The sequence below is a fragment of the Nonomuraea sp. NPDC049646 genome (assembly GCF_044465525.1).
Lineage (GTDB): Bacteria > Actinomycetota > Actinomycetes > Streptosporangiales > Streptosporangiaceae > Nonomuraea.
On the sequence record NZ_JBITLU010000011.1, the window covers coordinates 225,925 to 282,040 of the forward strand.

Here is a 56,116-nt window from a genome sequence, read left to right on the forward strand (position 1 = left end):
GTGGTCGGCGACATCGACAGGGGCGGCGTGTTCGCCGCCTTCCACGGCACGGTCGCCCTGCTGGACGCGGCCGACCAGGCCCTCGTGTCGGGGTTCGTGGTGAACAAGTTCCGGGGCGCCCGCGAGCTGCTCGAACCCGGCCTCGACATGCTCAGGAAGCTCACCGGCCGGTCGGTGTACGGCGTGCTGCCCTGGCTCGACGGCCTCTGGCTGGACGTCGAGGACTCCCTCGCGCTGGACAACCGCCGGGTCGCGACCGGCCGGCCGCTGGGCAGGCAGACGTTGCGCGTGGCGGTCGTCCGGCTGCCCCGGATCTCCAACTTCACCGACCTGGACGCCCTGGCCGCCGAGCCCGGCGTGGTCGTGCGCTTCGTGACCGACCCGGTCGAGCTGGACGACGCCGACCTGGTGGTGCTGCCGGGCTCGCGGGCCACGGTCGAGGACCTGGCCTGGCTGCGGCGCACCGGCCTGGCCGACGCCCTGCTCGCGCGGCGCGGGCCCGTCCTCGGGATCTGCGGCGGGTTCCAGATGCTCGGCCGGGAGATCGTGGACGAGGTCGAGTCGCGGGCGGGCCGGGTGGACGGGCTCGGGCTGCTGCCGGTGCGCGTCGAGTTCGCGCCCGACAAGCGGCTCGCCCGGCCGGTCGGGCACGCCTACGGGCAGCCGGTCAGCGCGTACGAGATCCACCACGGACGCGCGACGGTCGAGGGCGGCGAGCCCTTCCTGGACGGCTGCCGCGCCGGCGACGTGTGGGGCACCACCTGGCACGGCGCCCTGGAGAACGACGCCTTCCGCCGGGCCTTCCTGGCCGACGTGGCCGAACGCGCCGGGCGCGCCTTCGTCCCCGCCCCTGACACCGACTTCGGCCGCCTGCGCGAGGCCCGCCTCGACGCCCTCGGCGACCTGGTCGAGCAGCACCTGGACACCGACGCCCTGCTCGGCCTGCTGCGCGACGGCCCCGCCCCCGTGCCCTACCTGCCGCCGGGCGCCCCCTCGGCCTGATCGCGCCGGGCACGCTCGCCCTGGGCGGTGATCCAGGCGTCGATCTCCTCCCAGTGGGAGTACAGCCAGCGGACCTGGCTCTTCCGGTCGTCCCTGGGCACCTCGGCCGCCGGCACCCGCCACCACCTGGCCGTGATCCGCGCCGCGTACGGCAGCCTGCGCCACACGTCGCCGATCGTGACCAGGTCGTCCAGGCCGGTGTGCGCGACGAAGACCACGTCGGCCTCCGGGCAGGCGGTGATCGCGGCGATGGCCCCGTTCGGCCGGGGCGGCAGCAGGTGCGTCATGCCGCGCGCCCGCTCCGCCTCCTCGGCCAGCCCCTTGTCCTCCAGCCGGCGGATCGCCAGCCGCCGCCGGCGCGGGGTGAAGTTGCCGCCCTCGGGGAAGATCACCAGCGCGTCGCGGTCGTCCATGGTCGCCGACAGCCGCCGGATCTCCTCGATCACCCGCTCGCGGCCGGACCGCCGCGGCACGAAGGCGTTCGGCAGGCGGTTGACCACGACGTCGAGCGACGGGTCGTACTGGAGGGCGGCCTTCATGACGATCCGCGGGTGCCGCCCGTACACCGCCAGCAGGTGGTAGATCAGCAGGAAGGAGTCGCCGGGCCCGGCGTGCCGGGAGAGCACCACGACCGGGCGGCTCAGCCGGGCGGCGCGCTCCTGCGGGGTCGGCGCGGGCTCCTCGACGTCCACGGTCAGCCGGAAGATGCGCACCGCCGCGGCGTACACCTTGGCCAGGAACCAGCGGATCAGCGCGTAGTGCCGCTCCTGGCGCCGGGCCCGCCCGAACGCCCCCGACAGCCACAGCCCGAGGCACGCGATGAGCACCGCCGACTCCAGCGTCAGCCAGGCCGCGGCGAACCAGACGAACCGCAACCCCCTGCGCTGCGGCGGCGGCAGCCGCAAGGACGCCCCGAACGTGACCAGCAGCCACAACGGCAACGTCACCAGCACCACCACGGTGACCGCGATGACGAGCGGAGCCAGCACGATCCGGCGCACGATGCGCGGTGGGATCAACGGCGCCTCCCTGAGGTCGGCCTTCCCCGAGGTCCTACCTTCATCCTCCTCTTGTCCGCAGGTAGCGGGAAGAAGCCTGGTACGCCCGCTCGATGTAGGTGGAGATCTGGGACAGGTCGCGGTAGCGCAGGGTGGACAGCGGCGCGGCGACCCCGGCGGGCAGCACGTGCACCTCCACCCCCGGCGGCAACGTGGCCATCTCCTCGGCGAACCGGTAGCGGCGGGCGATCTCGAACGCCACCATCCCCACCTCCCAGAACCGCCGGGGCGCGGTCAGCGGGCGCTCGATCCGGCCGACGTGCAGCACGTAGACCCGCCTGGCCCCGAGCTGCACGGCCCGGCCGACGGGGATGCTGTGCACCAGCCCGCCGTCGAAGAAGTGCTCCCCGCCGATCTTCACGGGCGGCAGCAGCCCCGGCACCGCGCACGACGCCAGCACCGCGTCCACCAGCGGCCCGCTGGCGAACCAGTGGGCCGCGGCCCGCTCGACCGAGGCCGCCACGCACTGGAACGGCACCGCCAGCTCCTCGATCAGCTCCGTGCGCACCGTCCCGGCCAGCACCTCCCGCAGGGGACCGTTGGGATGCAGGTGGGTGCCGGTCCTGGCGAGGGTGGACAGCCGCGTCACCCACGACCCGGCGAACGCCGTGCGCACGACGTCGGAGCGCCACAACGAGGTCAGCCGGTCGACCGCCCGCGCGGGGTCGGCGGCGATGAGCGCGCCGTTGAGCGCGCCCACCGACGTGCCGACGACCACGTCGGGCCGGATGCCGAAGTCGTCGAGCGCCTGGAGCATGCCCACCTCGTGAGCCCCCAGCACGCCACCGCCACCGAGCACGAACGCCGTCTCCACGTTCCTCACCCTGCCCAATTCAGGCTGCCCATCGCACGCGGCCCATTCTCGTTGCCGTGTCCCGGAAGGGAACCGGCCGGGACGCTGCCGACTTCGGCCAGTGACCCCGGCGCCGCCCCGGCGGGACGATTCCGGCATGACAGCAGTGGTACAGGCCGAAGGGCTGACCAAGTACTACGGCGGGCGGCGCGGGCTCGAAGACCTCACGCTGGAGATCCGGCCCGGCGAGATCTTCGGCTACCTCGGGCCCAACGGCGCCGGCAAGACCACCACGATCAGGTTGCTCCTCGACGTGATCAGGCCCACCCGCGGCACGGTCCGCGTGCTCGGCCACGACCCGCGCGCCGCCGCCACCCGCGCCCGCATCGGCTACCTGCCCGGCGAGCTGGCGCTCGAAGGCCGCGACCGGGCCCGCGACTACCTGGGCTTCCTCGGCCGCGTGCGCGGCGGGGTGCCGGGCAGCCGCATCGAGGAACTGGCCGAACGGTTCGACGCCGACCTGTCGGTGCCGATGCGCAAGCTCTCCAAGGGCAACAAGCAGAAGGTCGGGCTGATCCAGGCGTTCATGCACGAGCCGGAGTTCCTCATCCTCGACGAGCCGACCAGCGGGCTCGACCCGCTCGTCCAGCAGGAGTTCCTGGCCATGGTCCGGGAGGTGCGGGCGTCCGGCCGGACCGTGCTCATGTCCTCGCACGTGCTGGCCGAGGTGGAGAGCGTCTCCGACCGGGTCGGCATCGTCCGCGCGGGCCGCCTGGTGACCGTGGAGAACGTGGCCGCGCTGCGCGAGAAGGCCGTACGCCGGATGGAGCTGCACTTCGACGCCCCGGTGCCGGCGTCGGCGTTCGAGGGCCTGCCGGGGGTGCGCGACCTGCGCGTGGAGGGCGCCAGCGTCCGGTGCACGATCGACGGCCGCCCGGACGCCCTGGTCAAGGCCGCCGCCCGGTTCACCGTCGTGCACCTGGTCAGCGCGGAGCCCGACCTGGAAGAGATCTTCCTGACCTACTACAGCGAGGAGGACCGGCACCATGATCACCAAGAGTCTGCGTGACCACCGCCGGGCCCTGATCTGGTGGACCGTCGGCATCAGCGCGTTCATGGCCCTCTACATCAGCATCTTCCGCAGCGTCAGCCAGGACCCGGAGACGTTCAACCAGCAGGCCCTGGCCAAGTACCCCGGTCCGCTCAGGGACCTCATGGGCGGCATGCCCGACCTGGCCCTCGGCGTCAACTTCCTGCAGACGGTCGTCTACCAGCTCTTCGTCCCGATGCTGTTCGTCGTGCTCGCCACCATGCTGGCCAACCGGGCGATCGCCCAGCCGGAGGAGGCCGGGACGCTGGAGCTCGTCGTCACGCTGCCGGTGGACCGCAAGCGGCTGGTGCTCCAGCGGTTCTGCGCGCTGGCGCTGGCTCTGCTGGCGGTGTTCGCCGTGACGCTGGCCGTGGCCTGGACGGCCGCGTCCGGGGCGGAGCTGGGGGTGCCGTTCGACCGCGTCCTGGCCGCGCACGCCGGGGTGCTGCTGCTCGCGCTGTTCTTCGGGACCGTGGCCCTGACCGTGGGCGCGGTGACCGGGCGCAGGGTGATCGCCTCGGCCGTGGTCGGCGTGTGGGTGGCGGCCGGGTACATCGTCGTCACACTCGGCCGCGGCGTGGCGGCCATCGCCTGGCTGAAGTGGCTGTCGCCGTTCCACTACTACGCCGAGGGCCGGCCGCTCTATGAGGGCCTGCCGGTCGGGGACTACCTTGTGCTGGCGGGAGCGACAGCAGTGCTCGCGCTCACCGCGATCCTGTCCTTCGACAGGCGTGACGTAGGAGTGTGATGGTGCTCTCCAGGATGCCCGCCGACCTGCTCGGCGGGCATCGCCAGGTGCTGGCCGGGGCGGCCGCCGGGCGTCCGCCCTCGCGGGCGGCGCTCGACGCCTGCCGCGCCGACGGCACGCGCGCCGCCGAGCAGGGCGTCCCGCTGCGGGCGCTGGTCGACGGCGCGCTCGCCGCCGCCGAGGGGCTGCCGGACGTGCTGCCCGCGCTGCGCAGGGCCGTCTCGGCGCTCATGGAGGGGTACGAGCTGGCCCAGCTCGCCGCCCTCAGGGGCGAGGAGACGGCCCGCAGGGAGTTCGTGGACGACCTGCTCCAGGGACGGGCCGAGCGGCTGGCCGAACGGGCCGAGCACTTCGGACTGCGGCTGGCCGAGTCGTACGTGGTGGCCGCCGCCCGCGGGCTGCGCGACGGGGACCAGGACCGCATCGAGCGCGATCTGATCGCGCGGTTCGGCTCGCACAACGTGCTGGTGGCGGTGCGCGAGGGGCTGCTGGTGTGCGTCGTGCCCGCCACGCTGCCCGCCGCCGTGGGGGAGTTCACCCATCACGTACGCGCCCGCTTCCCGGCCGGGTGGCGGGTCGGCGTGGGACGGCCGCACCGCGGGCCGGGCGGCGTCGTCACCTCCTTCAGGGAGGCGGCCGGGGCGCTGGAGCTGGCCGACGCGCTGCGGCTCACGCTCGACGTGGTCAAGGCCGCCGACCTGCTGGTCTTCCCCGTGCTGCTGCGCGACCGCGGCGCGATCGAGGACCTGGTGACCAGCGTGCTGAGCCCGCTGCTGCACGCCAGGGGCGGCCACGAGCCGCTGGTCGAGACGCTGGAGGCGGTCTTCGCCGCGCACGGCAACCAGGCGGCGGCCGCCCGCAGGCTGCGGATCAGCCCGCGGGCGGTGACGTACCGGCTGGAACGCATCCGCCGGCTGACCGGCTTCTCGCCCGACGACCCCACCCAGCGCTTCACCCTGGAGACCGCGGTCCTGGGCGCGCGGCTGCTGGACTGGCCGTGGGATCAGTCGTGAAGGGCGAGCCGCAGCCCGAACCCGACGATGACCACGCCGGTCACCCGGTCGAGGATCCGCCGTACGCGGGCCGACCGCAGGACGTCGCTCATCAGCGAGGCGAAGCCGATCAGCACCGCGCTCCACGCCAGCCCCTCGGCCGCGTGCACCCCGGCCAGCAGCAGCCCCATCGCCGCGTGCGGCGCGCCGGCCGGGATGAAGTGCGGCAACATCGCCACGTAGAACGCGCCCACCTTGGGGTTGAGCAGGTTCGTGAGCAGGCCGCGCCGGAACCCCTTGCCGAACCCGAACGCCCGCTGCCCGTCCTCCTCCTCGCCGGCCCGCGCCCTGGCAAGGAGCATGCGCACCCCCATCCACACCAGGTACGCCGCCCCCGCCCAGCGCAGGACGTCGTAGGCGAACCGCGAGGCCGCCAGCAGCGCCGACAGCCCCGCCGCGGTGAGCACGCCCCAGACCAGCGTGCCGAGCTGGATGCCCAGCACCACCCCCCAGGCCGCCCGCCTGCCGGTGAGCAGCGACGTGCGCAGGGTGAGAGCCGTGTCGAGCCCCGGCGTGATCGTCAGGAGCGCGACGACGGCAGCGAACGACCAGACTGCCGCATTGATGTCCACAAGGGGCGAGCGTAGCGCTAAGGAATCAACAGCAATTTTCCGGTCGTACGGCGGGCGGCGAGGTCCTCGTGGGCTCGTCGCGCCTCGGCCAGCGGGTAGCGCTCGGACACATTGATCCTGAGCTGCCCCGAGGAGATCCAGCCGAACAGGTCGGCGGCCCGCCAGAGCAGCTCCTCGCGCTCGGCGACGTAATGGACGAGCGTGGGCCTGGTCAGGAAGAGCGAGCCGGCGCGGTTGAGCGCCTGCGGGTCGATCGGCGGGACCGGGCCGCTGGCCGCGCCGTAGAGCGCCATGAGCCCGCGCGGGCGCAGCGCCTCCAGGCCGCCGTCGAACGTCGTCTTCCCGACGCCGTCGTAGACGACGTGGATCCGGCCGCGCAACGCGTCGGCGAACTCGTCGTAGCCCAGCACCTCGTCGGCCCCGGCCGCGCGGGCCAGCTTCTCCTTCTCCGGCGTGGAGACCGTGCTGTAGACCTTGGCGCCGCGCAGCTTGGCGACCTGGATCAGCAGCTGGCCCATGCCGCCCGCGCCGGCGTGCACCAGCACCTGGTCGCCCTCCTTGACGTCGTACGTCGAGTGGGTGAGGTAGTGGGCGGTCATGCCCTGGAGCATCGCCGCCGCCGCCAGCTCGGCGGACACGCCGTCGGGCACCGGCACCAGCCGGTCGGCCGGCACCACCGCCTTCTCCGCGTAACTCCCCAGCACGCCGGCCCAGGCGACGGTGTCGCCGACGGCCGGCCCCTCGACCCCCGGGCCGACGGCCGAGACCACGCCGGCCCCCTCGGACCCGATCGGGGTCGGCAGCGAGAGCGGGTAGGCGCCGGAACGGTGGTAGATGTCGATGAAGTTGACGCCGCTGGCCGCGACGTCGACCACGACCTCCCCGTCACCCGGCGCCGGATCGGGACGCTCGACGTATTCGAGAACCTCTGGACCGCCCTGGGCGGAGACGATGATGGCATGCATCCCCCCAGTCAACTCCGCCCGAGCCACCCCCCGCCACCCCACCCCACCACCGAGGAGCCTCAGTGAGGCCGTAGTGCGGGCCGCTCAGCACCCGCCCCTGGCCGCCCTGGCCGGAGACGATGTCGGCCCGCACTCCCTCGGTCAACTCGGCCCCGGCGGCCCATCGCCGCCCTGCCCCCACCGCGCCGCCGGAGGCTCTGGCGGATCGGCAGCACCTGCCGCGGTCGCGAGGGGCGCACCGCCCGCAGCTCACCGGCGGTAGGCGGCCCGCGGCTCACCGGGGCGGGCGTGGCCGTCACCGGATGCGGCCGTCACTGCCCGGAAGCGGCCGTCACTGCCCGGATGCGGCCGTCACTGGCGGGGTGTGGCTGTCGCTGGGGCCGGCCGCTACTGGGCGGGTGTGGCTGTCACCGGATGGGGGCGTCGCTGGTCGGGGTGGGGAGGAGGCGGGCCAGGGCGCCGGCTTCCAGGGCCACCCAGATTGCTCCGTCGGCCCCGACCGTCAGCCCGTGCGGCTCATTGCTTCCGGCGGGGCCCGGCTCGCCCTGCCCGGCGGGTGCGGACGGCGGCGCCGGCACCGAGGGCAGCGGGTGCTCCTCGATCGTGCCCTCGACCGTGATGCGGCCCAGACGCCCGGCGGCCCACTCGGTGAACCAGAGCGCGCCGTCGGGACCGGCCACGATGGCGTGCGGACGGCAGGCCCGATCGGGCAGCGGGAACTCGGTGATCTTCCCTGCCGGATCGATCCGGCCGACCTGCCCCGCGCCGATCTCCACGAACCACACCGCCCCGTCGGGCCCGAGCGTGATGCCCACGGGGGCGGCGCCCTCGGTGGGCAGCGGATGCACGGTGACCTCCCCGGACAGCGAGATCCGGCCGACGGCGTGGCCCTGGTTGATCGAGAACCACAGCGCGTCGTCGCCGCCCACCGTGATGAAGGCGGGCATGCCGCCCTCCACCGGCACGTTGAAGTCGGACCGCTCGCCGTCGGCGCCGATGCGCCCGATGCGCCCGCTGCCCATCTGGGTGAACCACATCGCCCCGTCGGGCCCGGCCACGATCCCGTACGGCGAGTCGGCCGAGTACGCGGTGACCTGGCCGTCATCGGTGATGCGGCAGACCCGGCCGCCCTTGCCCTCGGTGAACCACATCGCGCCGTCGTGGCCGGGCACGATCACGCCGGGCTGCCCGTCGGCCGGGTCGAGCTGGTGGATCACCGGCTCGTGCCCCGGCACCAGCCTGCCGACCCGGCCCTGGTGGACGAGCGTGAACCAGAGCGCGCCGTCGGCGGCGGTGGCCACGCCGTAGGGCGAGCCCGCGGAAATCATGGTCAACATATGTGTCCCCCTGTCAGTCGGATCTCGGTGCCGGTGAAACGGCGCCTCAGCGCCCGGTCGTGCGTGACCATGACCACCGCCCCCTGATAGGCGGCGAGCGCGTGGTCGAGCTCGTCGGCCAGGACGGGCGACAGATGGTTGGTCGGCTCGTCGAGCAGCAGCAGGTCGTGCTCGCCGATGAGCAGCCTGGCCAGCGACAGCCGGCGTCGCTGGCCGACCGAGAGCTCGCCCACCCGCCGGTCGAGCGCGTGCTCGGGGAAGAGGCCGGTGTCCAGCAGGGCCGCGCGCCGCTCGTCGGCGTAGCCGTCGTGCCCGAACGCGGCGAGCACGGCCAGGCCGGGGTCGAGGTCGTCGTCCTGGGCGAGGTGGCCGGCCCGGCGCCCGGCGCGCTCGGCCAGGACCCGCAGCAGCGTGGACTTGCCCGCCCCGTTGGGCCCGCTCACCAGCACCCGCTCGCCCGGCCGGACGGTCAGCGACCCGACGTGGAGCCGGTCGCCGACGTGCACGTCACGCAGCTCCACCAGCGGCGCGGGCGCGGCCGGACCGTCGGCCGCCGGAGCGGGGGCGGGAGCGCGGAAGGCGGCCCGGAAGCGCAGCGGCGTCGGCGGACGGGGGACCGGGTCGTCCTCCAGGCGGCGCAGCCGCTCGTGGGCGTTGCGCACGCGGGTGGCCACCGAGCTCTGGACCCGGCCCGCGTTGCGGTCGTAGGCCATCTTGTTGTTGTCCCTCATGGCCCGCCCGGCCGCCACGCGGTGGGCGGTGGTGGCGGCGTGCTCGCGCACCTGCCGCACCTCCTCGCGCCAGGCCGCGTACGCCTGCTCCCAGCGCGCCCGCGCCGCCGCCTTGGCGGCCAGGTAGCCGCTGTACCCGCCGCCGAACCGGGTGACGGCGCCCTCCTCGACCTCCAGGACGGCGGTGGCCACCCGGTCGAGGAAGACCCGGTCGTGGGAGACCACGACCACCTGCCCCCGGTGGCCGCGCAGCCGCTCTTCGAGCCAGGTCAGCGCGGCCTCGTCGAGGTGGTTGGTCGGCTCGTCGAGCAGCAGCGTGGCAGGGTCGGCGGCCAGCACGCAGGCCAGGCCCAGCCGGGCGCGCTCGCCGCCCGACAGGCTCGACAGCACCCGGTCGCGGGCGACGTGCGCCAGGCCGAGGCCGTGGAGGGCCTTGTCGACGCGCGCGTCGGCCGTGTAGCCGCCGCGGGCCTCGTAGGCGGTCAGCAGCTCGCCGTATTCGCCCATGACGTCGTCGGTGAGCGCCGACTCCAGCTCGCGCAGCCTTCGCTCCATGGCCCGCAGGTCGGCGAGCGCGTGGTCGATCGCCTGCTGGACGGTGTGACCGGGCGGCAGGCCGAGCGTCTGGCCGAGGTGGCCGACATCGCCGGCGACACCGGTGACGCCGGCCGTGACGCCTCCGGTGACATCGCCGCGTACGGAGCCCGGGACGGCGCCGGTGATGGTGATGTCGCCGTCGTCGGGCTGTTCGACGCCGGCCAGCAGCCGGAGCAGGGTGGACTTGCCGGAGCCGTTCTCGCCGACGACGGCCAGGCGCTCGCCGGGGCCCACGGACAGGGACACATCGGTGAGCACGACGCGGTCGCCGTACGACTTGCTGAGCCTGCGGACGTTGATCAGGATGGAACTCCAATCGCAACTGTTGTAGCTTTAGTTTGGCACAGGCGAAGCGCAAACGCAACTGGAGTAGATTTTGGAACCGAGCAGACGTCCGGGAGGGCGCAGTGCGCGAGTTCGCGACGCCGTGCGCCAGGCGACCCTGGCCGAGCTGGCGGCCCATGGCTTCCGCGGCCTGACGGTCGAGAACGTGGCGGAGCGGTCGGGCGTGCACAAGACCACCGTCTACCGGCGGTGGGGCAACGTGGAGGGCCTCATCTCCGACGCCCTGGAGCTGGCCAAGGACGAGCCGTGGCCGATCCCCGACACCGGCAGCGTCGAGGGCGACCTGCGGGCGATCGTCCAGCTCGTCCGCGGCGGGTTCGCCGACCCGGAGCTGGGGCCGGTGTCGTCGGCGTTCGTGGCGGCGGCCGTCCAGAGCCCGGAGGCGGCGCGGGCCCTGCACGAGTTCTTCACCGCCCGGCACGACCAGTCGGCCGAGGTGGTGCGGCGCGCGATCGCCCGCGGCGAGCTGCCCGACGTCGTCGACGTTCAGGAGGTGATCAGGGTGGCCGTCGCCCCGGTCTACTACCGGCTGTTCGTCGCGCACGAGCCGGTGAGCGAGCGCGACGCCGACCGCGCCGCCGACGCCGCCCTGGCCGCCGCCCGCGCCGGGATCCTCTGACAACCCCGATCAGACCGGCGTCCGCAGGAAACGACCGGCGTCCGCAGGAAACGACCGGCGTCCGCAGGAAACGACCGGCGTCCGCAGGAAGCGACCGGCGTCCACAAGAAGCGACCGACGCGAGCGACCGCGAAGAGGCGGCCGTGAACAGGCAGCCGCGAGGCAGTCGCCACAAGCGGCCGCCCCGGGGAGGCGGCCGCGGGGTGGTCAGTGGCGTCGGGGGCGGAGCCGGTCGAGGAAGCGCCGGGCCTTCTCCTGGTTCTGCGGGTCTCGGGCCATGCGCTTGGCCTTCTCGACGGTCTGCCTGCCTTCAGGGCTGCGCAGGTACGCGCGCACCCGGTCCATGAGCTTCGCCATCCTCACCCCCTACCCCGATGGCCGCCGGGAACGCGGGCCCGCCGGTCTAGGGCTCCTTCTGCCCCCGCAGCTCGAAGTCGTCGAACGTCATCTTCAACGCCGACTGGCTGTCCTTGGGCGTACGCGCGAACAGCCCCACGTACCCGTTGCCGAGCCCGTTGGGGTCGTCGGCCTGCTGCACCCGCTTGTCGTTCACCCACATCGTCAGCCGCACCGCCGAGCCGCGCTGCTCGCACGAGGCCACGATGCGCAACCGGCCCTCCGGCTTGGCCACCTTGGCGGGCTGGGTCAGTGTGCCGCCCGCGCCGTCGTACACGCGGCGGATCCGCGCGTTCCCCTCGGTGTCGAGGCCGAACTCGTAGTAGGTGTCGTCGTCGTCGGAGTTGTGGCAGTAGATGCCGTACTCGCCGCTGCCCGTGTACTCCCGGATCTCGGCGGTGACGCCGACGACCACCGACGACGGCAACATCGGCGTGGGCGTGGCCGAGGGGTCGGGGGTGTTCGTGGGCGTGGCGACGAGGAAGGGGATGGGGGCCTTCGCCCACTGCTCCTCGCGGCCGTCTCCCACGTCGAGCCCGTACGTGCCGTCCGTGCGGTAGCCCCTGCTGCCCGTGGTGTCGGGGTCGTAGGTGCCGAGCCAGCCGCCGGAGGTCTGCGTGAAGTCCTCGCGGTACAGGACGCCCAGGTCGTCGGGCGGCCCGCTCGGGGTGAGCACCGCCCAGGCCGTCGCCGCGGCGGCCACCAGCACCGCCGCGGCGGCCGCGCCGATTCCGAGCAGCCTGCCGCGCCGCTTCGCCGCCGTGTTGGCCGCCGTGTCGGCCGCCGTGGGCGCGGCCTCGGTGAACGGGGTGGTGGCGTGCTGCCAGGCCACCTGCACGGTGTGCGCCGCCTGCTCGGGCGCGGCCGAGCGGCCCACGAGGTGGTCGAGGAGCTGCTGCGCGGTGGGCCGCGCGGCCGGGTCCTTGCGCAGCGCGGCCCCGACCAGCTCGCGCAGGCCGGGATCGACGTCGTCGAGGCGGGGCTCGGTGTTGAGCACCTGGTAGACGATGGAGGGCAGCGTGTCGCCGCCGAACGGCGCCCGTCCGCTCGCCGCGTACGCGATCAGGCAGCCCCACGAGAACACGTCGCAGGCGGGCGAGACCGGCTCGCCGCGCAGCACCTCGGGGGCCATGTACCGGGGCGTGCCGACCAGCTCGCCGGTGCCGGTGACGCCGCCCAGCGTGTCGAGCGCCCGCGCGATGCCGAAGTCGATCACGCGCGGCCCGACGGGGGACAGCAGCACGTTCGACGGCTTGAGGTCGCGGTGGACCACCCCGGCGCCGTGGATCGCGGTCAGCGCGGTGGCCACGCTGACGGCCAGCGCGTCGAGGCTGGAGCCGCGCAGCGGCCCAGACTGGCGTACGGCCTCCTCCAGATTGGGGCCGGGCACGTACTCGGTGACCACGTAGAGCAGGTCGCCGTCGAGCGCGGCCTCGATCACCGCGGCGGTGCAGAACCTGCGGACGCGGCGAGCGGCGTCGGCCTCCCGGCGGAAGCGCATCCGGAACTGCTCGTGCTGGCTGAGCTCCGGATTGATCACCTTGATGGCGACCCGCTGCCCGGCGGGATCCTCGGCGAGGTGGACCGTGCCCATGCCGCCCCGCCCGAGCACGCTCAGCAGCCGGTAGTGCCCGATCTGGGATATATCACCGCTCACGGCGGCCCAGCTTACCGATCGCGGCTATCCGCCGCAGGACGCGCACGCGATGCGCGTACGCCGCGCGTACGACCAGGCCGCCACGGCCATCCCGGCGCCCCACACCACGTACCCGGGCACGGCCACCCAGAAGAACGCCTCGGGCAGATCGCCCCCGGAGAACGGCACGCCCCCGCTGAGCCGTTCGGCGACCATCTGCCCCAGCGCCACCCCGAAGTAGGCCAGCAGCCCGCCGGACACCCCGACCCCCGGCCACAGCACCAGCCGGCGCGGCACCGGACGCCCGGCCAGCCACGGCACCCATCCCGGCCACACCCGCCCGAACCGGTGGACGAGCGCCAGCGGCAGCAGCGTCCCGGCGAGCAGGAACTCGATCTCGAACGCCACCGCCCCGGCACGGTAGGGCACGACGTCGAACCCCACGGCCGCCTGCGCCGCGATCCGCGCCAGACAGCCGGCCACGGAGACGTAGGCCGCGGCGAAGGCCCACCCCGGCGTACGCGCCAGCACCCGGGACGAACGCCGCCCGCACGCCGCGCACGCCCCCGCGGCCCGCCGCCGGTAGGCCGCGGCGGACCGCCAGAGCAGCGCCCCCGAGCCCACGCAGGCCGCCTTGCTGAGCGCCCCCGCCCACGAGAACGGCATGCCGAGCCCCGGGACGACCGCGGACACCACGTCGAGCAGCAGCAGCGCCCCCGACACGATGAGCGCGCCGCCCACCGCCCACGCCAGCGCCGGCGGCGCCCACCCCAGCGGCCCGTCCGGGCGCGCGGCCATCAGGACGACCAGCGCCGCCGCGGCCGCCGCGCACAGGCCCACCGCCGCCCAGCCGGTGAACACGATCAGGTCGGACCCGATCGGCGACATCCGCTCCGGCATGTGGCCGAGCTCCCAGTAGACGCGCACGCCGCCGTAGAGGACGACCAGCGCGAGCGCGACGGCGGGCGTCCTGAGAATTCTCACGTCGGGGCTCATGCACGAGATCCTGCCGACGCCGGCGGGCCCGTCCCTCCCCTGCGGGAGGCGGGCTCATCCCCCGTGCGGGGGAGAGCCGCGCAGTCCGGCCCGCACCTGGGCCAGCCCGCGTGCGGGGTCCACCACCAGCACGCGGCAGCCCGCGGCGGTGGCCGCGGCCACGCCCGCCGGGCTGTCCTCGACGGCCACGCACCGCGCCGGGGACACCCGCAGCCTGCGGGCCGCCTCCAGGTACGGGTCCGGGTGCGGCTTGCCCCGGGCGGTGTCCTCGTCGGCGATCACCAGGTGGAACGCGTGCCCGAGCCGGGGCAGCACCAGCTCCACGATGCCGCGGGGGGAGGCGGTCACCAGCGCGGTCGGGACGTCCGCCGCGGCCAGCTCGGCAAGCAGCTCAGGCGCCCCCGGCACGACCGTCAGCCCGGTCCTGACGCGCTCGGCGAACGCCTCGGTGAGCGCGCCCGCCACCCTTTCCACGCTCATCCCGCCGCTCGTCCCGCCGGTCCCGGCCACCAGGTACGCGGCCGTGTCGCCCACCGTGCGGCCCGTCACGTGCGGCGCGTCGGCGGCCGTCAGCGCGCGGCCGAGCGACCGGGCCACCGACGCCGCGGCCTGCCACCAGAGCCCTTCGGTGTCCACCAAGGTGCCGTCCATGTCGAACAGCACCGCGTCGAACAGCACCGCGTCGGACGGGATCGGGTCGGGCGGCTTCTCAGGCATCGGTCGACAACACCGGCGCGGGCGCCGTCACCGTGCGGGCGGCCACCAGCACCGGGCGCTCCACCAGCCGGACCGTGACGCGGGCTCCCGCCCCCAGCCGGGCCGCCTCGTGCCCCGGCACGTCGGCCAGCACCTCGCCGCCCTCCAGCGACAGCCGCAGCCGCACCGAGGCCCCCCGGAAGGACGCGGCCAGCACCTCGGCGCGGCCGTCCGGGTCGGGCGTGACCCGGACGGCCTCGGGCCGGATCAACACGTCCACGTCGGGCTCGGCGGGCGCCGGGCCGTCCACGGGGAGGAGCTGGCCGAGCACGGTGACGCCGTCCCCGGACAGCCGCCCGGCCAGATGGTTCATGGCCCCGACGAACTCCGCGACGAACGGCGTGGCCGGCCGGTCGTAGACCTCGGCGGGCGGCCCGCACTGCTCCAGCCGCCCCTCGCGCAGCACCGCGACCCGGTCGGCGATCGACAGGGCCTCCTCCTGGTCGTGGGTGACGAAGACGGTGGTGATGCCGAGGTCGAGCTGCAACCGGCGGATCTCCTCGCGCAACGTCACCCGCACCTTGGCGTCCAGCGCCGACAGCGGCTCGTCCAGCAGCAGCACGCGCGGTTCCAGCGCGAGCGCGCGGGCCAGGGCGACGCGCTGCTGCTGGCCGCCGGAGAGCTGGTGCGGGAAACGGTCGGCGTGCGTGGGGAGGCCGACGAGTTCGAGCAGCTCGGCGGCCCTGGCGTGCCGGACGGCCGCGGGCGCCTTGCGGACGCGCAGGCCGAAGGCCACGTTGTCGCGGGCGTTGAGGTTGGGGAAGAGCGAGTAGGACTGGAAGACCATCCCGGCGTCGCGCTTGTTGGCGGGCACGTTCGTGATGTCCTTGCCGTCCAGCAGCACCGCGCCGGAGTCGGGCCGCTCGAACCCGGCCACGCAGCGCAGCGCCGTCGTCTTGCCGCAGCCCGACGGTCCCAGCAGGGCGACGAACTCGCCGGGGGCGATGGTCAGGTCGAACCCGTCGAGCGCGACCGTCCTGCCGAACACCCGGCGCAGCCCGCGGAACTCCACCGCAGCGGTCATGATTTCTTCCTTCCACTGAAGACGGTGGAGACGGCGAGCAGCAGCGCCCAGATGAGCAGCAGGCTGAGGATGGAGACCGCGACGGACAGCTGGCCCTTGGAGCCGGAGACGGTCACGATCCAGACCGCGAACGGCTCGTAGCCGAGCAGGCTGGCCACCGTGTACTCGCCCAGCACCAGCGCGAGCGTCAGGAACGACGCGCTGGCCAGGGCCGAGCGCAGGTTCGGCACCACGACCCGCAGCAGCACGTGCGGCCAGGACGCGCCCAGGTTCCGGGCGGCCTCGACCAGCGTGCGCACGTCCATGGTGCGCAGCCCGGCGTCCAGCGAGCGGTAGACGAACGGCAGCACCAGCACGACGTAGGCGAGCACGAGCACGACGGGGAACCCAGGGTCCTGGATCGCGATCAGCGTGCCCCAGAACGGCGTCGGCGCCAGGATGTCGGCCCCGTCACGCAACGACGTCGTCAGCCCGGCCACGAACGTGATCGGCGGCACCACCAGCGGCAGCGTGCACAACACCTCCATCACCGGCCGCAGCCGCGGCGCGAACAGCCGTACGGCCAGCATCGCCGGCAGCGCCAGCAGCAGGACCAGCACGATCGTCGCGGCGGCCAGCGACAGCGACATCAGCAGCGAGCGGGCGAAGCCCTCGGCCGTCAGCAGCTCGCCGTAGGCGGAGAACGACACCCCGGTGGCCGGGTTGTGGATCGTGTACCAGAGCGAGGCCCCGAGCGGGATCAGGAAGTAGGCCGCGGCCAGGGCGAACACCAGGCCGCGCCACCAGCGGGGCCGGGCGGGCGGTTTCGCCGCCGCCGCGGCGACGGGCTCCAGCCCGGTCAGCGCAGCCATCGGGAGCTCCTCCTCTGCAGCGGCAGGTAGATCGCCATCACCAGCCCGGCCACCACGATCATGTCGAGGCTGAGCGCCAGCGCGATGTTCTCGTAGCCGACCAGCACGTCACCGGTCAGCGCGCTGGCGATCTTCAGGGTGACCAGCGGCACGACGGTGCCCACCATGGCGTTCGCGGTCGCGTACGCCGAGAACGCCGACCCGAACAGCAGCACCACCCCGCCCAGCATCGCGGGCGCGAGCACCGGCAGCGCGACCAGGCGCCAGTAGTGCCAGGCGGTCGCGCCGCTGTTGGCGGCGGCCTCGCGCCACTGGGGCCTCAGCCCGTCCAGCGCGGGCGCCATGACCAGCACCATCAGCGGGATCGCGAAGTACAGGTAGACGATCGCCAGCCCCCAGAACGTGTACAACGACCCCGAGGGCAGCCCCACCAGGCCGCTGATCACGCCCGAGTTGCCCAGCGTGGCGATCCAGAAGAACGCCAGCGGCACCCCGCCGAAGTTGGCCAGCACGCCCGAGGCGGTCAGCACGGCCTCGCGCAGCAGCGTGAAGCGCGAGGTCACCACGGCGTAGGCGAGGAACGTGCCGAGGACGGCCCCGGCCAGCGCCACCACGGCCGACAGCTTGACGCTCCCGGCCATGGCGACGAGGTAGCCGCCCTGGAGGCTCTGCGCGAGGTTGGCCAGGCTCGGCCGTCCCTGGACGGTGAAGGCCCCCGCGACCAGCGCGACCGCCGGGACGCCGAAGACGAGGGCGAAGAAGGCCAGCAGGGGCAGGGCGCCGGCCCAGCCCCTGGAACGCGGGCGGGTCATCCCGAGATCGCGGCGTCCCAGCCGCCGGCCAGCTTGGCCTTGGCCGCGTCGACCTGCTCGGGCGTGGGGAACTCGGGCGTGCCATCGACCTGGGGCAGCTTCGCGGCCAGGGCCTTGTCCACCGTGCCGTCGGAGGTCATGGACGGCAGCAGCACCGGACGGGCGAAGCCCTTGAGGTAGAGGTTCTGGCCCTCGGCGCTGTAGAGGTACTCCTGCCACAGCCTGGCCGCCGCCGGGTGCGGGGCGTCCTTGTTGACGGCCTGGGCGTACATCTGGAAGTACTTGCCGTCGGTCGGCACGTTCACCTTCCAGTCGAGGCCCTTGGCGGCCATCTGGGGGGCGTAGGCGGCGTTGTTGTAGTCCCAGTCGATGCTGATCTGGGTCTCGCCCTTCTCGATGGTCGCCGGGGTCGTCTCGACCGGGTTGTAGTTGCCGGCGTCCTTGAGCTTCTTGAAGAAGTCGATGCCGGGCTGGATGTCGTCGAAGGAGCCGCCGTTGGCGATCGCGGCGGCGTACACGCCGGCGAAGGCCGAGCCGGACTTGGTCGGGTTGCCGTTCATCGCGACCTTGCCCTTGTACTCGGGCTTGAGCAGGTCGGCGTAGCTGGTCGGGCAGTTGGCGATCTTCTTGGCGTCGCAGCCGATCGAGACGTAGCCGCCGTAGTCGTTGGTCCAGAGCCCGGTCGGCTCCTTCTGACCCTCGGGGATCTTGTCGAACGACTGCACCTTGTACGGCGCGAACAGCCCTTCCTTGGCGCCGCTGATCGCGAACGACTGGCCGAGGTCGAGCACGTCGGGGGCGCGGTCCTGGCCCTTGCGGGTCTTGACGGCGTTGATCTCGTCCGCGCTGGCCGCGTCGGGCGTCTCGCTCTCGATCTTGATGCCGTACTTGGCCTCGAACGACTTGATGATCTCGCCGTAGTTGGCCCAGTCGGGCGGGAGCGCGATGACGTGGAGGTTGCCCTCCTTCTTGGCGGCCTCGACGAGCTTGTCGAAGCCGCCGAAGTCGGCGGCGGAGGCGGCGGTCGCCGCGTTCGCCCCGCCTTCGGCCGTCTTGGTGGTCTGCTGGCTGCTCGGGGCGGCGCCACACGCCGCGGTGACAACGGTAAGGGCCGCGATGACGCCGGCCGCACGGGCGCGAGGTGTGAACACGTCGCCTCCACTCTCCGGGGGGTGTGGAAAGAACCTAAGGGAACTTGTACAAACAAGCGAGCACCAGTAAGTCGCATAAACATTGCTCTTTCGTGAATGGAGAAGGTCGCGAATGGTTGCGCGCTATGAACGGATAGCCGCTGAGCTGCGTGATGACATCCTGGCGGGCGCGTACCCGGTCGGCTCCCAGCTCCCGAGCGAGGCCGAGCTGGCCACCCGGCACCGGGCGGCGCGCGGGACCGTGCGGCAGGCGGTGGCCGTGCTGGTCGCCGAGGGGCTGGTGGGGTCGAGGCAGGGCGCCAGGCGCATCGTGCTCGGCAACGCGCGCAGCCAGAGCTTCGCCGAGCTGCACAGCTTCGCCCAGTGGGCCAGGGCCAACGGCTACCGCATCGGCGGCCAGGTGATCTCCCAGCGCCGCCGGGCCGCCACCGCGCCGGAGTCCGCCAGGTTCGGCGGGGGCGAGGTGCTGGAGGTGCTGCGCCTGCGCTCGCTGGAGGGCGAGCCCGTCCTGGTCGAGCGGACCGTCTACGCCGAGTGGGTGGCCCCCGCCGTCGAGGCGCTGGCCGCCGACTGCGCGTCCGTCACCGAGGCCCTGTACGAGTCCGTCGGCCTGATCTTCGCCTACGGCGAGCACCTCATCGACGCCGTGCCCGCCGGCGCCGGGGACGCCCGGCTGCTGGGCGTGCGGCGCGGCAGCCCGCTCCTGCGCCAGCGCCGCGTCACCACCACGCACGAGGGCCGCCCGGTGGAGTCCTCCGACGACCGCTACCGGGCCGGCAGCGTCACCTTCAGCATCCGCAACTCGATCGGCGCCAACCCCCTGACGCGGCGCGCGGGCGACTTGCGCTTCGGGCCGTAAGAACATATGTTCGATACATAAGCGCCCGTCTTCCCCCGGGTGGCTCAGCAAAGGAACCAGAGCCGCGGGGAGAAGCGTCTTGAGCAGACTCTATGGCGATCCGATAGAGGTGTGGACCAGAGACGGCGAGCCGACCCAGTTCGTCTGGCGCGACCGGCTCTACCTCGTCCGCAACGTGCTCGACCACTGGGTCGTGGCGCGCGAGTGGTGGAAGACCGGCGAGGGCGACCCCGGCGAGCGCCGCTTCTGGCGGGTGGAGGCGAGCCCGGGGCGCGAGGTCGGCTCGTACGAGCTGCGCTACGACACCGCCGGCGACGGCTGGCTGCTGCTGCGGGCGTGGGACTGATGGCGCCCCCGTTCCCGCACCTCGACGTGGCCTCGGCCTACTCCATGAGGTACGGCACCGCCTTCCCGCACGCCCTGGTGGAACGGGCCGCCGAACACGGCATGGACATCCTCGCGCTGACCGACCGCGACGGGCTCTACGGCGCGGTCAAGCACGTCCAGGCGTGCGCGGACGCCGGGATCGCCCCCGTGGTCGGCGTGAACCTGGCGCTCGATGTCCCGGCCGTCCCGGCGGCGCCCGGCATGCGCGCGCCGCGGCCCAGGACCGGGCCGGACGCCGAGGACCGGGTCACCGTGCTGGCCCGCTCCGGCGGCTGGTCGCGGCTGTGCCGCCTGGTCACCGCCGCGCACGCCGCCGGCGAGCGCGGCGCGCCCAAGGTGACCCGCGAGCTGGTCGGCGCCTGGGCCGGGCCGGCGGGCGGCGACCACGGGTTCGGCGCAGAGGACGGGCTCGTGGTGCTGCTCGGGCCGCGCTCCGACGTCGGCCGGGCGATCGCCGAACGCCGCGACGAGCAGGCCAGGACGCTGCTCGGCCGGTGGCGCGCGGCCGTCCCCGGCGTGGTGATCGAACTGGTCGACCAGTACGGCTTCCGCGACGCCACCACGGCCGTCCGCATGCTCGGCCTGGCCGAGTCCGCCGGCGTGCCGGCCGTGCTGACCAACGCCGTCCGCTACCTCGACCCGGCCGACCACCAGGTCGGCGACGTGCTCGACGCGGCCCGCCGGCTCGTCCCGCTGCACCCCCGGCACCTGGAGAGCACCACCTCGCACGCCTACCTCAAGAGCACCAAGGAGATGTGGCAGGTGGCGGCCAAGGTCTGCGGCGCCGACCGGGAGCGGGTGGCCCGGCTGCTGTCCACCACCAGGCGCCTGGCCGAGGCGTGCTCGATGGACCCGCTGCGGCTGCTGGCGCTCAGGAACGACCCGCCCGACCTCAACCTGCCCGAGGTCGGCCGCGACCCGGTGCCGCTGCTGCGCAACCGCGTCGAGGACGGCCTGGTCAGGCGCGGCCTCGACCGCTCGGCGCAGGCCAGGGAACGCCTGCGGGCCGAGCTGGACGTCATCGAGCGCAAGCGCCTGTCGGGGTACTTCATCGCCGTGGCCGGCATCACCGACATGATCCGCGGCATGGACATCCGCTGCGCCATCCGCGGCTCGGGCGCCGGCAGCCTGGTCAACTACCTCATCGGCATCGGCGAGGTGAACCCGCTCGAACACGGCCTGCTCATGGAGCGATTCCTGTCGGAGGGCCGCGTCGGCCTGCCCGACATCGACGTGGACGTGGAGTCGGCCCGCCGGCTCGACTGCTACAAGGCCATCTTCGAACGCTACGGCGAGGCCCGCGTGGCCTGCGTGTCCATGATGGAGACCTACCGCGCGCGCAGCGCCATCAGGGACGTCGCCGGCGCGATGGGCCTGCCGCCGCACGAGATCGACGCCATCGCCAAGGCGTTCCCGCACATCAGGGCCAGGCAGATCACCGCGTCCCTGGCCGACCTGCCCGAGCTGCGCGAGAGCCGGCTCGGCGAGGCCGGGCTCGACCGGGTGTTCCGGCTGGCCGAGAAGCTCGACGGCCTGCCCAGGCACATCGCGCTGCACCCGTGCGGCGTGCTGGTCGGCAACTCGGGCCTGCGCGACAGGACGCCGGTGGAACGCAGCCTGCTGGAGTTCCCGATGTCCCAGTTCGACAAGGACGACGTGGAGGAGGCCGGCCTGCTCAAGCTGGACGTGCTGGGCGTGCGGATGCAGTCGGCCATGGCGTACACGCTGAGCGAGATCAAACGCGTGGACGACATCGAGGTCAGGCTGGACGAGCAGGCCGGCGACGACCCCGGCGTCGAGTACGTCCCGCACGACGACCAGGAGACCTACGACATGATCTGCGCCAGCCGCACGCTCGGCTGCTTCCAGATCGAGTCGCCGGGCCAGCGGGAGCTGGTGGCCAAGCTGGAGCCGCGCCGGATGCACGACCTGATCGTGGACATCTCCCTGTTCCGGCCGGGGCCGGTCAACTCCGACATGGTCACCCCCTACCTGGAGGCCAGGCACGGGTGGCGGCAGCCGTACTACCCGCACGCCCGGCTGCGCGAGGCGCTGAAGGAGACGCACGGCGTGGTCGTCTTCCACGAGCAGGTACTGAAGATCATCTCGGTGATGACGGGACGCGACCTGTCCTTCGCCGAGACCCTGCGGCGCACCCTCGGCACGGCGGAGGGCCGGGAGCGGGTGCGCAAGGCGTTCGTGCCGCTGGCCAGGGCCAACGGGTTCGGCGACGCGGCGGTGGAGCGGGCCTGGAAGGTGCTCGACGCGTTCGGCGCCTTCGGGTTCTGCAAGGCGCACGCCGCGGCGTTCGCGCTGCCCACCTACCAGTCGGCCTGGCTCAAGCGGCACCACGCGGCGGCGTTCTTCGCCGGGGTGCTCACCCACGAGCCCGGCATGTACCCGCCGCGCGTCATCATCGACGAGGCCCGGCAGTGCGGGGTCGAGATCCTGCCGCTCGACGTCAACGGGTCCGGCAGGGACTGGCGGGTGGAACGGCTCGGCCCGCGCCCGCCGCTGCGGCTGCGGGTGAGCCCGTCGGAGCTGGGGGAGGAGCGGCGTCCGGTGCGGCAGGAGTTCAGGATCGGGGAGATCGGCCGCGGTTACGCGCTGCGGGTGCCGTTCTCGGCGATCAAGGGGGTGAGCGAGGCCGAGGTCGAGCGCATGGTGGCCGGGCAGCCGTACACGTCGCTGGCCGACTTCTGGGACCGGGCCAGGCCCTCGCGCCCGACCATCGAGCGCATCGTCCAGGTCGGCGGCCTCGACGCGCTGCACGGGCTGCGTCCCGGCGGCCCCCGGTGGCGTCCGGGCGAGCTGACCCGGCGCGACCTGATCGCCCAGGTGGGGGCGCTGGAGCGGGCGTCGTCGATCGGGGTGCGCTCGGCCGCGCCCCGGTCCAGGCGTTACACCGCGGCGCCGCCGCGTCCCCGGGCCGAGCCGCCGTCCACGCAGTTGCCGCTCGGCTTCGGCGAGCACCTGCCGCCCGGCGAGCTGCCCGAGATGACGGAGACGGAGATGGTCGAGGCCGAGCTGGAGATCCTCGGCATCGACGTCAGCCGGCACGTCATCAGCTTCCACGACGAGCTGCTCGACGCGCTCGGGGTGGTGCGCTCCAAGGACCTGCTCGCCCAGCGCAACGGCGCGGAGGTGCTGGTCGCGGGGGTGAAGGTGGCCACCCAGACGCCCGCCGTGCGCTCGGGGCAGCGGGTCATCTTCACCACCCTCGACGACTCGACCGGGCCGGTCGACCTGACCTTCTTCGAGTCGGTGCAGGGCAGGTGCGCGGCGACGGTGTTCGGCTCGTGGCTCATGCTGGCCAGGGGCGTGGTGCGCCGTACGGGGGCCCGCGCGGTCTCCATGCGCGCCGTCGACTGCTGGAACCTGACCGACCTGGACGCGCTGTGGCGGGCGGAGGGCGTCGAGGCCGTCCGCGCCCTGCTCGACCGGGCCCCCGACGAGCGGCCCGGCGTCGGCGGACGCAGGATCGAGTACGCCAACGGCTTCCGGCTCTCGCCCTACTCCGACCTCGGCCCCGCCATCGCCGCCCCGCCCCGGCAGCTCTGGCACGCCAGCCCCGGCAGCTCCGGCCCGACGGCGGCCTGACCCGCTGCCCGGCGGCCCGGGGGCCTGACCCTGTGCCCGGGGCCTCGGGCGGTCGTCAGCCGGTGTGGCCGAACGGGGCCGAGCCCTGGGCGGGCCGGGTGGTCAGCCGGGTCACGACCTCGGGGCCGGGCGTGGAGTCGGCGACCGCCGCGCGCAGCCGTCCGGCCACGTCGAGCCGCTGGACGCGGGTGACCTCGCGGACGGTGGCGGCGCACAGCAGGGCCGCCACCACCGCGCCGCCCAGCTCCAGCACCCCCACCCCGGTCAGCCCGTCGGAGGAGGACTCCAGCGGGAGGCGGACCGTCACCAGCGTCAGCATGCCCAGCCAGCTCAGCCACCACGCCGTCAGCAGCACGAGCCACCGCCCGCGCCGCCCGGACGGCGGCTTGGCCCGCCGCCAGATGTCGTCGACCAGCAGCGCGGGCGCGACCAGGTTGACGACGGGGATCAGCCAGGCGGCCGCGACCGGCCCGGTGGGGCTGGAACGGTCCTTCACCTGACGGGCGCGCACCAGCCAGGTCACGTAGGCGGCCCCGGCGGCGACGGAGGTGCCCGCGACCAGCATCATCAGCACCGCGAACATCGTCACCGCCCCCACGACCGCCTCCGCCTGCGCCCCGTGGGGACGGCCGCCGAACGCGGCGAGCTGGACGGCGAGATGACGGCCGCGGGACCGCTCGAAGACCACGAGGGCGCCCAGGGAGAGGACCTGCGCGGCAAGCGTCACATATACGGCGGAAGCAGCTTTGGTTGGCGGTGCCTGGGCGTAGCGCACGATGTTCTCCCCCCGGGCCATGCGCTGAGGTTCTGACTCACTTGTATCCCGTGAGCACCGCTGTTAATCAGCTCACCACGCCGGATTCCCACGCCCAAGCCGCGATTCCCACCCGATTGCGGACACCGAGTTTCGCCTGGATGCTGCCCAGGTGCGTCTTCACCGTCGACAGCGACACGAACAGCTCGGCGGCCACCTCCTGGTTGGTGCGTCCCCTGGCCACCAGGCGCACGACGTCGAGCTCGCGGTCGGTCAGCGGGCCGTTCGGCGGCTCGGCCGCCCGCCTGGGCTGGGTCAGGTGCTGAAGCAGCCGCACGGTGACCGAGGGCGACACCAGCGCGTCGCCACCGGCGGCGGCCCTGACCGCCTCGATGAGCAGCGTGGGGCCGCTGTCCTTGAGCAGGAAGCCGGTGGCCCCGGCGCGCAGCGCGCCGTAGACGTACTCGTCGAGGTCGAAGGTGGTGACGATGACCACCCGCATCGGGTTCTCCACGCCCGGCCCGGCCAGCACGCGGGTCACCTCCAGCCCGTCGAGCTTGGGCATCCTGATGTCGAGCAGGCACACGTCCGGACGAAGCCGCCTGGCCTCGGCCACGGCCTCGGCGCCGTCGGCCACGGCGGCCACGACCTCCATGTCCGGTTGAGCGTCCAAGATCATTTGGAAGCCGGTGCGCACCAGCTGCTGGTCGTCGGCGATGAGAACCCGAATAGTCACGGCTCAACTCTAAGGATCAGCCGTTCGGCCGAGGCCGAAATGGACGCACGGCCGATCCGCCGGCACCCCCTGTCCCGCAAGGCTGGAGCCCATGAACGACGTGCTTGTTGGACGAGCCCTGGCCAAGCGGTTCGGGCAGACGGTCGCCCTGGGCGGCGTGGACATCACGGTACGGGCGGGAGAGGCCGTGGCCATCATGGGCCCGAGCGGTTCCGGCAAGTCGACCCTCCTCCACTGCCTGGCCGGGATCATGAAGCCGGACGACGGCGAGGTCCACCTGCTGGGCCAGCGCATCGACGCCATGGGCGAGCGCCAGCGCAGCGCCCTGCGCCGCACCCGCTTCGGCTTCGTCTTCCAGTTCGGCCAGCTCCTGCCGGAGCTGCCCGCCGAGGAGAACGTGGCGCTCCCGCTCATGCTGGGGGGCGTGCCGCGCGCCCAGGCCGTACGGCAGGCCCGCGAGTGGTTCCCGCTGCTCGGCCTGCACCAGATGGAGACCCGGCGGCCCGGCGAGCTGTCCGGCGGCCAGGCCCAGCGCGTGGCCATCGCCAGGGCGCTGGTGAGCAAGCCGGCCGTGGTCTTCGCCGACGAGCCGACCGGCGCGCTCGACCAGCAGACCGGCCAGGACACCATGCGCCTGCTCACCGAGGCGACCAGGCACAACGGGGCCTGCCTGATCGTCGTCACGCACGACCCCAACGTGGCCGCCTGGTGCGACCGCACGGTCGAGGTCCGCGACGGCCGCCTGCTCGCCCACGGGGTGACCGCGTGAACCTCGACCTGACCTGGCGGCTGCTCAAGGGCGGCGGACGCAGGGGCATGCTGGGCACCTGGCTCACCTTCGGCGCGGTCGCGGTGGCCACGGCGCTGCTGCTGTTCGCCGTCGCCGCGAACGTCGCCTTCGGCGCCAGGGCCGAGCGCAGCGCCTGGCGCAACCCCGTGGCGGCGGCCCAGAAGGACGCGGTGGCCGTCGAGGCCACCCGCTTCGACTACGTGGGCGACCAGGCGATCACCGTCGTCGACCTGGCCGCGCTCAAGCCGGGGGCGCCCGCCCCGCCCGGCATGCCGCGCTTCCCGGCCCCCGGCGAGGTGTGGCTGTCGCCCGCGCTGTCCGAGCTGGCCGCGAAACTGCCCGCCGACCGGCTGGCCAAGCGCTATCCGGCGGTGAAGGGCGTGCTGGGCGAGGAGGCGCTGGTCCAGCCCGAGGAGCTGGTCGCGGTGGTCGGCCACGCGCCGGACGCGCCCGCGATGACCGCCGAGCGCAGCGACGACTGGATCCTCGGCAAGCCGCCGGTCAAGGTCGCGACCCTGGCGGGCACGCCCAGCGAGGACGCCGAGGCGTACCAGGTGCTGGCGCTGATCGCCAGCGTGCTCATGGTGGTGCCGCTGCTGGTGTTCGGCGGCGCGGCGGCCAGGCTCACCGTCGCCCGGCGCGACCAGCGGCTGGCCGCGCTCAGGCTGGTCGGCGCGACGCCGGGCCAGGTGGTCGGCATGACGGTGGCCGAGGCCGTGCTGGTCGCCTTCGCCGGGGCCCTGGCCGGGGCCGTCGCGTTCGGGGCGGCCGTGCCGCTGCTGGCGCGCATCCCGATCCAGGGCGGCACCTGGTTCGTCGCCGACCTGTTCCCGAACCTGCTGATCCTGGCCGGCGTGCTGGTCGCGGTGCCGCTGCTGGTGGGGCTGTCGGCGGTGGTCGGGCTGCGCCGGGTCGTGGTCAGCCCGCTCGGCGTGGCCAAGCGGGAGACGCCGCCCGGCATGCGGTTCGTCCGCGTGCTCGCGCTGCTCGCGGTGCTGGCCGCGTTCCCGCTGCTCACCAGGGGGACCAGCGTGGCGATCGTGGCCGTGGCGCTCGGGCTGGCGTTCCTGTGCCTGAACCTGGCCGGACCGTGGGTGGTCGGCCTCATCGGCAAGGTCGCCGCCAGGACCGCGCGCCGGCCCGCGCGGCTGCTGGCGGCCCGCAGGCTGGTGGACGATCCGCGCTCGGCCTGGCGGACCGTCAGCGGCGTGGCCCTGACCGGCTTCGTGGCCGGGTTCCTCGGCCTGCTCAGCCCCGGCGCGTTCGGCGGGGACGCCGGGCCCGCCCAGCTCAGCGTCGTGGCGCCGATGGGGGAGACGGCGAAGGTGGCCGACCAGGCCCGCGACCGGCTCGCGCGGGCGGGCGTCACGGCCACGGTGAAGACCGTCAAGCACACCGTGGTCGCGGCGCTCGGCAGCGGCGCCGACGACGTCGTGGTCGACCGGGCGCGCACCGCGCTGAGCGACCTCGTGCCGGGGCGCACCCCGACGACGAAGACCGACGACCAGCGCTTCGGCCTGCAGATCCTGGCCGACGTGCGGGTGGGCACGATCGTGGTGCTGTCGGTGTCGTTCCTGGTGGCGATCGCCAGCGCGGGCATCACCGCGGCGTCCTCGGTGCTGGACCGGCGGCAGACGTACGCGCTGCTGCGGCTGGCGGGCACGCCCCTGGAGGTCCTGGACCGGGCCCGGCGGGCCGAGACGCTGATCCCGATGGCCGTGATGGGCGGCGGCGCGATCCTGGTGGGCGCGTTCTGCGCGTTGCCGTTCATGATCGGCGGAGTGAGCACGAGCGGCGTGGTCACGCTGCTGGTCTGCGTGGGCGCCGGATTCGCGGGCGTGATCGGCGCGGGCGCGCTGAGCAGGCCGCTGCTGCGCTCGGTGACCGACGACCCGGCGCCCCGGCCGGACTAGCCGCCCGGCCGGGGCCGTTCCGATCCGGCACTGTCAGCCGAGCACGAGGTCGCGGACCGTGCGCAGCGACTGCTCGTCGCGCGGTCCCATCACCAGCAGGCTGGTGACCGGGCTCTTGTGCCACAGTTCGAGCCGCTCCTTGATCCGGCCGGGCGGGCCGACGAGCGAGATGCCGTCGGCCAGCTCGTCGGGGATCGCCCGGAACGCCTCGTCCTTGCGGCCGGCCAGATAGAGCGCCTGGATGTGCTCGGCCGCCGCGGCGAAGCCCATGCGGCCGATGATGTCGGCGTGGAAGTTGCGCTGCTTGGCGCCCATGCCGCCGATGTAGAGCGTGAGCATCATCTTGACGCCGTCGAGGGCGGCCCTGACATCGTCGGAGATGACGACCATCACCATGGCGGCGATCTCGAAGCCGGGGTCGCGGCCCGCCAGCGCGTCGCCGTACATCTCCTCGATCTTGCCGGGGAAGGCGAACAGCGGCAGCCAGCCCTGCGCGATCTCGGCGGCCAGGGCGACGTTCTTCGGCCCCTCCGCGCCGAGGTAGACGGGGATGTCGCGGCGCAGCGGGTGGGTGATGAGCTTGAGCGGCTTGCCCAGGCCGCCCGCCAGGGGCAGCGGGTAGTGGTCGCCGTCGCTGGTCACGGGCTCCTCGCGGCGCCACACGCGGCGCATGATCTCGACGTACTCGCGGGTCCTGGCCAGGGGCCTGGCGAACGGCTGCCCGTACCAGCCCTCCACGACCTGCGGGCCGGAGGCGCCGATGCCGAGCAGCAGCCGGCCGCCGGTCAGATGGTCGAGCGTCATCGCGGTCATCGCGGTCGTGACCGGCGGGCGGGCCGAGATCTGCGCCACCGACGTGCCCAGCTTGATCCGGCTCGTCCGCGCGCCGTACCAGGCCAGCGGGGTGAACACGTCGCTGCCGTACGCCTCGGCGGTCCACACCGAGTCGTAGCCGAGACGTTCGGCGGCGAGGACGGTCTCCGTGGCGTCGTCGGCGTCGCGCTGCCAGTAACCGAGGTTCAGGCCGAGCTTCATACGCACCTCCGGAATAAAGTTCCATTACCGAGGCCGCAGTGTCAATGCGTGATCTCCCGGGGAGATCAGACATTGTGCTCAAGAGTCTCTGCCGTCTCTTCTGCCTGCTGCTCCTGCTGTCGCCGGCGACCGAGCCGACGATGGCCGTGAGCGCCTCGCGGCCGAACATCGTGTTCGTGATGGCCGACGACCTGGAGAGCGGCACGCTGCCCTACTTCCCGGCCATCAACGCGGAGCTGGTGGCGAAGGGCACCTCCTTCAGCCGCTTCTTCGTGACGAACTCCTGGTGCTGCCCCTCGCGCACGTCGATCCTGCGCTCCCAGTACGTCCACAGCCACGGCGTCCTGACCAACACCGCCCCCGAAGGGGGGTTCGACCGCTTCCATTCCCTCGATCTGGAACGTTCCACGATCGGCACCTGGATGCAGCAGGCCGGCTACCGCACCGCGCTGATGGGCAAGTTCCTCAACCACTATCCCGGCGCCACCGCCGACGCCGCCTACGTGCCGCCCGGCTGGGACGAATGGGACGTCCCGGTCCGCAAGCTCTACGAGGAGTACGGCTACCGCCTCAACGAGAACGGCGACCTGTACGACTACGGCTGGTCGGAGGAGGACTACCTGTCCGACGTGCTGGCCGGCAAGGCCCGCGACTTCATCACCGGCGCCGACGAGCCGTTCTTCCTCTACCTGACGCCCATCGGCCCGCACAACCCGGCCAACCCGGCGGTCCGGCACGTCGCCGACCTCCCCGAGGTCACCGCGCCGCGCACGCCGTCGTTCAACCAGGCCGACGTGAGCAAGGAGCCGCTGTGGCTGCGCTCCCTGCCCTCGCTGACGCAGGAGGACATCGACCGGGTCGACGAGCGCCACCGCAGGCGGCTGCGCTCGATGCTGGGGGTCGACGACCTGGTCCGCTCGGTGATCGAGGCGCTGCAGGCGTCCGGCAAGCTCGACAACACCTACATCATCTTCACCTCCGACAACGGCTTCCATCTGGGCACCCACCGGCTTCCCCAGGGCAAGACGACGCCGTTCGAGGAGGCGATCAAGGTTCCGTTCGTGGTGCGCGGGCCGGGGATCCGGGCGGGGGCCACGATCGGGCAGCTCGGCGCGACCGTCGACATCGCGCCGACGATCGCCGCGCTGGGCGGCGCCACCGTGCCGGCGTTCAGCGAGGGGCGCTCGCTGGTGCCGCTGCTGCGCGGCAGCCCGCCGGCCCAGTGGCGCAAGAACGTGCTGGTCGAGTTCAACAGGCCGGTCAACCGGTCGTCGGCGGCCCAGACCCCGGTGCCCTCCTACCAGGCGCTGCGCACCGAGCGTTACACCTACGTCAGGTTCGACACGGGGGAGCGGCAGCTCTACGACCTGGCCGCCGACCCGTACCAGCTCGACAACCTCGCGGCCACCGCCGACCCGGCGCTGCTGGCCGGCCTCGACGCCCGGCTCCAGGCGATGCGGGCCTGCTCGGGGGCGGCGTGCCTGGAGGCCGACGCGCGTCAGTGACCGGGGAACAGTGCGGGGTAGGCGTGCGCCAGGTGGTCGGTAACCGCCTGCTGGGCCTCCTCCGGGTCGCCCGCCGCGATGGCCGCGCGGATGCGCTCGTGGTCGGCGCGCAGCACGGACGGGTCGCCGAGGCGTTCGACCGCTTCGATGGCGTTCCTGCGCATCGCGTCCCGGAGTGAGCGCATGATGGCGGCGATGAGCCGGTTGCCGGAGGCGTCCGCGATGGCGCAGTGGAAGGCGGTGTCGTGCTCCACGAACTCCTCGGCGGTGGCCGCCCGGTCCATGCCCTCGATCGCGGCGGCCAGCTCCGCGACGCCGGCTCCGGTCGCCGCCGCCTGCGCGGCCGACCAGCGTTCGATCATCAGCCGGGTGTCGACGACCTCGCGCTGCTCCAGGGTGGCCAGGCCCAGGTTGAGCCGGAGCAGGTCGGTGAGCGCCGTGTCGGGCCGCGAGGTCAGTACGGCTCCCGCGTCCGGACCGCGTCCCACCTGCGAGGACACCACGCCCAGGGTCTCCAGGACGCGCAGCGCCTCCCGTACCGACGAGCGGCCGACGCCCAGTTGCTCGGCGAGCTGGCGTTCGCCGGGCAGCCGGTCGCCCACGGTCAGGCCGTCCTCGGCGATGCGCCGTTCGATCTGGGCGAGCACGTCCTCGAACGCCCGTGTGCGTTTCACCGATGCCTCCCCGGTGCTGGCCCGGAACAGTGTGGTTAGGTATGGTCTGACCATACAGTGGTCGGACCATTCGTTGGGAGAGTCGTGCGAGTCGCCCTGTTCATCACGTGCGTGAACGACACGCTCTTCCCGGGCACCGGCAAGGCCGTCGTGTCGCTGCTGCGCAGGTTGGGCTGCGACGTGGACTTCCCCGTCGCCCAGACGTGCTGCGGGCAGATGCACGTCAACACCGGTTACCGGGCGGAGGGCGTGCGGCTGGCCAGGAAGTTCACCGAGGTGTTCGCCGGGTACGACGCCGTCGTGGCGCCGTCCGGGTCGTGCGCGGCCATGGTGCGCGAGCAGTACCCGAAGCTGGTGCGGCCGGGCAGCAGGGGCGCGGCGGCCGTGGCCGAGGTCGTGCCCAAGGTGTACGAGCTGAGCGAGTTCCTGCTGGACGTCCTGAAAGTCGACGACGTTGGCGCATATTTCCCGCACCGGGTGACATATCACCCGACGTGCCATTCGCTGCGCGGGCTGCACCTGGGCGACCGGCCCACCCGGCTGCTGCGGAAGGTCCGAGGTCTGGAGCTCGTGCCGCTGCCCGGCGCGGAGGAGTGCTGCGGCTTCGGCGGCACGTTCGCGGTCAAGAACCCGGCGGTGTCGGCCGCCATGGGGGCCGACAAGGTGCGCGGCATCCTCGACACGGGCGCCGAGGTCATCTGCGCGGCCGACAACTCGTGCCTGATGCACATCGGCGGCACCCTGAGCCGCCAGAAGACGGGGGTCAGGACGATGCACCTCGCGGAGATCCTCGCAGCCACGGAGGAGACCCGATGAGCGCGACATTCCTCGGCATGCCCGGAAATTTCCCGAAAAATGCGGCGAAAGCCGTGGAGGACTCGCAACTGCGGTTCAACCTCCGGAAAGCCACGCACACCATTCGCGGCAAGCGCGCCGGCGTCGTCGGCGAGCTGCCCGACTGGGCCGAGCTGCGCGCGGCCGGCAAGGCCGTCAAGGATCACACGCTCCGCCACCTCGACCGCTACCTCCTCCAGATGGAGGAGGCCGTCCGGCGGGCGGGCGGCACCGTCCACTGGGCCAGGGACGCCGAGGAGGCCAACCGCATCGTCGGCGACCTGGTCGCGGCCACCGGCGAGACCGAGGTGGTCAAGGTCAAGTCGATGGCCACCCAGGAGATCGGGCTCAACGAGGCGCTGGCCCGGCGCGGCATCACCGCGTACGAGACGGACCTGGCCGAGCTGATCGTGCAGCTCGGGGACGACTTCCCCAGCCACATCCTGGTCCCCGCGATCCACCGCAACCGGTCGGAGATCCGCGAGATCTTCCTCGACCGCATGCCCGGCGTGCCCGACGGCCTCACCGACGAGCCGCCCGCCCTGGCCGAGGCCGCCCGGCTCCACCTGCGCGAACGCTTCCTCCGGAGCAAGGTCGCCGTCTCCGGGGCGAACTTCATGATCGCCGAGACCGGCACGCTGGTCGTGCTGGAGTCGGAGGGCAACGGCCGCATGTGCCTGACCCTCCCCGAGACGCTCATCAGCGTCGTCGGCATCGAGAAGCTCCTGCCGACCTGGCGGGATCTGGAGGTCTTCCTCCAGCTTCTTCCGCGCAGCTCCACAGGTGAGCGGATGAATCCGTACACCAGCACCTGGACCGGCGCCACCGAGGGCCAGGACTTCCACCTGGTGCTGCTCGACAACGGCCGCACCGACGTGCTCGCCGACGAGGTCGGCCGCCAGGCGCTGCGCTGCATCCGCTGCTCGGCCTGCCTGAACGTGTGCCCGGTCTACGAACGCGCGGGCGGCCACGCGTACGGCTCGGTCTATCCCGGGCCGATCGGCGCCATCCTCACCCCGCAGCTCAGGGGCATGTCCTCGGACCTGGACGCCTCGCTGCCGTTCGCCTCCAGCCTGTGCGGGGCCTGCCTGGAGGTCTGCCCGGTGGCCATCGACATCCCCGAGGTGCTGGTGGACCTGCGGGCCAAGGCGCCGCACGCGGCGGCCGAGCGCGCGGGCATGAAGGCCGCCGGCTGGGTGCTGGCCGACCAGGCCCGGCTGGCCAGGGCGCAGCGGCTGGCCGGCCGGCTGCGCAGGCTGGTGCCCAGACGGCGGCTGCCCGGCCCGCTGGCGGCCTGGACCGACACCCGGGACGTGCCGGAGATCCCGGAAGAATCCTTCAGAGACTGGTGGGAGCGCAACGATGGGCGCGCGTGAGGAGATCCTGGCCAAGGTCAGGAAGGCGGTCGCGGACGCGCCCGAGCCGGAGGTCGCCCGGCACTACCGCACCCGCCCGGACGTGGACGACGTGGTGGGCCTGTTCGCCGAGCGGGTGCGCGACTACCGGGCCGTCGTGCACGTGCTGCCCGACGCGGACGTGCCCGGCAAGCTGGCCGAGCTGGCCGCCGGCCGCCGCATGATCGTCCCGGACGGCTTCGCCTGGGCCGCCCCGAGCAGCCCGGAGGCCGGGACCGACCGGCGCTGGGACACGCTCGACGCCGCCGACGGGGTGATCACCGCCTGCGCGGTGGCCGTCGCCGAGACCGGGACCATCGTCCTCGACCACGGGCCAGGCCAGGGCGCCAGGGCGCAGACGCTGATCCCCGACCACCACGTGTGCGTGGTGCGCGCCGACCAGATCGTGGCGGGCGTGCCCGAGGCGGTGGCCAGGCTCGACCCGGCCCGCCCGCTCACCTGGATCAGCGGGCCGTCGGCGACCAGCGACATCGAGCTGAACCGGGTCGAGGGCGTGCACGGCCCCCGGACCCTCGAAGTGATCATCAGCACCTGAGCAGGGCCGCCACGTCCAGGGTCGTCAGTACCTGAGCAGGGCCGTCACGTCCGGGGCCGTCAGTACCTGAGGACGGCCGCCACGTCCTGCACGTCGTCGGTGAACCACAGTTCGGCGTCGGTCATGGCGGCGGCCCTGACCACGGCCGAGTCCGCGCGCTCCTCGACGGGCTGCTCGACGCCCCAGCGCCGCAGCTCGCCCCGGTCGGTGGAGAGCTGGGTGCCGCCCTCGCCGGTCCACACGGTCCGGTCGAGCTGGGCCGGCATGAGCACCGCGTGCACCCGGCCCTCGCGCAGGGCGTGCGCGACCTGCGACAGGCCGGCCGGGCCCGAGGACTCGCGATGGCGGTCGAGCAGCTCGGCGCGGCGGCGTTCGAGCCAGTCGTCCAGCGCGCGCTCGACGTCGGCCTCGAACTGGCCGTGGTCGGAGCGGCTGCCGTGCTCGACCATCATCACCCGGTCGGCGGACTTGGTGCTGAGATGTTGCAGCAGGTAGGAACGCGACTTCGGCTCGCCGGCCACGATGATCAGCTCGGCGCCGATCCTGCGCACCTGCTCGTCGATCTCGCGGGCGACGGCGACCGCGTTCTTCTCCCACGTCTCCTCGGCGCCCCGCTCGTACCGCTTCTGCGACCAGCCGCCCTGGGCGGTCTTCTGCAGCGGCCAGTCGGCCGCCTCCACGGTGGTCGTGCGCGGCGCGCCGCCGCCGAACACCGACAGCTCGGCCCCGGCGTGGTCCACGATGACCCGCAGGTGCGGCACGTTCTCGCCGCGCTGCCTCAGCATCGGCGTGACGTGCGGCAGCGGCGACACGGTCGCCAGCTCGTACGGCGCCCGCGCCAGCGGCTCGGCCAGCACCACCGCGCCGTGCGTGGCGAACAGCGCCTGGCCGGGCGCCGGCCGGTTGGCGGCCACCTCCAGGGCGTCGATGGTCTCGGGGTCGGTCCCGTCGAGCTGGTCACGCACGCTGTGCCAGTGCGTCTCCCGCTGCGGCTCGGTGAGCGCGCCGAGATAGACCGAGGCGTACGGGCCCCGCCGCTCGTACAGCGGCCTGATGAAGTCGAGACGCACAGGTCACCACCTCCGATCTTCGATGCCGAGGCCGAGCGCCTTGGCCACGTCGGCGATGTTCACAAAACGGCGGTCGGGAAGTGATCGCACCATGTCGGCCACCTGGTCGGGGGCGTCCACGTCCTCGGCGTGCTGGAGCAGGTCGTCCTTGGAGGCGGGCCAAGGGGTGTCGCTGAGCCATTTGGCCAGGTCGCTGCGGATGTCGACGCCGCGCTGGGTGATGCCATGGGGGGTGCCGGGCTCGTGTCCTGGGGGGTACGACTGCGATGACTCCTCGCCGGGCGCGGGCATGGACTCGGTCTCCTTCCACTCCTCGGCGTGCGTGCTGCCGCCGCCGCGGACCATGCCCTCGGTCTCGTGCTTCTGCTGATCGTCCAGGCGCGGACCGTGCTTGTCGCTCCCACGTTCCATAGTTCCCTCACTCCTCTCGAATCGGCCCCTACCCCCGCTTTCGTGGGCAAACATCGTGAGTGTGTAGGGTGCGCACGTGTTCGATCCCGATGCGCGCATCGCCGCCGGACGGCTCGTGCTGCGGCCGTTCGGCCCCCATGACGCCGCCCGCGTCCGGTCGGTGGTGGAGACGGCGGAACCCGGCGACCGCTTCCTCCCGCCGGGCGCGCCCGTCCACCCCTCCGGCGTCGGCCAGTGGCTCGCGCACGGCGTGCACGAGCTGTACCGGTCGCAGCAGGGCCTGCACCTGGCCATGACCGAGGCCGACGACCGCATCGTGGGCGCCATCAGCCTGTTCAGGACGTCGTGGACGGCCGGCACCACCGAGGTCGGCTACGGCGTCCACCCGGCGTACCGGGGCCGCGGCTACGCCACCGAGGCCGTCCGCGCCCTGACCGCCTGGGTGTTCGCCACCACCGCCCTGCGCAGGGTGGACCTCACCGCGAACCTGGACAACCCGGCCTCTCTGCGCGTCGCGCTGAAAGCGGGCTTCACCTGGGAAGGCGTGCTGCGTGACGCCGTGCTGGAGGAGGACGGCCCGCACGACCTGGTCGTCCTCGGCCTGCTGCGCGAGGACTCCGGCGAGCCCGCGCCCGCCCTGCCGAAGACCGAGCTGCGCACGCCCCGGCTGCTGCTGCGGCAGCCCGTCCTCGCCGACGTGCCCGGCCTGGCCGCCACCGGCGCCGACCCGCTCACCCAGGCCAGGACCGGCGTCCCCCGCGGCTACACCGAGGAGCACGCCCGCGCGTTCGTCGACATCTGCGAACGGATGCGGATGAGGGGCGCGGGCATCGCGTTCGCCGTGGAGGAGTTCACCACCACCCGTTTCGTGGCCAACGTGGACCTCAGGGACCTCGACTGGCGCAACCGTACGGCCGAGGTCGGCTACATGACCGCGCCCTGGGCCCGCGGCCGGGGCTACGCGGGCGAGGCCGTGACGGCGATCGCCCGCTGGCTGTTCGAGCGGCACGGCTTCCGCCGGCTGCAACTGCGGGCCGCGGTGTCGAACCCGGCCTCGCAACGCGTGGCGGAGAAGGCCGGCTTCACCCGCGAGGGCGTGGCCCGCGCCGCGCTCGACGGCGAGGACCTGGTCGTCTACAGCCTGGTCCCGTCCGACCTGGCCTGAGGGCACAGCGGACTGGCCTCGCCGGGCCATGGTGAAACCCGGCGGGAACCGTCACCCTGGGGATGAGGACGGTGAGGCTGAATGATCACGGTTGTCGGCTGGGACGGGGTCGAGCTGCCGGCCGGGGCCGCGGGCAGGCTGCGTGAGGCGGAGCTCGTCGTGGGCCCCGCCGCCATTCTCGGCCGGCTCGGGCTCGACGGACGCGCCGCGGACGACGGTGACATGCTCCAGGCCCTCGACGGCCATCTCGGGCAGGACCGGGGCCCGGCCGTCGTGGTCGCCGAGGGCGATCCCGGCTTCTTCGGAGTCGTCCGCACATTACGGGCGCACGGCCTGCGGCCGGACGTCCTGCCGGCCACCTCGCTGATCAGCCGCGCCTTCGCCTGCGCCGGGCTCAACTGGGAGGACGCCCTCGTCGTCGCCCCCTCCGGCCCCGGCCGGCTCGCCCGCGTGGTGAACGCCTGCCGCGCCCATCCCAAGGTCGCGCTGCTCGTCGCGCCCGGCGTCGGCCCCGCCGAGATCGCCAGGGAGCTGGCGCCGACCACGCCGCGCGCCCTGATCGTCTGCGAGGACCTCGGCGGCCCGGGACAGCGCGTCACGCACAGCCGCATGGGCGAGGCCACCACCCGGCCGTGGAAGGACCCCGACGTGGTCCTCGTCATCGACCCGCTGCACCGGCCCGGGCAGCCGGGCTGGGTGGCCGGGGCGCAACCCGGCCCGGCGGAGTGGGCGCTGCCGTGGGAGAGCGGGCTGCCCGCCGAGGTGCGGGCGTTCGTCCTGGCCAAGCTGGGTCCCCGGCTCGGCGACCTGGTCTGGGACGTCGGCGCGGGCGAGGGCGGGATCGCCGTCGAGTGCGCCAGGCTGGGCGCGGCCGTCGTGGCGGTCGAACGCGACCAGTCCGCCTGCGCGCGGCTGCGCGCCAACGTGCTGGCCCACGGCGTCAAGGTCGCCCTGACCAGGGGGCAGGCGCCCGCCGCGCTCGAACCGCTGCCCGACCCCGACGCCGTCTTCGTCGGCGGGGGCGGTGACGACGTGCTCGCGGCGTGCGCCGCCCGCGGCCCCCGCGCGCTGGTGTGCGCGCTCGGCACGGCCGAGCGGGCGGCGGCCGTGCTGGAGCTGCTGCGCGAGCTCGGTTACCGTGGCGAGGGCACGCGGATCCAGGCGTCCGCGCTGACGCCTGGAGCCGGCGGTTCCCACCGTCTGACCGCGGCGGATGCCGTCTTCGTCGTGCACGCCAGGCCCGCGCACGCAGCGTGACCTGTCCCCCACGGGCACGTATCGGTTATCCTCGCGTGACTTTGTCTACGCACCGGAGATCCCTCAATGAAGCCGCCGCTCCTGCTGATCGGGCAGGGCTCGAACGATGACGCCTACGCCGCGGAGTTCGGCAGGTTCGTCCACCGGCTGCGCTGCCGCCTCGACCACACGGCCGTCGACGTCTCCGGCGGCTACCTGGAACGCGCCACGCCGCGCCTGAGCGACTCCGTGGCGTCCCTGATGGCGCGCGGCCACCACCGTCTGGTCGCGCTGCCGCTCAGCCTCAGCAGGGCGGATGCGGACTTCCCCGCCGCGATGGCGCTCGAACAGCAGCGCCACCCCACCCTCATGTACGACTACGGCCGCCCCCTCGGCCCCGACCCGCGCGTGCTGGCGCTGCTGGCCGACCGGCTCGGCGAGGCCGCCGCCGAGATGTCCAGGCCGCGCCCCCTTGAGCTGGTCGGCGCCCGGCCCCGGCTGCGCGCCGTCGACACCCCGGCCCTCGACGACGTCCCCGGCCAGGTCGAGCCGGGCGAGACGGCGGTCGTGCTGGTCGGCGAGGGCTCGACCGACGCGGCCGCCAACGCCGAGATCCACCGGGTGTCGCGGCTGTTCTGGGAGACGCACGCCTACGACTACATGACCGTCGAGACCGCGTTCGTCTCGGTGACGCCGCCCGGCGTGCCCGGCGGGCTCGAACGCTGCCGCCGGCTGGGCGCCAAGCGGGTGATCGTGGTGCCGTACCTGCTGTTCGCGGGCGGCCTGCTGGAGCGCGTGTGGGCGCAGGCCCTGGCGTACGGCGCGGGCCACCCCGACCTCGACATCCGCTGCGCCGAGGTGATCGGCGACTGCGAGACGCTGGCCGACGTCGTGATCGACCGGTACGAGGAAGCGCTCCAGCTCGTCCACTGACCCTTCAGCTCGTCCAGCAAAGCTCCAGCTCGTTCACTAACGCTCCAGTTCGTCCACCAAGTGGAGGTGTCCGTGCTCGCCGAGACCCTGGCGGCCATCCGTCCCGCCGACCCCGAGGCGCTCGCCGAGGCCCGCGCCCACCAGGACCGGCTCACCAAGCCGCGCGGCGCGCTCGGGGCTCTGGAGGAGGTGGCCGTGCGCCTGGCGGGCGCTGCGGGCGTCTGCCCGCCGCCCATGCCCGAGCCCGCCGCCCTGGCCATCTTCGCGGCCGACCACGGCGTGCACGCGCAGGGCGTCAGCCCGTGGCCGCAGGAGGTCACGACCCAGATGGTCGCCAACTTCCTGGCCGGTGGCGCGGTCGCCAACGCCTTCGCCGCCCAGGTGGGCGCGTCCGTGACGGTGGTGGACGTCGGTGTCGCCACCGACCTGCCCGACGCCCCCGACCTGGTCAAGCGGAAGGTCGCGTACGGCACCGCCGACCTGTCGCGCGGCCCGGCCATGAGCGTCGACCAGGCCGTCAGGGCGCTGGAGGCGGGCATCGCCGTGGCGCAGGAGCTGATCGACAAGGGCGCCCGCTGCCTGATCACCGGCGACATGGGCATCGCCAACACCACCGCCTCGGCCGCGCTGATCTCCGTGTTCACCGGCAAGGACCCGGCCGAGGTGACCGGCAGGGGCACCGGGATCGACGACGCGACCTACGACCACAAGGTGGAGGTCGTCCGCGAGGCGCTGCGGGTGAACGGCCTGCCCGGCGGCGCCGGGCCGAGCGACGCCCTGCGCGCGCTGGCCGCCGTGGGCGGCTTCGAGCACGCGGCCATCGCGGGCTTCGTGCTGTGCGGCGCGGCGAACCGGGTGCCGGTGATCCTCGACGGTGTCATCGCCGGCTCGGCCGCCCTGGTCGCCGCCGCCCTCGACCCCCAGGTCAGCGGTCACTGCGTGGCCGGCCACCGCTCGGCCGAGCCCGGCCACGCCGCCGCGCTCGACCACCTCGGGCTGCGCCCGCTGGTGGACCTGGAGCTGCGGCTCGGCGAGGGCACCGGCGGCCTGCTCGCGCACCCGCTGGTGTGCGCGGCCGTACGGGTGATGCACGACGTGGCGACGTTCGACTCGGCGGGGGTCACGGAAAAGCCCGTGTGATGAGGCCCGTGTGATGATGGGGGACACTCGAAACAGCACGTGAGGTGAGCAGTGTCCCGGTACGGTCCCATGTTCGGCCCTGACATCACGTTCCTCGGCGTGGACCGCTGCGACGTCGCCGACCCGGCCAGCTACGCCGGCGCCGACGTGGTGATCATCGGTGCGCCCTTCGACGGGGGCACCTCCAACCGGCCGGGCGCCAGGTTCGGGCCGATGGCGCTGCGCCAGACCTGCTACCTGCCGCACAACGGGTCCCGTCCGAGCCTCGCCCTGCGCGTCGACGCCCTGCGCGACCTGCGGGTGCTCGACGCGGGCGACGTCGAGTGCTACTCCGGCGACGTCGAGGGCTCGCTGGCCGCCATCGAGGACGCGGTCCACCGGATCGCCTCCTCCGGGGCCGTGCCGGTGGTCCTTGGCGGCGACCACACCGTCGCGCTGCCGGACGCGCGGGGCACCGCCAGGGCGTACCGGCCGGGCCGCACCTCGATGATCCACTTTGATGCGCACGCCGACACCGGCGACATCGAGTTCGGCCACCTGCACGGGCACGGCCAGCCGATGCGGCGGCTCATCGAGTCCGGCGCCATCCGGGGCGACCGGTTCCTGCAGATCGGGCTGCGCGGCTACTGGCCCGAGCCCGAGACGCTCGACTGGATGGCGGCGCAGCGCATGCGCTCGTACGAGATGACCGAGATCGTGACGCGCGGGCTGGAGGAGTGCCTGACGGAGTCGTTCGGGATCGCGCTCGACGAGTGCGACCAGGTCTTCCTGTCGGTGGACATCGACGTCTGCGACCCCGGGCACGCCCCCGGCACGGGCACGCCCGAGCCCGGCGGCCTGTCGGCCAGGCAGCTCCTCGACGCCGTGCGCCGGATCTGCTACGAACTGCCCGTGGCCGGGATGGAGGTGGTCGAGGTCTCGCCGCCGTACGACCACGCCGACATCACCGCGTTCCTCGGGAACCGCGTTATTCTTGAGGCACTCTCGGCCATGGCCAGACGCCGCAAAGACGCTCAGGGCGGGCCACGCTGGGACCCGTCGCAGCCTCTTCTTGACGGCCGTTGAGCCATGCGCAGCGAACGACGCACGGTGAGCCGGTAGGTTTACCTCCGAACACAACCTTCGCGAACGGGAGATTCCCCCCATGGGTCCCTACCTCCTCGGCCTGCGGCTTTCCGGCCGCCGGGTGCTCGTCGTGGGTGGCGGCCGTGTCGCGCAGCGGCGTGTCCCCGCGCTGATCGAGGCCGGTGCGGAGGTCACCGTGGTGTCCCCGTCCGTCACCCCGGCCCTCGACGACCTGATCGCGACGGGCCGGGTCACCTGGCACGCGCGGCCGTACGAGGTGGGCGACTGCGACGGCGCCTGGCTCGTGCAGGCCTGCACCGACGTCAGGTCCGTCAACGCCGCCGTGGCCGCCGAGGCCGAGGCCAAGCGGGTGTGGTGCGTGCGCGCCGACGACCGCGACGCCTCCGCCGCCTGGACCCCGGCCTCCGGCCGGGTCGACGAGATCAGCGTGGCCGTCACCGCGGGCGGCGACCCGCGCCGGGCCGCGGGCATCCGCGACGCGGTCGTCGGCGCGCTGCGCGACGGCACGGTCGACGCCCGCCGCAACCGCACCAAGCCCGTCGGCGTGGCCCTGGTCGGCGGCGGCCCCGGCGACCCCGGCCTGATCACCGTGCGTGGGCGGCAGCTCCTCGCCCAGGCCGACGTCGTGGTCGCCGACCGGCTCGCGCCCCGGGCGCTGCTCGACGAGCTCGCCCCCGACGTCGAGCTCATCGACGCCGCCAAGGTGCCCTACGGCAGGTCGCTGTCCCAGGAGAAGATCAACGAGCTGCTGGTCGACCGGGCCAGGCAGGGCAAGTTCGTCGTCCGGCTCAAGGGCGGCGACCCGTTCGTGTTCGGGCGCGGCGGCGAGGAGATGATCGCCTGCGCCCAGGCCGGCATCCCCGTGCTCGTCGTCCCCGGCATCACCAGCGCCGTCGCCGTCCCGGCCGCGGCCGGGGTGCCGGTGACGCATCGGGGCGTGAGCCAGGAGTTCCACGTCGTCTCCGTGCACGTCGCGCCCGACCACCCGGCCTCCACCGTCGACTGGCCCGCCCTGGCCCGGTCCCAGGGCACGCTGGTGCTCATGATGGCCGTCGAACGGCTGCCGAAGGTGGCCGAGGCGCTGCTTCGAGACGGACGTGCGCCGGAGACTCCCGTAATGGTGGTACAGGACGGTACCCTTCCGACCCAGCGGGCGGTAATCGCACCGCTTTCCACCGTGGCCGACCGCGTGTCCGCGGCTGGGATACGGCCTCCGGCGATCGTCATCGTCGGCGACGTCGTGCGGGTCGGCCAGGAGGTCGAGATGGTTCGAGCGGAGCGCTTGCCGTGAACACCGCCATGGATGACGGGCGGCACGAGTCGCTGGGGGAGCAGACGTTGAGCTTCCGCCCGGTGACGGACGACGACCTGCCCGACTCCCGAACCACCCCGCCCCCGCCGTCCGCCGCCCCCTCCGGCCCGCCATCTGCCGCGCCCTCCGGCCCGCCGTCCGCGGCTTCCGCGGGCTCGTCGTCTGGGGCGTCCTCGGGCCCGCCGCCTGCGGCTTCTTCGGGCTCGTCGCCTGAGGCTCCCGGTGGTCCGTCGTCCTCGGGGGAGGCGTCGGCCTCCGCTGCCCGGCCATCGCTCTTCGAGCCGTCGGCGCGTGCCGACAAGCCCGTCCTCCCTCGGCGGCCCGCCGCTCAACGGCTCCCGGCCGCTTCGCAGGAGCCCTCCGCCGGTACGGACGAGCCCGGCCCGTCCACGGGGCCCAGCCTGTTCACGCCGTCCCGTCCGGCCGACCGTCCGAGCCTCTTCACCCCGGCCCGCGCCGCCGAGCCGCGTGAGGGGAACGAGACGCGTCCGAGGCCCGCTGCCTTCTGGGAACGAGCCCCCCAGGATCCGGACACCGCCCCGTCCTCGGAGACCGAGCCGACGTCCGCGACCCCGGACGCCATCGCCGCCGACAGCGAAGAGACGCCTTCGGGCGTCGAGCACGCGCCACCCCCGGCGGACGCCGCCCCTGACGACGACGCGACCGCTCCCTCCGCTGACGAGAACGCCGACGCCGAGAACCGTGCGCAAGCCGACTCCGACTCGCAGAGCGACGACACTCCCCGGCCCGATGACGTCCCCGCTGCCGAAGCCGAAGCGGCGCCCCTCGCGGAAGGCGACACCGCCCCCAGCGAGGCGACGAACGCCGAAGACACCACCGGCTTCGACGCCTTCTCTCCGGCCTCCCACGTCCCCAGCGACGCCGACTACCCCACCGACCCAGGAGACCTGGCGGAGGAGGACTTCGACTCCGAGGCCGAGGCCGACGATGTCGCATCCACCGTAGAGACCGACGACACCGAAGCGGACTCCGCCCCTGTAGACGACAGCGGCGAGACCGTCCCGACCACCGAAGCAGACGCCGACACGGGCGCCACCACCCAGACCGACGCCGACCCCGACGACCCGACCGACGCCGAATCCGACGACCACTCCGATGCGGAAACCGACGCCGAGGTGGACGCCGACGCGGACATCCACCCCGACGCGGATGCCGTCGTCCTAGCGAACTCCGACGCTGACGCCGACACCGACGACCCCGCTGACACCGACGACCCCGCCGGCCCCGCTCAGGACGCCGACGCCGGGGATGCCGTCGTCCAGGCGAACGCTGACGTCGACGTTCAAATCGACGACCGCTCCGACGCGGAAACCAACGCCGAGGGGGACACCGGCGCCGACGCGGACAGCGACAGCGACACGGACAGCGGCGTTGAGGACGGCGTGGAGACCAGCGTCGTGCCGGAGTCGGAAGGCGCGCCGGAGGAAGGCAGGCCGGAGGAAGGCGCGCCGGAGGAAGGGCCGCGGGTCGAGGAGTTGCCGGCCGAGGTCGTCGAGGTGATGACGTCGGCGCTGAGCGCGTTGCGCGAGAGCGTGTCCGACCTGCGCTTCAGCCTCGACCTGCCCGGAGCCGAGGAGGCCAGGCAGGCGCGGGCCGACCTGCTGGCCCAGCTGGAGAACTACGTCCTGCCCAGGGTGCGCACCAACACGGCCCCCGCGCTGATCGTGATCGCCGGCTCCACCGGCGCGGGCAAGTCCACCCTGGTCAACTCCCTGGCCGAGCGGAACATCTCGCGCACCGGAGTGCGCCGCCCGACCACCGGCACGCCCATCCTGGCCTGCCACCCCGACGACAGGAAGTGGTTCGCGGAGGGCGAGCTGCTCAGCGGCCTCGAACGGCTGGACCGGCCCTCGCCCGACAGCGAGACGAGCGGCCTGGTCGTCGTGACGACCGAGAAGCTTCCGCAGGGCGTCGCGCTGCTGGACACCCCCGACATCGACTCGGTCGTCGAGGAGCACCACGAGATCGCCCACCGCATGCTCGACGCCGCCGACCTGTGGATCTTCGTCACCACCGCCGCCCGCTACGCCGACGCGCCCGCCTGGAGCCTCCTGCGCCTGGCCAAGGAGCGCGGCGCCCGCCTGGCCATCGTGTTGTCGCGGGTGCAACCCCGGTCGGCCGACGTCGTGCTCAAGCATTTCGTCCGCATGCTGACCGAATACGGCCTGGGCGACATCGACCGGTTCGTGATCCACGAGGCGGCGGTGACCGACGGCAGGCTGCCCGACAGCGAGGTCACCGACCTGCGCATGTGGCTGGCCGAGCTCTCGGTCGACGAGGCGCGCCGGGCGCAGGCCGTCCAGGAGACCCTGAACGGGGTGCTCAACAGCTTCCGCACCCGCGTGCCCGCGCTGGCCAGGCACCTGGAGGGTCAGGCGGCGTTCCGCGCCGAGCTGCGCGGCGACGTCGAGGCCGCCTACCTGGGCGCGCTGGCCGAGATCGACAAGGCGTCCAAGAACGGCTCGCTGCTGCACGGCGAGGTGCTGGCCCGCTGGCAGGACTTCGCGGGCTCCGGCGATCTCATGCGCTCGCTGCAGTTCGGCAAGAGCGGCAAGGCGGGCAGGCAGACGCCCGAGCGGGTGACGGCGTTCAAGGCGGCGATCCGGGCCGGGCTGGAGTCGGTGATCGTCGCCGCGGCCAACCGCGCCGCCGAGGAGGTGGTCGCGCGCTGGCGGCACCGTTCGGAGCTGGGGGTCAAGCTCGCCGAGGGGCTCGACCGTCCGTCGGACAACCTGCTGCGGCACGCCGGGCGCGCCATCGCGTCCTGGCAGGACCACCTGAACGAGCTCGTACGCACCGAGGGCGTGACCAAGCGCTCGGTGTCCAAGCTCGTCTCGTTCGATCCCGACGCGCTCTCCCTGATCTTCACGGTCGCCATGTTCAGCGGCGGCGACGGGTCGGGCGTGCCGCACCGGCTCGTCAACGCGCTGCTCGGCGCGGAGTCGCTGCGCGGCATCGGCGCCAAGGCGCTCAGTGACCTGCGAGCCAGGATCGGCATGCTGTTCGACGAGGAATCCATGCGTTACGTACACGCTCTCGACTCGGCGGGCATCCCGGACGAGTCCGTCGCGACCCGCCTCTACCAGGCGACCTACAACCTTGAGGTCGCCCGATGACGACGACCACGCCCCCGAGGGCGGGCCTCGCGCCGAGGTTGTCCGCGCTCAACAAGGTGGTGGAGCTGGGTCCTGGACGGCTCGACCAGAAGCTGCTCACTGAGGCCGGCGCGCTGCTGACGCGGGCCGGCGACCGGCTCAAGCTGTCGTCCGAGCACACCGTGGTCGCCCTCGCGGGCGGCACCGGCAGCGGCAAGTCGTCCCTGTTCAACGCCATTTCGGGGCTTGAGCTGTCGCCCACGGGCGTACGCCGTCCGACGACGGCCCGTACCCACGCCTGCGTGTGGGGGCTGGAGGGCTCGGCGCCGCTGCTCGACTGGCTGCAGATCCAGCCGCGCCACCGTTTCTCCCGTACCAGCGCGCTCGACAAGGGCGACAGCCAGCTCCACGGGCTGATCCTGCTCGACCTGCCCGACCACGACTCGATCCGGGCGCTCACCGACAACGAGGCCGACCGGCTCATCGGGCTGGCCGACCTGGTGGTGTGGGTGCTCGACCCGCAGAAGTACGCCGACGCCTCCACCCACCGGCGCTACGTGACCGAGCTGGCCGGGCACGACGCGGTCACCGTGTTCGCGCTCAACCAGGCCGACAAGCTGTCCGCGGCGGAGCTGGCCGAGCTGGTCATCGACCTCAACGACCTGCTGCGCCGGGAGGGCGTCGAGCATCCCAGCGTCGTACCCACCTCGGCCGTCACCGGGCGCGGCGTCGAGAGCCTCAAGAGCGTGATCGCGACCGCCGTCGGCCGCCGCCGCGCCGCCATCCAGAAGCTGGAGGCCGACCTCCAGCGGATGGAGCAGCGGCTCGGCGAGGCCATGCCGCTCGGCGACGCGCTGCTCGTGCCGTCGTCGGTCGACGAGGCGCGCAGGATGGGGCTCACCGATGCGCTCTGCGACGCGATCGGCGTCCCCGCCGTCGGCGAGGCGATGGAGAACGTCTACGCTGAGCGTTCCAGCCAGTGGGTCGGCTGGCCGTATCCGCGGTGGTTCGCCAAGTTCCGTCCCGATCCGTTGAAGAGCCTGCGTCTCGAAGACGTCGGCGACGAGATCCGCGGCATCACGACCGGCTCGGTGAGCGCCCATTCCGCCGAGGTGGCCAACGCCGTGCAGGCGCTCACCGACGGGCTGTCGTCCGGTATGGACCCGGTGTGGCGGACCGCGGTGCAACAGGCCGCGCGCTCGCACGCGTCCCGGCTGCCGAAGGCGCTGACCGAGGAGCTCACGGAGGTGGCGCCGCGCCTCGACCGGGTGCCCGGCTGGTGGCGGCTGCTCAAGGTCTGGCAGTACCTGCTGGTGGTGGCGTTCGTGGCCGGGGTGGTGTGGCTGGTGGCCGGGCTGACCGTGCCCGCGCAACTGCCCGCGACCCTGCAACTGGTCGGCGACGGCGCGGCGCTGCCGTGGGTGGCGCTCATGATGGCCTCCGTCCTGGGGCTGGGCGCGTTGTCGGGCATCGCCTCGCGCAACTTCGTGGAGCTGGGGGCCTCGCGGGAGCGGGAACGTCTGGAGCGGGAGATGCGCCGCAGGGTCTCGACGGTGTCGGCGAAGATGGTGGTGGAGCCGGTCGAACGCGAGCTCGGCCGCCACCACGCCTTCTACACGGCCCTGCGCGACCTCTCGGGCTGACCCCTCTCTTCTCGTACGCGTCCTGTGTTCATCCACAGCCGTCCTTCCTCTCCGTCCCCTCATCCACAGAACGGCGTTCGCCCCCACCCCACCCGACCCTCTTCAGGCACCGTGTTCCCAGGTCGCGGGCAGTCCGCCCGCCGCATGGGAGGCACGGATGAACGACATCTACATCACGCTCACCGGAAACGTCGCAGCAGAGCCACGGCAGTACAGCTTCGACGACGGCACGAGGGTCACGTCGCTGAAGGTGTTCACCTCGCACCGCTACTTCGACAGGAAGACAGGGCAATGGACCGACGGTGAGCGCGTCTGCTTCACGGTCCGGTGCTGGCGTGCGCTGGGCGACAACGTCGCCGACTGCGTACGGGCGGGGCAGCCCGTCGTCGTGTCCGGCAAGCTCCGCATCCGCGAGTTCGGCGCGGAAGGCGACCGCCGGTTCATGCCGGAGATCGAGGCCAGCGCGGTGGGGCACGACCTGCGCTGGGGCACCGGCGTCTTCACCAAGCCGGAGCGCGGGGGCGGCCTGGGCTCGATGACCAAGGAGATGCGCGAACGCCTCGACGAGGAGACCCAGGACTGGGCGATGGGCACCAAGCCCGTCCGCCCGTCTTCCCTCCACCCGGCCGCCGACGCGTCGGTCCCCGCGACCGCCGACGCCCCCCGAAGCGCATTCGCGCAGCCTCACGACGACGACGCCAGGCCGGACGCCGACAACACGGCGCTGGCCATCGCGGCCACCGACCCCGACGCCGGCACCCCGCACCCGAGCGCACGTCCCGAGGCCCAGCCCGACCCCGCCGTGGAGGACGACACCACTCCCGGCGCGGCCACGCGAGAGCATGCGGGCCGCGGTTCGTCGGCCAAGGCCGCCACGGTCCGCGTCCTGGGTGCGTCCGGCAAGCCCCGGACGAAGACCCAGACCCCGGAGAAGGCCGCCGCCTGACCCCATCGTCACCTGACGGCTGAGCACCTACACCGGTGGATGCTCCCGTCGTGACGGAGAGGTGGCCGCTCCCCACGAAGGCGGGTGTCTTCATGCCCCCCACACAACCCGCCATGAAGACACCCGCTTGCCTCGACGCCCTCGACCAGCCCCAGCGAGGGCGTCCACATCGTGGAGGCAGAATGCGCGCTGTACGGGTTGCACGCGGAGGCGCAGTGGCCCCGGTTCGCCTCACGGTGGTTCTTTGCAGGGGTGACTGCACCCGGAGGCCGTGCTGCGCGGTCGAGAGCCGGGCGGGTGCCCAAGCGCCTGCTGAGCCGCCTGTTGGCAGACGTCAGACAGAGACGTGACGCGCACGCGGGCAAGCGCCGACGTGACGGCAGTCATATGTGGGATGCACTCCTTGATCGGCGTAGGCCCGGACGCGCTGGTCATCGAGTTTCTCGACGGACCTGATGAAGGAGTGGCACGACCGATGGTTCGTCGGCCATCGGTCCGGGGGAAAGCGATCGGGGCGGAGGGCAGCAGCCGATGGGTCGGCGCCCCGCGCAGGGGACGGCCAAGAGGAGGGGGAGGGGAGGGGCAGGGGCATCGGCTGATGGCCCCGATGTCACCCCGAAGGGGGGCCGATGGGGTGTTTGTCCGCGTCAGATACCTAGAGCATGGGTCATGTCCATGTCACGCCCCGCACCATGGTTGCTCCTTTCCGGCACTGCCCGCTCGCGGAGTGAGCGGGCGTGGTCGTTTCAACGTAGCGGTTCCCATCGCATAACGCACACTCCGCAATTATTGTGTTACACATCGTTAGTCAGGGAGGAGACGAGATGGCGGCGACCAGTCACGCCACGATCAAGTCTCGCGACGGTGTGTCAAGACTGGCCGGTCGTTGGCCATTGCTCGGGCAACGGCGCCCGCTTGTGGCGTATCTGTGCGCCATTGTCGCCCTCGATGCCGTCGCGATTACCTTGTTCACGAGATCTACCGAGTTCCACTGGCCGGATTTTCTGACCTTTGCCGCTCTCATGGCGTGCGGCGCGGTCTGCATCGAGGCCAGCAGGCGTCTGGGCATGCCCGCCGGAGTCTCGCGTGACCTGTTGTCGGCCTGGTGGCTGCCGGTCGCCCTGCTCCTGCCGCCGGTCTACGCCCTCTTTGCGCCGATCGTGCTGCAGATCCTTCTCCAGGTGCGCGTGCGCGCCACAGTTCTCTACCGTCGGGTGTTCAGCTCGGCGGCCATCGGCCTGGCCGGCTGCACGGCGTCGGTCGCCTTCCACTGGGTCGTCCCTGATCCCTGGGTGCTGACGCGGGGGAGTGGGCCGCCGATCGCCTACGCGGTCGCGGCCGCCGTCCTGTTCTCGCTGCTCAACATCGGTCTCATCGCGGTCGCGGCGCACACGTCCGATCCTGAGGGGTCGTGGCAGGAGGTGTTGTGGAACCGGGAGAGCGTCCTGCTGGACGTCGTCGAGCTGTGCCTCGGCGTCACGGTCTCGATCGGGTGCGGGCTCAACCTGGCTCTGCTGGTGCTCGCGTTGCCGCCGGTCGTCCTGCTGCAACGAAGCCTGTTGCATGCGCAGTTGCAGGCCGCCGCCCGTACCGACTCGAAGACCGGGCTGCTCAACGCGGCCGCCTGGCAGCGGGAGGCCGACACCGAGATCCTGCGGGCGCGTCGCAGCGGTGACACGCTGGCGCTGCTGATCATCGACATCGACCACTTCAAGCGGGTGAACGACGCCCACGGACATCTGGTCGGCGACGAGGTGCTGGCCGGGGTGGCGGCCATGTTGCGCAGGGAGCTGCGGGAGTCCGACGTGGTGGGGCGGTTCGGGGGCGAGGAGTTCGTCGTCCTGCTGCCCGGGGCGGACGTCGACGAGGCGCGTCAGGTCGCCGAGCGACTTCGTACGCACATCGGGCACATGGCCATCCCGGTGGACGACACTCTGATCCGGATCACGATCTCGGTCGGGGTCGCGTTGATGTGCGTGCACGGCGACGATCTGATCGACTTGCTGGCCGCCGCCGACCTGGCTCTCTACCGGGCCAAGGAGCTGGGCCGGGACCGCGTCTGCATCCCCGTTGTCCAGCCGCCACAACCGCCGTCCCCCGAAGAGCAAGCCGTGTGACATCGATGTGTGCAGGGGATGCGGGCAGGCGCCTGAGGGGGGATGCGTCAGGGGCCTGCCCTCGGGTTGTGGCCGGTGCGCCTTCGGCGTCAGGACGTGGAGACGCTGTCGCAGGTGACGAGGCGGACGGCGGGAGCCGAGACGATCTGGATATGGGGCACCCCGGGGACCTCGACGTTGAGATACCCGCCCTCGATGGCGAACCGCACTCCTGCCACGGTCGGCACCCGGCGGCCCTCGGAGTTCGTCAGCGTGTAGCCGTCGAGGAGTTCGACGGTGCCGTTTCTCCAGGTGGGGTTCATGCCTGCACCTCCGGGAAGTCCAGCTCGGGCTGGGCGAGGTGGTTGAAGTAGTTGGACAAGGTGTTCAGGGCGATGTGGCCCACGATCTCGGCGAGCTCCGCGTCCGAGACGCCGGCGGCCCGTGCGGCGTCGAGGTCCGCGTCGCTCACCGCGCCGCCCGTGTGCATGATCGCCTGAGTGATCGCCAGGGCGGCGGCCGCGTGCGGCTCGTCATCCGCGCCCTGGCGGGTCTTGAGAAGCTCCTCGTCGGACATGCCCATACGGCGTCCGCGCATGGTGTGGGCGCTCACGCAGTACGTGCAGTGGTTCTCCTGGGCGACCAGCAGGGCGATCTGCTCCCTCAGTCTCGGGGTGAGGACGCCCGCGCTGAGGTGTTCGCGCATCGCGAGGTAGCTGGCCAGGGCGGCTGGGCCGTTGGCGAGGGCGGCGTACAGGTTGGGGACCTTGCCGAGCTGGCGGCGGGTCTGGTCGAGCAAACCGTCGTTGTCTTCTGTCAGTTGTGGAAGGCGGGGCATGAGGTCTCCAAAACGGTACTGATCGGTTCCATCTGGGCAAGACGATACCGAACGGTTCCGTTTTAGGGAAGTTCGGGATAGCTTGGCGATATGCCCACACGTGCACGTGAACGACTGCTCGACGCCGCCGAGGACCTCTTCTACGCGGAGGGGATCAGGGCGGTGGGGGTCGAGCGGATCCTGAGCGTCTCGGGGGTGGGCCGCGCCTCCTTCTACCGGCATTTCCCGAGCAAGGACGACCTGGTCGTGGCCGTACTGCGGCGGCGGGACGAGCGGTGGCGGGCCTGGCTGGCCGAACGCGTGGAGGCTCTGGGCGGCCATCCGCTGGACGTCTTCGACGCCCTGGCCGAACGGTTCGCGCGGGCCGATTTCCGTGGGTGCGCCTTCATCAACACCATGATCGAGACGGCGGATCCGGACAGTGCGGCACACCGGGTGGCGGCCGAGCACAAGGAGCGGGTGCGGGCGTACGTCTCGGGGTTGATCGAGCGGGACGGCCGGGCCGATGCCGCCGAACTGGCGCACCTGTTCGTCCTGCTGGTGGACGGGGCCATCGTCACGGCAGTACGTGAACGCTCGACCCACCCGGCACTACGAGCACGAGCCGCAGCCACCGCCCTCCTCGCAACGACAGGCACCACCACGGAGACCACCGCAGGTGCCGCGACGTAGGGGGCCGCGACCTGGGAGGCCGTGGTGAAGGTGAACGTGCTGAAGGAGCCGTGGCGAAGGGGAACCGTGGCATGGAGGCCGCGACCAAGGGGTCAAAGTCCAGAGGCCGAGGGGGGCAATGGGTCAAGGAGGCCCTGACCAGTGGGCCAATGAGACAAGGAGACCGTGACCAAGGAGCCAATGGGCCAAGAGGGCTGACGGAGGTCGTAGTCGGCTGAGAGCGGTGATGCGAGCCCCGCCCATCACGGCCCTGTGGCGGGCACAGGGCATGGGCCGTCATGGGAACTCTTCGTCGCGGGTGGGCGTCAAGGGGTGCGGCGCGCGGCCATCGCCCTGCTCGCCACCACGGGGACCGCCACCACGGGGACCGCCACCACGGGGACCGCCACCACGGGGACCGCCACCACGGGGACCGCCACCACGGGGACCGCCACCACGGGGACCGCCGTGGGGACCATCGCAGAGACCGCCGCAGAGGCCGCCGCGACGAAGGCGATTGCGACGAAGGAGGCCGTGGCGACGAGGGGTGGTGGCGTTCAGGGAGGTCCTGAGTAAGGGGCCGAGGGCGTGACGGGGATTTCCTCGGCTGAGGTCGGGGGTGGGGACAGCGTCCGGACCCAAGGCGGGGCGGGGGCGTGAGCTGTCAGGGGCGGTTCAGGGGGCGAGGGGGCGGTTTCCGGGGCGGCAGGGTGTTCGGGGGAGGTGGGGGTGGAGGGGTGGGGGTGCGGGGGAGAGGGGGGAAGGGCGGAGGTGAAAGGGGCTGGGCGGCGGAAGCCTGCGTGTGCAGCCTCTAAGCTAGGGAGCATGCCGGAGTACATCTACACGCTGCAGCGCGTGCGCAAGGCGCACGGCGACAAGGTTGTCCTTGACGACGTCACGCTGTCGTTCCTGCCCGGAGCCAAGATCGGTGTCCTGGGGCCGAACGGCACCGGGAAGTCGACGCTGCTCCGGATGATGGCCGGCCTGGAGCAGCCGTCCAATGGCGACGCCAAGCTCATGCCGGGCTTCACGGTCGGCATGCTCCAGCAGGAGCCGCCGCTCAACGAGGAAAAGACCGTTCTGGGCAACGTGCAGGAGGGTGTCGCCGAGACGATGGCGATGCTCGAGCGCTACAACCAGATCGCCGAGCAGATGGCCACCGACTACAGCGACGAGCTGCTGGAGGAGATGGGCAAGCTCCAGGACCAGCTCGAGCACCGCAACGCGTGGGACCTCGACAGCCAGCTGGAGCAGGCGATGGACGCCCTGCGCTGCCCGCCGCCCGACGCCGAGGTGAGCAAGCTGTCCGGTGGTGAGCGCCGCCGCGTGGCGCTGTGCAAGCTGCTGCTTGAGGCCCCCGACCTGCTGCTGCTCGACGAGCCCACCAACCACCTCGACGCCGAGAGCGTGCAGTGGCTGGAGTCGCACCTGGAGAAGTACGCCGGCACGGTGCTGGCCGTCACCCACGACCGGTACTTCCTGGACAACGTGGCCAACTGGATCCTGGAGCTCGACCGCGGTCGTTGCTACCCGTACGAGGGCAACTACTCCACCTACCTCGACATGAAGGCCCAGCGTCTCAAGGTCGAGGGCCAGAAGGACGCCAAGCGCAAGAAGCGCCTGGAGGACGAGCTGGAGTGGGTGCGCTCCAACCCCAAGGCCCGCCAGACCAAGAGCAAGGCCCGTCTCCAGCGGTACGAGGAGATGGCCGCCGAGGCCGACAAGTTCCGGAAGCTGGACTTCGAGGAGATCCAGATCCCGCCGGGCCCGCGTCTGGGCACCACGGTGATCAGGGCGGACCAGCTCACCAAGGGCTTCGGCGACCGGCTGCTGATGGAGAGCCTGTCGTTCGACCTGCCGCGTAACGGCATCGTCGGCGTCATCGGCCCCAACGGCGTCGGCAAGACCACGCTGTTCCGCATGATCACGGGTGGGGAGACGCCGGACACGGGGTCGATCACGGTCGGCGACACCGTGAAGATCTCTTACGCCGACCAGAGCCGGGGCGGCATCGACCCGAACAAGAACGTCTGGGAGGTCGTCTCCGACGGGCTCGACCACATCAAGGTCGGCAACGTCGAGATGCCGTCGCGGGCCTACATCGCGGCGTTCGGCTTCAAGGGGCCCGACCAGCAGAAGAAGGCGGGGGTGCTGTCGGGCGGCGAGCGTAACCGGCTCAACCTGGCGCTCACCCTCAAGCAGGGCGGCAACGTGCTGCTGCTCGACGAGCCGACCAACGACCTCGACACCGAGACGCTGTCGTCGCTGGAGAACGCGCTGCTCGACTTCCCGGGCTGCGCCGTGATCACCTCGCACGACCGGTGGTTCCTCGACCGCATCGCCACCCACATCCTTGCGTGGGAGGAAGGGTCGAACTGGTTCTGGTTCGAGGGCAACTTCGCCGACTACGAGAAGAACAAGATCGAGCGTCTGGGCGCCGACGCGGCCCGTCCCCACCGGGTGACGTACCGCAAGCTGCACCGGGACTGACGGACACGTCTCGACCTGGCACCGGGTTTGAGGGGTACGCCTCGTCCCGGTACCGCGGCTGACGGGTACGTCTCATGCCTGCGACGAGCGGCGGGCCCCTTCGGGGGCGCGCCGCTTTTCGCGTGTTCCGGCAGGGCCGATGGGCGTGCGGCCTCGGTCAGACGGATCGACGTGCGGCCTGGTCAGGGACGTGCGGCCTCGGTAGGGACGGTTCACCGTGTGGCCTCGGTGAGGACGGATCGGTGTGCGGCCTCGATGAGGCGGTTCGATGTGCGGTCTCGGTCAGGGCCGATCGGTGGGCGGCCTCGATAAGACGGTTCGGTGTGCGGCCTCCGTGAGGACGGTTTGGCGTGCGCCCTCGGTGAGGACGGTTCGGTGCGGCCTCGGTCGGGATCGTTCGGCGTATGGGCTGGTCAGGGACGTTCGGTGGGTGGCCTCGGTAAGACGGTTCGGTGGGTGGCCCTGGTGAGGGTGGGTCAGCCTTCGGCTTCCGTTAGGGCTATCTGTACGGGGGTGGGGGTGGTGCGGCGCCATGGTCCGTTGAAGAGCAGGATCGCGGGGATGAACAGCACGAGGCAGCCCAGCGCCACGAACAGCCAGGTCTGCCAGCTCGTCGCCGCCACCACATGCGGGATCACCAGCAGCCCGATCACCGCGATCGCCTTGCTCAGGAAGCCGAACAGCCCCCAGGCGGTGCCCTGCAGGCGCGGGTCGGCGTCCTCGGCGTCCTCGGAGTAGTTGGCCATCCAGGGGGCGTACGCGACGCCGAGTGAGCCGCCGAGCAGGGCGCCGACCACCATGAGCGTGCCGGTGGAGACGCCTTCCTGGCCGAGCGCGACGGCGAGGTAGGCGGTGACCAGCACCGCGGCGATCGTCCCGGCGAGCGAGAACGGCTTGCGCAGTTGCAGGCGGTCCGACAGGCGGCCGGTGACGATCAGCGTGACGAGGTTGAGGCTCCAGAACGCGGCCATGATCGTGGACGCCTGCGCGCTGCTGATGCCGAGCGCGCCCACCAGCATCGTCTGGCCGAACAGCGACAGCGTGATGTAGAGGACCAGCCAGAGCGAGATGCCGACGACGTGGGCCCAGATGTTGCGCCGGGCGAACAACGACCGGACGGTGGGCGGGCGCTCCAGGTCGACGACCTCCTCGGCGGCCCGTTCGGTGTGCTGGATCCTGGCCCGCAGCTCGGGGGACAGGTCGGCGATGTTGAACGCGATCACCGCGGAGATCACCAGCGAGAAGCAGCCCATGATGACGAACTGCGACCGCCACGACTCGTCGAAGATCGGCAGCGTCCAGCCGGCGACGGCGGCGGCCAGGAAGTTCGCGCCCACCGGGCCCCACGTCCAGAACCCGAAGGCCTGCGCCCGGCCGAGCCGCGGGGAGAAGTCGCGGATCAGCGGCGCGGTGGAGGCCATGGCGACGCCGTCCACGAAGGCCAGCAGGATGCGGGCGATCAGCAGGTCGCGTGGGCTGTGCACGAGCGTCATGGCGAAGCAGCAGACGGCGGTGAGGGCCATGAGCGGGATGAGCAGGCGGACCCGGCCGACCCGGTCGGTGAGCCGGCCGCCCAGGATGGAGGCCACGGCCCCGGCCACCGCCGCCGCCCCCGACACCGCCCCGTACGTGGCCAGGGACATGTTCAGGTCTTTGAGCAGCAGGGGTACGACGGGCGCGATCTGCCCTTCGTAGGAGCCGATGAGGATGGCCAGGACGGCCATGGTGAGGATCTTCATCCGGCGGGCGCCGGTCGGGTACTCGTCGAGCTCGCGGACGTAGGACAGCCTCATGACACGCCTTTCTGTCGAGCCTAGGCCCCCGTCATGAGTTCTAGAAGCTAGCTCTAGAATCCATTTCTGAGATGTTGCTCCTCGCGTCGGCCGGCGTCAAGAGTGCGTACCCGGGATCAGATGATTAGAATCAAATTCTAGGATTCGTACGTAGTGAGGAGCCGGGCGTGGACCTGGAACTTGACGGCCTCGACGTGACCTTCGACCACACGGCCGTGGCCGCTCCCCGGATCAGGGACCTGCTGCCGATCTACCGCGACCTGCTCGGAGGCCGCCACCTGGGAGGCGGCGGGGACAACCGGGTCAGCGGGTACCGCACGCTGCAGCTCACGTACTCCAACGGGAGCAAGGTCGAGCTGATGGAACCGCTGACCGGGTCCACGTTCTTCGACAGCTTCTTCGAGCTGACGCGGGGGCGGGGCGGCGTCCATCATCTGAACTTCCACGTCGCGGACATGGACGCGGCCGTTGCCCGGCTCACCGGGCGCGGCTACCGGCTGCACGGGCTCAACCGGGCCGACGCGCGCTGGCAGGAGGTGTTCCTGCACCCCAAGGAGGCGCACGGCGTGCTGATCCAGCTCGCCTGCCCGGGGTTCCGCGACCCGGACGAGGCCCGCCCGAC

At 72.6% G+C, this 56,116-nt stretch carries 51 protein-coding genes (2 of these 51 running past the window's edge); 27 read left to right on the plus strand and 24 right to left on the minus strand.

The genetic code is table 11. The features are described 5' to 3' along the window. On the plus strand, positions 1–1,002 hold the 3' portion of the coding sequence (locus ACIBQ8_RS31500) for a cobyric acid synthase (protein ID WP_397193680.1). Its footprint begins 498 nt before the window's first position; only the last 1,002 of its 1,500 coding nucleotides appear in the window; the start codon falls outside the window, past its left edge; it ends in the stop codon at positions 1,000–1,002. On the opposite strand, the gene ACIBQ8_RS31505 is transcribed toward ACIBQ8_RS31500, so the two are convergent. Together ACIBQ8_RS31505 and ACIBQ8_RS31510 are read right to left on the minus strand one after the other, a co-directional pair. After that, positions 972–2,021, minus strand: a complete 1,050-nt coding sequence (locus ACIBQ8_RS31505; RefSeq protein WP_397193681.1) for a 1-acyl-sn-glycerol-3-phosphate acyltransferase — start codon at positions 2,019–2,021, stop codon at positions 972–974. The genes ACIBQ8_RS31500 and ACIBQ8_RS31505 overlap by 31 nt on opposite strands. A 40-nt stretch (positions 2,022–2,061) precedes the next feature. Continuing rightward, on the minus strand, positions 2,062–2,874 hold the full coding sequence (locus ACIBQ8_RS31510) for a patatin-like phospholipase family protein (protein WP_397179302.1): 813 nt from the start codon (positions 2,872–2,874) through the stop codon (positions 2,062–2,064). A gap of 136 nt (positions 2,875–3,010) precedes the next feature. Between ACIBQ8_RS31510 and ACIBQ8_RS31515 the strand changes: the two genes are divergently transcribed. The 3 genes from ACIBQ8_RS31515 to ACIBQ8_RS31525 are packed head-to-tail and all read left to right on the plus strand — an operon-like array spanning position 3,011 to position 5,704. After that, positions 3,011–3,922 (plus strand): ATP-binding cassette domain-containing protein, encoded by a 912-nt coding sequence (locus ACIBQ8_RS31515; RefSeq protein ID WP_397179303.1) that lies wholly within the window; start codon positions 3,011–3,013, stop codon positions 3,920–3,922. Further along, complete coding sequence (locus ACIBQ8_RS31520) at positions 3,900–4,691, plus strand: ABC transporter permease subunit (RefSeq protein WP_397193682.1); 792 nt, start codon at positions 3,900–3,902, stop codon at positions 4,689–4,691. Before ACIBQ8_RS31515 ends, ACIBQ8_RS31520 begins: the two co-directional genes overlap by 23 nt. Continuing rightward, positions 4,691–5,704 (plus strand): PucR family transcriptional regulator, encoded by a 1,014-nt coding sequence (locus tag ACIBQ8_RS31525; protein WP_397179305.1) that lies wholly within the window; start codon positions 4,691–4,693, stop codon positions 5,702–5,704. Before ACIBQ8_RS31520 ends, ACIBQ8_RS31525 begins: the two co-directional genes overlap by 1 nt. Here ACIBQ8_RS31525 and ACIBQ8_RS31530 read toward each other — a convergent pair. From ACIBQ8_RS31530 to ACIBQ8_RS31545, 4 genes are all read right to left on the minus strand, one after another. Beyond that, complete coding sequence (locus tag ACIBQ8_RS31530; RefSeq protein ID WP_397179306.1) at positions 5,695–6,315, minus strand: LysE family translocator; 621 nt, start codon at positions 6,313–6,315, stop codon at positions 5,695–5,697. The genes ACIBQ8_RS31525 and ACIBQ8_RS31530 overlap by 10 nt on opposite strands. Before the next feature lie 17 nt (positions 6,316–6,332). Further along, a complete protein-coding gene (locus tag ACIBQ8_RS31535; RefSeq protein WP_397193683.1) occupies positions 6,333–7,280 on the minus strand; it encodes a quinone oxidoreductase family protein in 948 nt (315 codons plus the stop codon). 407 nt (positions 7,281–7,687) lie between these two features. After that, positions 7,688–8,617 (minus strand): virginiamycin B lyase, encoded by a 930-nt coding sequence (locus ACIBQ8_RS31540; protein WP_397193684.1) that lies wholly within the window; start codon positions 8,615–8,617, stop codon positions 7,688–7,690. Next, on the minus strand, positions 8,611–10,251 hold the full coding sequence (locus ACIBQ8_RS31545) for an ABC-F family ATP-binding cassette domain-containing protein (RefSeq protein WP_397193744.1): 1,641 nt from the start codon (positions 10,249–10,251) through the stop codon (positions 8,611–8,613). The genes ACIBQ8_RS31540 and ACIBQ8_RS31545 overlap by 7 nt, the downstream gene beginning before the upstream one ends. Positions 10,252–10,372: 121 nt before the next feature. Between ACIBQ8_RS31545 and ACIBQ8_RS31550 the strand changes: the two genes are divergently transcribed. Then, a complete protein-coding gene (locus tag ACIBQ8_RS31550) occupies positions 10,373–10,909 on the plus strand; it encodes a TetR/AcrR family transcriptional regulator (RefSeq protein ID WP_397179309.1) in 537 nt (178 codons plus the stop codon). A gap of 207 nt (positions 10,910–11,116) precedes the next feature. On the opposite strand, the gene ACIBQ8_RS31555 is transcribed toward ACIBQ8_RS31550, so the two are convergent. From ACIBQ8_RS31555 to ACIBQ8_RS31590, 8 genes are read right to left on the minus strand one after another with little or no spacing between them, the layout of a single operon-like run. After that, a complete protein-coding gene (locus tag ACIBQ8_RS31555) occupies positions 11,117–11,266 on the minus strand; it encodes a hypothetical protein (RefSeq protein WP_358294834.1) in 150 nt (49 codons plus the stop codon). 46 nt (positions 11,267–11,312) lie between these two features. Then, entirely contained in the window at positions 11,313–12,962 is a 1,650-nt protein-coding gene (locus tag ACIBQ8_RS31560) for a serine/threonine-protein kinase (RefSeq protein ID WP_397193685.1), read from the minus strand. 24 nt (positions 12,963–12,986) lie between these two features. Next, positions 12,987–13,937 carry a hypothetical protein gene (locus ACIBQ8_RS31565; RefSeq protein ID WP_397193686.1) on the minus strand — a complete coding sequence of 317 codons (951 nt, stop codon included), beginning with the start codon at positions 13,935–13,937 and terminating at the stop codon, positions 12,987–12,989. A gap of 54 nt (positions 13,938–13,991) precedes the next feature. Beyond that, entirely contained in the window at positions 13,992–14,654 is a 663-nt protein-coding gene (locus tag ACIBQ8_RS31570; RefSeq protein WP_397193687.1) for an HAD family hydrolase, read from the minus strand. Further along, a complete protein-coding gene (locus ACIBQ8_RS31575; protein ID WP_397193688.1) occupies positions 14,647–15,717 on the minus strand; it encodes an ABC transporter ATP-binding protein in 1,071 nt (356 codons plus the stop codon). The genes ACIBQ8_RS31570 and ACIBQ8_RS31575 overlap by 8 nt, the downstream gene beginning before the upstream one ends. Next, a complete protein-coding gene (locus ACIBQ8_RS31580) occupies positions 15,714–16,568 on the minus strand; it encodes an ABC transporter permease (protein WP_397179314.1) in 855 nt (284 codons plus the stop codon). Before ACIBQ8_RS31580 ends, ACIBQ8_RS31575 begins: the two co-directional genes overlap by 4 nt. Further along, complete coding sequence (locus tag ACIBQ8_RS31585) at positions 16,556–17,380, minus strand: ABC transporter permease (RefSeq protein WP_397179315.1); 825 nt, start codon at positions 17,378–17,380, stop codon at positions 16,556–16,558. Before ACIBQ8_RS31585 ends, ACIBQ8_RS31580 begins: the two co-directional genes overlap by 13 nt. Next, positions 17,377–18,531: an ABC transporter substrate-binding protein gene (locus ACIBQ8_RS31590; RefSeq protein ID WP_397193689.1), complete on the minus strand. Its 1,155-nt coding sequence runs from the start codon at positions 18,529–18,531 to the stop codon at positions 17,377–17,379. The genes ACIBQ8_RS31585 and ACIBQ8_RS31590 overlap by 4 nt, the downstream gene beginning before the upstream one ends. 112 nt (positions 18,532–18,643) lie before the next feature. On the opposite strand from ACIBQ8_RS31590, the gene ACIBQ8_RS31595 reads away from it, so the two are divergent. From ACIBQ8_RS31595 to ACIBQ8_RS31605, 3 genes are all read left to right on the plus strand, one after another. Beyond that, complete coding sequence (locus tag ACIBQ8_RS31595; protein WP_352360631.1) at positions 18,644–19,390, plus strand: GntR family transcriptional regulator; 747 nt, start codon at positions 18,644–18,646, stop codon at positions 19,388–19,390. Positions 19,391–19,469: 79 nt separating this feature from the next. After that, a complete protein-coding gene (locus tag ACIBQ8_RS31600; RefSeq protein ID WP_352323492.1) occupies positions 19,470–19,736 on the plus strand; it encodes a DUF6504 family protein in 267 nt (88 codons plus the stop codon). Then, the gene (locus ACIBQ8_RS31605; RefSeq protein ID WP_397179318.1) at positions 19,736–23,377 is read left to right on the plus strand and encodes a DNA polymerase III subunit alpha; all 3,642 of its coding nucleotides are present in this window, start codon (positions 19,736–19,738) and stop codon (positions 23,375–23,377) included. Before ACIBQ8_RS31600 ends, ACIBQ8_RS31605 begins: the two co-directional genes overlap by 1 nt. A gap of 55 nt (positions 23,378–23,432) precedes the next feature. Here ACIBQ8_RS31605 and ACIBQ8_RS31610 read toward each other — a convergent pair whose 3' ends face one another. Continuing rightward, complete coding sequence (locus ACIBQ8_RS31610; RefSeq protein WP_397193690.1) at positions 23,433–24,104, minus strand: DUF4328 domain-containing protein; 672 nt, start codon at positions 24,102–24,104, stop codon at positions 23,433–23,435. A gap of 115 nt (positions 24,105–24,219) precedes the next feature. Next, a complete protein-coding gene (locus tag ACIBQ8_RS31615; protein WP_352323489.1) occupies positions 24,220–24,867 on the minus strand; it encodes a response regulator transcription factor in 648 nt (215 codons plus the stop codon). 91 nt (positions 24,868–24,958) lie between these two features. On the opposite strand from ACIBQ8_RS31615, the gene ACIBQ8_RS31620 reads away from it, so the two are divergent. After that, positions 24,959–25,636 carry an ABC transporter ATP-binding protein gene (locus tag ACIBQ8_RS31620; RefSeq protein WP_352323488.1) on the plus strand — a complete coding sequence of 226 codons (678 nt, stop codon included), beginning with the start codon at positions 24,959–24,961 and terminating at the stop codon, positions 25,634–25,636. Continuing rightward, positions 25,633–27,570, plus strand: coding sequence for an FtsX-like permease family protein (locus ACIBQ8_RS31625; protein ID WP_397193691.1), 1,938 nt, complete (start codon positions 25,633–25,635; stop codon positions 27,568–27,570). The genes ACIBQ8_RS31620 and ACIBQ8_RS31625 overlap by 4 nt, the downstream gene beginning before the upstream one ends. 33 nt (positions 27,571–27,603) lie before the next feature. Here the strand turns inward: ACIBQ8_RS31625 and ACIBQ8_RS31630 are convergent, their stop codons facing one another. Next, on the minus strand, positions 27,604–28,605 hold the full coding sequence (locus ACIBQ8_RS31630) for an LLM class F420-dependent oxidoreductase (protein WP_397193692.1): 1,002 nt from the start codon (positions 28,603–28,605) through the stop codon (positions 27,604–27,606). Positions 28,606–28,679: 74 nt separating this feature from the next. Between ACIBQ8_RS31630 and ACIBQ8_RS31635 the strand changes: the two genes are divergently transcribed. Further along, positions 28,680–30,110, plus strand: coding sequence for a sulfatase (locus ACIBQ8_RS31635; RefSeq protein ID WP_397193693.1), 1,431 nt, complete (start codon positions 28,680–28,682; stop codon positions 30,108–30,110). Here the strand turns inward: ACIBQ8_RS31635 and ACIBQ8_RS31640 are convergent. Beyond that, positions 30,104–30,784, minus strand: a complete 681-nt coding sequence (locus ACIBQ8_RS31640; protein WP_397193694.1) for a FadR/GntR family transcriptional regulator — start codon at positions 30,782–30,784, stop codon at positions 30,104–30,106. The two genes, ACIBQ8_RS31635 and ACIBQ8_RS31640, sit on opposite strands and share 7 nt — an antisense overlap. A gap of 84 nt (positions 30,785–30,868) precedes the next feature. Here ACIBQ8_RS31640 and ACIBQ8_RS31645 point away from each other — a divergent pair, with 84 nt between their 5' ends. From ACIBQ8_RS31645 to ACIBQ8_RS31655, 3 genes are read left to right on the plus strand one after another with little or no spacing between them, the layout of a single operon-like run. Further along, on the plus strand, positions 30,869–31,600 hold the full coding sequence (locus ACIBQ8_RS31645) for a (Fe-S)-binding protein (RefSeq protein WP_352322455.1): 732 nt from the start codon (positions 30,869–30,871) through the stop codon (positions 31,598–31,600). Further along, positions 31,597–32,994, plus strand: a complete 1,398-nt coding sequence (locus ACIBQ8_RS31650; RefSeq protein ID WP_397193695.1) for a lactate utilization protein B — start codon at positions 31,597–31,599, stop codon at positions 32,992–32,994. The genes ACIBQ8_RS31645 and ACIBQ8_RS31650 overlap by 4 nt, the downstream gene beginning before the upstream one ends. Continuing rightward, positions 32,981–33,568 carry a lactate utilization protein C gene (locus ACIBQ8_RS31655; protein ID WP_397179325.1) on the plus strand — a complete coding sequence of 196 codons (588 nt, stop codon included), beginning with the start codon at positions 32,981–32,983 and terminating at the stop codon, positions 33,566–33,568. The genes ACIBQ8_RS31650 and ACIBQ8_RS31655 overlap by 14 nt, the downstream gene beginning before the upstream one ends. A gap of 59 nt (positions 33,569–33,627) precedes the next feature. Here ACIBQ8_RS31655 and ACIBQ8_RS31660 read toward each other — a convergent pair whose 3' ends face one another. Continuing rightward, positions 33,628–34,638: a Vms1/Ankzf1 family peptidyl-tRNA hydrolase gene (locus ACIBQ8_RS31660; RefSeq protein WP_397179326.1), complete on the minus strand. Its 1,011-nt coding sequence runs from the start codon at positions 34,636–34,638 to the stop codon at positions 33,628–33,630. A gap of 3 nt (positions 34,639–34,641) precedes the next feature. Continuing rightward, positions 34,642–35,049 (minus strand): DUF2795 domain-containing protein, encoded by a 408-nt coding sequence (locus tag ACIBQ8_RS31665; protein WP_397179327.1) that lies wholly within the window; start codon positions 35,047–35,049, stop codon positions 34,642–34,644. A 76-nt stretch (positions 35,050–35,125) separates the two neighbouring features. On the opposite strand from ACIBQ8_RS31665, the gene ACIBQ8_RS31670 reads away from it, so the two are divergent. From ACIBQ8_RS31670 to ACIBQ8_RS31715, 10 genes are all read left to right on the plus strand, one after another. Next, positions 35,126–36,214 (plus strand): GNAT family N-acetyltransferase, encoded by a 1,089-nt coding sequence (locus ACIBQ8_RS31670; RefSeq protein ID WP_397193696.1) that lies wholly within the window; start codon positions 35,126–35,128, stop codon positions 36,212–36,214. 81 nt (positions 36,215–36,295) lie between these two features. Continuing rightward, positions 36,296–37,471 (plus strand): precorrin-6Y C5,15-methyltransferase (decarboxylating) subunit CbiT, encoded by a 1,176-nt coding sequence (locus tag ACIBQ8_RS31675; protein ID WP_397193697.1) that lies wholly within the window; start codon positions 36,296–36,298, stop codon positions 37,469–37,471. Positions 37,472–37,537: 66 nt separating this feature from the next. After that, positions 37,538–38,383: a sirohydrochlorin chelatase gene (locus tag ACIBQ8_RS31680; RefSeq protein WP_397179330.1), complete on the plus strand. Its 846-nt coding sequence runs from the start codon at positions 37,538–37,540 to the stop codon at positions 38,381–38,383. Positions 38,384–38,455: 72 nt separating this feature from the next. Continuing rightward, a complete protein-coding gene (gene cobT, locus ACIBQ8_RS31685; protein WP_397193698.1) occupies positions 38,456–39,523 on the plus strand; it encodes a nicotinate-nucleotide--dimethylbenzimidazole phosphoribosyltransferase in 1,068 nt (355 codons plus the stop codon). Positions 39,524–39,574: 51 nt separating this feature from the next. Beyond that, entirely contained in the window at positions 39,575–40,588 is a 1,014-nt protein-coding gene (speB, locus tag ACIBQ8_RS31690; RefSeq protein WP_397193699.1) for an agmatinase, read from the plus strand. 79 nt (positions 40,589–40,667) lie between these two features. Next, positions 40,668–41,900, plus strand: coding sequence for a uroporphyrinogen-III C-methyltransferase (cobA, locus tag ACIBQ8_RS31695; RefSeq protein WP_397179333.1), 1,233 nt, complete (start codon positions 40,668–40,670; stop codon positions 41,898–41,900). Further along, a complete protein-coding gene (locus ACIBQ8_RS31700; protein ID WP_397193700.1) occupies positions 41,897–45,058 on the plus strand; it encodes a dynamin family protein in 3,162 nt (1,053 codons plus the stop codon). Before cobA ends, ACIBQ8_RS31700 begins: the two co-directional genes overlap by 4 nt. Further along, positions 45,055–46,680 carry a YfjP family GTPase gene (locus ACIBQ8_RS31705; RefSeq protein WP_397179335.1) on the plus strand — a complete coding sequence of 542 codons (1,626 nt, stop codon included), beginning with the start codon at positions 45,055–45,057 and terminating at the stop codon, positions 46,678–46,680. The genes ACIBQ8_RS31700 and ACIBQ8_RS31705 overlap by 4 nt, the downstream gene beginning before the upstream one ends. Before the next feature lie 157 nt (positions 46,681–46,837). Further along, a complete protein-coding gene (locus tag ACIBQ8_RS31710) occupies positions 46,838–47,626 on the plus strand; it encodes a single-stranded DNA-binding protein (protein WP_397193701.1) in 789 nt (262 codons plus the stop codon). A gap of 1,022 nt (positions 47,627–48,648) precedes the next feature. Further along, the gene (locus ACIBQ8_RS31715; RefSeq protein ID WP_397179337.1) at positions 48,649–49,743 is read left to right on the plus strand and encodes a GGDEF domain-containing protein; all 1,095 of its coding nucleotides are present in this window, start codon (positions 48,649–48,651) and stop codon (positions 49,741–49,743) included. An 89-nt stretch (positions 49,744–49,832) separates the two neighbouring features. On the opposite strand, the gene ACIBQ8_RS31720 is transcribed toward ACIBQ8_RS31715, so the two are convergent. Both ACIBQ8_RS31720 and ACIBQ8_RS31725 read right to left on the minus strand, forming a co-directional pair. Next, complete coding sequence (locus tag ACIBQ8_RS31720; RefSeq protein WP_397179338.1) at positions 49,833–50,045, minus strand: hypothetical protein; 213 nt, start codon at positions 50,043–50,045, stop codon at positions 49,833–49,835. Further along, positions 50,042–50,560, minus strand: coding sequence for a carboxymuconolactone decarboxylase family protein (locus ACIBQ8_RS31725; protein ID WP_397193702.1), 519 nt, complete (start codon positions 50,558–50,560; stop codon positions 50,042–50,044). The genes ACIBQ8_RS31720 and ACIBQ8_RS31725 overlap by 4 nt, the downstream gene beginning before the upstream one ends. A 90-nt stretch (positions 50,561–50,650) precedes the next feature. Between ACIBQ8_RS31725 and ACIBQ8_RS31730 the strand changes: the two genes are divergently transcribed. Further along, positions 50,651–51,232 (plus strand): TetR/AcrR family transcriptional regulator, encoded by a 582-nt coding sequence (locus tag ACIBQ8_RS31730; protein ID WP_397193703.1) that lies wholly within the window; start codon positions 50,651–50,653, stop codon positions 51,230–51,232. A 305-nt stretch (positions 51,233–51,537) separates the two neighbouring features. On the opposite strand, the gene ACIBQ8_RS31735 is transcribed toward ACIBQ8_RS31730, so the two are convergent. Beyond that, positions 51,538–51,690, minus strand: a complete 153-nt coding sequence (locus ACIBQ8_RS31735) for a hypothetical protein (RefSeq protein ID WP_397193704.1) — start codon at positions 51,688–51,690, stop codon at positions 51,538–51,540. A 346-nt stretch (positions 51,691–52,036) separates the two neighbouring features. Between ACIBQ8_RS31735 and ettA the strand changes: the two genes are divergently transcribed. Then, positions 52,037–53,701: an energy-dependent translational throttle protein EttA gene (ettA, locus tag ACIBQ8_RS31740; RefSeq protein WP_397179341.1), complete on the plus strand. Its 1,665-nt coding sequence runs from the start codon at positions 52,037–52,039 to the stop codon at positions 53,699–53,701. Positions 53,702–54,177: 476 nt separating this feature from the next. Here the strand turns inward: ettA and ACIBQ8_RS31745 are convergent, their stop codons facing one another. Continuing rightward, a complete protein-coding gene (locus ACIBQ8_RS31745) occupies positions 54,178–55,494 on the minus strand; it encodes an MFS transporter (protein ID WP_397193705.1) in 1,317 nt (438 codons plus the stop codon). 167 nt (positions 55,495–55,661) lie between these two features. Between ACIBQ8_RS31745 and ACIBQ8_RS31750 the strand changes: the two genes are divergently transcribed. Beyond that, positions 55,662–56,116: the 5' portion of a VOC family protein gene (locus ACIBQ8_RS31750; protein ID WP_397193706.1), read on the plus strand. Its footprint extends 58 nt past the window's final position; the window shows 455 of its 513 coding nt (coding positions 1–455); its start codon is at positions 55,662–55,664; its stop codon lies beyond the right edge, outside the window.

Bases quoted from the DNA above. Each gene is read 5' to 3' on its own strand.
- ACIBQ8_RS31710 (WP_397193701.1), top strand. From the start codon at position 46,838: ATGAACGACATCTACATCACGCTCACCGGAAACGTCGCAGCAGAGCCA.
- ACIBQ8_RS31665 (WP_397179327.1), bottom strand. From the start codon at position 35,049: ATGGAACGTGGGAGCGACAAGCACGGTCCGCGCCTGGACGATCAGCAG.
- ettA (WP_397179341.1), top strand. From the start codon at position 52,037: ATGCCGGAGTACATCTACACGCTGCAGCGCGTGCGCAAGGCGCACGGC.
- ACIBQ8_RS31540 (WP_397193684.1), bottom strand. From the start codon at position 8,617: ATGTTGACCATGATTTCCGCGGGCTCGCCCTACGGCGTGGCCACCGCC.
- ACIBQ8_RS31650 (WP_397193695.1), top strand. From the start codon at position 31,597: ATGAGCGCGACATTCCTCGGCATGCCCGGAAATTTCCCGAAAAATGCG.
- ACIBQ8_RS31575 (WP_397193688.1), bottom strand. From the start codon at position 15,717: ATGACCGCTGCGGTGGAGTTCCGCGGGCTGCGCCGGGTGTTCGGCAGG.
- ACIBQ8_RS31630 (WP_397193692.1), bottom strand. From the start codon at position 28,605: ATGAAGCTCGGCCTGAACCTCGGTTACTGGCAGCGCGACGCCGACGAC.
- ACIBQ8_RS31515 (WP_397179303.1), top strand. From the start codon at position 3,011: ATGACAGCAGTGGTACAGGCCGAAGGGCTGACCAAGTACTACGGCGGG.
- ACIBQ8_RS31655 (WP_397179325.1), top strand. From the start codon at position 32,981: ATGGGCGCGCGTGAGGAGATCCTGGCCAAGGTCAGGAAGGCGGTCGCG.
- ACIBQ8_RS31720 (WP_397179338.1), bottom strand. From the start codon at position 50,045: ATGAACCCCACCTGGAGAAACGGCACCGTCGAACTCCTCGACGGCTAC.
- ACIBQ8_RS31735 (WP_397193704.1), bottom strand. From the start codon at position 51,690: ATGGTCCCCACGGCGGTCCCCGTGGTGGCGGTCCCCGTGGTGGCGGTC.
- ACIBQ8_RS31535 (WP_397193683.1), bottom strand. From the start codon at position 7,280: ATGCATGCCATCATCGTCTCCGCCCAGGGCGGTCCAGAGGTTCTCGAA.
- ACIBQ8_RS31725 (WP_397193702.1), bottom strand. From the start codon at position 50,560: ATGCCCCGCCTTCCACAACTGACAGAAGACAACGACGGTTTGCTCGAC.
- ACIBQ8_RS31705 (WP_397179335.1), top strand. From the start codon at position 45,055: ATGACGACGACCACGCCCCCGAGGGCGGGCCTCGCGCCGAGGTTGTCC.
- ACIBQ8_RS31525 (WP_397179305.1), top strand. From the start codon at position 4,691: ATGGTGCTCTCCAGGATGCCCGCCGACCTGCTCGGCGGGCATCGCCAG.
- ACIBQ8_RS31585 (WP_397179315.1), bottom strand. From the start codon at position 17,380: ATGACCCGCCCGCGTTCCAGGGGCTGGGCCGGCGCCCTGCCCCTGCTG.
- ACIBQ8_RS31745 (WP_397193705.1), bottom strand. From the start codon at position 55,494: ATGAGGCTGTCCTACGTCCGCGAGCTCGACGAGTACCCGACCGGCGCC.
- ACIBQ8_RS31555 (WP_358294834.1), bottom strand. From the start codon at position 11,266: ATGGCGAAGCTCATGGACCGGGTGCGCGCGTACCTGCGCAGCCCTGAA.
- ACIBQ8_RS31715 (WP_397179337.1), top strand. From the start codon at position 48,649: ATGGCGTGCGGCGCGGTCTGCATCGAGGCCAGCAGGCGTCTGGGCATG.
- ACIBQ8_RS31570 (WP_397193687.1), bottom strand. From the start codon at position 14,654: ATGCCTGAGAAGCCGCCCGACCCGATCCCGTCCGACGCGGTGCTGTTC.
- cobA (WP_397179333.1), top strand. From the start codon at position 40,668: ATGGGTCCCTACCTCCTCGGCCTGCGGCTTTCCGGCCGCCGGGTGCTC.
- ACIBQ8_RS31520 (WP_397193682.1), top strand. From the start codon at position 3,900: ATGATCACCAAGAGTCTGCGTGACCACCGCCGGGCCCTGATCTGGTGG.
- ACIBQ8_RS31605 (WP_397179318.1), top strand. From the start codon at position 19,736: ATGGCGCCCCCGTTCCCGCACCTCGACGTGGCCTCGGCCTACTCCATG.
- ACIBQ8_RS31580 (WP_397179314.1), bottom strand. From the start codon at position 16,568: ATGGCTGCGCTGACCGGGCTGGAGCCCGTCGCCGCGGCGGCGGCGAAA.
- ACIBQ8_RS31675 (WP_397193697.1), top strand. From the start codon at position 36,296: ATGATCACGGTTGTCGGCTGGGACGGGGTCGAGCTGCCGGCCGGGGCC.
- ACIBQ8_RS31680 (WP_397179330.1), top strand. From the start codon at position 37,538: ATGAAGCCGCCGCTCCTGCTGATCGGGCAGGGCTCGAACGATGACGCC.
- ACIBQ8_RS31565 (WP_397193686.1), bottom strand. From the start codon at position 13,937: ATGAGCCCCGACGTGAGAATTCTCAGGACGCCCGCCGTCGCGCTCGCG.
- ACIBQ8_RS31595 (WP_352360631.1), top strand. From the start codon at position 18,644: ATGGTTGCGCGCTATGAACGGATAGCCGCTGAGCTGCGTGATGACATC.
- ACIBQ8_RS31620 (WP_352323488.1), top strand. From the start codon at position 24,959: ATGAACGACGTGCTTGTTGGACGAGCCCTGGCCAAGCGGTTCGGGCAG.
- ACIBQ8_RS31730 (WP_397193703.1), top strand. From the start codon at position 50,651: ATGCCCACACGTGCACGTGAACGACTGCTCGACGCCGCCGAGGACCTC.